Genomic DNA, 47,531 nt, shown 5'->3' with positions numbered 1-47,531 from the left:
CCGAACTGGACAGATGCGGCGACCAGTACGCCGAGCAGTTTCTTGAAATGAGGTTTGGTCATTTCTGCCTCCGTTGAACCCGCGCCAAATCTACCGAATTGATAGAAATTAGATGCATTGAATGTTGCCTTTTTCGTCCTTCTGGAGAAAATATTAGATGAGATTTCGTGCTGCGGAGAAATTTCTTCCTCTCGACGCTCAAGGCTGACTCTGATGTCCGCCATCCGGCCTATCTAGAGATACATGGTGGCTAGGCAAGACCGCTTTGGGTTTGGCTCGGCAAGTTACCTGGCGCTGACCGGAAAATCGAAGCGGCGGATCCGGAACGGTTCATTGGCCAGCGTAAAGTGCCACCATTCGCGGGCATAGTTCTTGAAGCCGCCGGCGCGCATGGCATCGACAAGCAATTTGCGGTTTGCCGCCGCTTCGCGGCCGAGCGGGCGGTGCGCCGTCTCGCTCGACGGATCGAAACAATCGAAGCCGGTGCCGAAATCGAGTGTAACCGCATCGATGGCGCCGCAGGCCGGTTTCGGCGCGGACGGACCGTCGGCTCGCGCGATGGCGACATCGAGCGTCGAACCACGCGAATGGCTGGACAGTTCACCGACATAGCCCTTGGCGATGAGGTCGCTACGCTTGACCTTCGGATACCATTGCGGGTCTGGTGGTCCGCCCTCTCTGGTCCATTTGCCCATGTCTGTGACGGCCTGCGCCGGGCGGTAGCAGTCGAACACGACCAGCGTCAGGCCCTTGGCGGCAATTGCCTTCTGGACGCCGGAGAGTGCGTTTGCTGCCTGTTCGGTCAGGATGCAGACCGGCGCTTCATAGCCGCTCGCCTTGCGGTGAAGGAAGTTCTCGAGGCCGGCGTAGCGAATGTCCTGGCGGATGGTGGGATCGACATCGGCGAGCCGGACGAAACCGGCGGGGAGGGGGTTGGCGAAGGTGGGGAGAGGGATTGTCGCGACGAGGATTGCTGCCAGCGCTGAGGCTACTGGCAGTCGAGGCTTGGGCGAGGCGCCCCCCTCTGTCCTGCCGGACATCTCCCCCGCAAGGGGGGAGGTTGAGCGCTCGTCCGCTTGCACCAATCTCCATCGTTGCAGGAATGAGCGGAGCGCTGAATCTGCCAATCTCCCCCCTTGCGGGGGAGATGGCCGGCAGGCCAGAGGGGGGTGCCTTGGAACCGGGATGGGCAAGTATCCTGCTATCCACCGACCTTGTGGAAAGCCAATTCGATGAATCGCTTCCAGCCGTTTATTCAACGAATACCTTCACACTCGCCGCTCGCCCTGCCGCGTCGATCACGGTCAGCGTCGAGTAACCAGCGCCGTCCGGTTGCCAGGTCGCGGTGCGGCGGCGGTCGATGCCCACCAGCGGTTTGCCGTTGGCCAGCCAACGGAACGGCGCGCGGCCGCCCTGCAGTTTCAGCACCAGCGGCGAGGCATCGGCCGAGTTGGTGCCGAGATCGACGCGCGCGCCATTCGGCGGAAAGATGATGGTCGGCGCGGGTTCGGTCGGTGCCGCCTGCACCAGCCCGTCCGCGCCGGCGCCGAAGCGGGCGAGCGTCACCGGCAGATCCTCGCGCTTGGGGCTGAAAACGCCCGGCGGCTTGCCCGGCAACGGCACAGTGGCAAGGCCCGAGCGGACAAAGCCTTCGAACAGGATGGGAGCCGCCGAGACGTAGCCGGAGAGGCCCGGTACCGCGCCGGCATCGGGCCGGCCGACCCAGACGCCCAGCACATAGCGGCCATCGAAGCCAACCGACCAGGCGTCGCGGTAGCCGTAGGAGGTGCCGGTCTTGTAAGCGATGCCGCGCTGCAAGGCGCCTTCGGGCGGCTTGACGCCGGACAAGATGTCGATGATCTGCCAGTTCGCCTGGTCGTTGAGGATGGTGGTGGTCGCGCTTTCGGCATTGGCCGGCTCGGTGCCGTCACGCAATGTGTGCGTCTTGCCGCCATTGGCGAGCCCCGTATAGAGCTGGACCAGATCGCGCAGCGTGACGCCGACGCCGCCGAGGCCGATGGCCAGGCCCGGCGCCTGGTTGACCGGCAGGATTGGGTTCACGCCGGCCTGGCGGAAGCGCGCCGTCAGCCGCGCCGGCCCGACAGCATCGAGCACCCGGATCGCCGGCACGTTGAGCGACAGTTGCAGCGCCTGGCGGATGCTGACATCGCCCTGGTAGCCCATGTCGAAATTCTTCGGCCGATAGCCGCCGAAATCGACCGGGCTGTCCTCGATCAGCGTTTCCTGCGCCACCAGCCCCTGCTCGAAAGCAAGGCCATAGATGAATGGCTTCAGCGTCGAACCGGGCGAGCGCACGACCTTGGTCATGTCGATCCAGCCGGAGCGGCTGGCGTCGAAGAAATTGGCCGAGCCGACTTCGCCCAAAATGTCGCCGGTGCGGGCATCGGCAAGCACCATGGCGACGGAGAGACGCGGGCCGAGCCTGGTGGCGGCATCCCTGGCCACCTGTTCCAGGCCTTGCTGGACGCTTTTGCGGATCGTCAGTTTCAGCGGTTGGCCGGGAACCGCCTTGGGCAGCAGTGCATAGGCGGCGTGCGCGGCGAGCGCCGGCAAGGTTCGGCGCAGGCCCGACACATCGTCCAAAGCGGCGCGCGCGGCCTCGCGTTCGCCGAGCAGCCCCGACGAGACCATGCGGGTCAGCACCCGGTCGCGGGCGGCGTGGGCAATCCCCAGGTTGCGGTCGGGCCGGCGCTTTTCCGGCAATTGGGGAAGGGCGACGAGCAGGGCGGCTTCCGAAACGCTCAGCCGCTTCGGTTCCTTGCCGAAATAGGCGAGCGCGGCGGCGCGTACGCCTTCGAGGTTGCCGCCATAGGGTGCCAGCGTGAGATAGCGTTCGAGGATCTCGCGCTTGGACAGCCGCCGCTCGATCTGGATGGCGCGCAGCATCTGCTTGACCTTGGAGCCGAGGCTGCGGCTTTCGCGCGGCTCGATCAGGCGCGCAAGCTGCATCGACAGCGTCGAGCCGCCGGAGACGATGTGGCCGCTGGTGGCGAACTGGCCGGCGGCGCGCGCCAGCGCGAGCACGTCGACGCCTTGATGGTCCCAGAAACGCTTGTCCTCATAGGTGACCAGCATGTCGACGAACTGCTTGTCGACCTGGTCGAGCCGGGTTTCGAGCCGCCAATAGCCGTCCGGCGTGGCAAAGGCGCGCAACAGCTGGCCGTCGCGGTCCTGGACCTCGGTGGAGACGGTAAGTTCCGCCGGGAGCGGGGGCGGGAAGGCGCGGTCGAGTTCCCAGAGGGTGGCTGCGGCGAGAGCGAGGACGCCGGCGCAGGAAGCTGCGGCGATGGTGGTGCGGCGGACGAATTTTCTCGAGAGCATGGCGCTGCCCCTCATCCGCCTGCCGGCACGACGGCCCTTCGGGCGTTCGCCGTTCGAAAAGCCAAGCAATTGGCTTTTCGTCCGCTGCGCGGACCACGGCTCACCTCCCCGTATAGAGATGGGGAGAAGGAAGCTGTCATGAGCGCAATCGCCATTTTCATGATCGCCACCATCGGCGCCTTACGGCGCCTTGATCTCCATCATGCCGGTGGCGGTGCGGGCCGAATATTGCGGACGATACATGTCCTCCACCGTTGCCGCCGGGTGCGCATAGGTGCCCGGCGTCACCGCGCGCACGACATAGGCGAGCGTCAGATTGTGGTCGTGGTCACCGTCGGCCGGGTTGAACGCCGCGACGAAACGGTCGTCGCGGAATTCGAGGTGGGCGGCGTCGGTCTGTGCCAGCCAGGAGAAGTTCGTCAACTGGGCGCTGGAGACCAGGCCGGGATTGTCGATCTCGAAGCCGGCCGGCAGAAGGTCGGTGACCAGCAGGCGCGACGGCCAGCTGTTCTGCTCGGTGACCTTGAGCACGACGACATAGCGTTCGTTCTGGGTTGCCTCGGTGACATTGGCTTCGGTGCCATCGAGCTTGTAATAGGTGCGGCTGATGGTGAAGCCGTCGCCGCCGGCGGGCAGAGGCTCGATCGGCGACGCCACGGTGGTGACGACGGCCTGCAGCGGGGTCGTGCCGGTGTTGGCGATTTCGAGCGGGCTGTCGGCCAGCTCGGAGCCGTTGACCTGGTTGGAATAGCCGCCCGAATGTGGCGCGCCATTGACGGTCAGCGTGATCGAATCATTGCCCTCCTTCAGCGCGCGGGCCGCCAGCAGCATCCAGGAATCGTCCTGGGTGCTGGTCCAGCGGGCTTCGGCGCGTTCCCTGGTCACCAGCCTGATCAGCTCGGGCACGATCGTCGACACCGGCTTCGATTCCGCCGCCAGCGCCAGCATCGCCGCGCCGTCACGCAGCCGCGAGCCGTAGTCGGAGCGGTAATAGTCGTAGTCCGTGCTCGACTTGGCGAGCTGCAGCGCGGTCTTGAACGTCGCTTCGGAGCGCTGTGTGTCGCCGTAGAGCGCGAGGCTCGCCGCCAGCTGGGCAACGGCCATCGGGCTGGAGAAGGCCTCGAGCTGGGTATCCGCGTAGTAGCGCAGGTCGCCGATCGAAGCCTTCTTGTTGCGGGCCAGCACGTAGAGGGCGTAGGCGATCTCGCTGCCGCGGTCCTGTACGCTCTGGTCGTAGCCGAGCGAGTTCTGCAGATTGCTCAGCGCCTGGTTCATGGCCAGCGCCGGCACGTCGTATTTCTGCTCGCGCGCCCTGGTCAGGAACTCGCTGACATAGGCGTCGAGCCACGGATCGCCGGAGCCAGGACCCCAAAGGCCGAAGCTGCCGCTCGAGGACTGGTAGCTCAGGACCTTGTAGATGGCGTCCTGGATGCGGCCATGCAGGTCGGGGTCGCTTTCCATGCCGATGCCCGATGCCATGTCATTGACATAGAGAAGCGGCATGGCCCGGCTCGTCGTCTGCTCGGCGCAACCATAGGGGTAGCGGTCGAGCGTCATCAAGAGCGACGGCACGTCAAAGGCCGCGGCTTGAGAAACGCCGACACTGACGGAAGCGCCGTCCAGCAGGCTTGCCGCCAACAGCTCCTTGTCGACACGCAACGCTCCGCCATTGCCCTTGAGGTCGACCACGAGGCGCGTGGTGACCGGCAATTGCGCCGGACGCACCGGCACATAGAGCGTCTGCTCGACCTTGGTGCCGTCGGCATGGGCGAGCTTGATGGTGAGCGAGGCATTGCCCGCCGTCTTTGCGATCAGCGGCACGGTCAGCGTCTGGCGCTTGCCCTGGGCGAGCGTCAGCTTCTGGGGCAGGGGCTTGTCGCCGGTCGACAAGTCGCCCGTCGTGTCGATCGACAGCGCGTAGTCACCGGCCGGGTCGTCGGTATCGGCCACGTCGAGTCGCATGACGGCGTCGTCGCCAGGCGCCAGGAAGCGCGGCAGGCCGGCGGTGATGACTATGGGATCGCGCACGATCACATCCGACTGGGCATGACCGACAGCATCCTTGGTCCAGGCGACGGCCATGACGCGCACGGTGCCGTTGAACTGCGGGACGTCGAAGTCGATCCGTGCCTTGCCGTCGGCGTCGAGCTCGACCGGGCCGGAGAAGAAGGCAACCAGCTTTTCGGTTGGCGGACTGCCTTGCGCCTGCATGTTGGCGCCGTCACCGCCGGTCCTGAGCTTGCCGGTGGTGCCCAGCGAGCCGTCGATCAGGCGGCCGTAGATGTCACGGATTTCCACGCCCAGCATGCGCTGGCCGAAGAACCAGTTCTCCGGGTCCGGCGCCTTGTAGTTGGTCAGGTTGAGGATGCCGACATCGACGGCGGCAACCATGACATAGGCATTGCTGCCCGGCTGCACGCCGGCCACGGAAACCGGGATCGACAGTTGCTGGCGCGGCATGGTCTTGTCCGGCGGTGTCAGGGTGATGGCGAGCTTCTTCGAGCCCGGATCGACCTTCAGCCATTTCACGCCGATGGCGCGGGCCGGCATGCGCGTTTCCTGCGCATCGCCCGGCCGGAACAGGGTTGCCGTGACATAGGCGCCGGCACCCCAGTCGTCACCGACCGGGATGTCGACGGTGCTGCCGCCGGCCGGCACGGTGGCCGTGATGGTCTTCAAGAGCTTGTCGGAACCGATGTTGATCAGGAGTTCGCCGGCAAAATGTGGCGAGATTTTCAGCTTGGCCACTTCGCCCGCGGCATAATTGTCCTTGTCGAGGGCAATCTCCAGGCCGTCGGGGGTCTCGGTGGTGGTCGAGGCGACATACCAGCCGGCGTCGAATTCGTAGCTGGTTGCCGGTCCCTCGGGGTCCGAGGTCTCGACTTCGAGCCTGTATTGGCCCCAGTCGACCGGCACGGAGACCGTGGCGTCGCCATCGGCGCCGAGGTCGACCTGGCCGTTGGCGATCGACTTGGTGAAGGTCACCGGCTCGTAGTTCCACGAATTGTTGGAGCGGTACCACTGGTAATTGCGTTCGACCTTGACCAGCGTCCACTGCGCGCCCTTCAGCGCCTCGCGCTTGCCGTCCGGATCGACGGCGATCAGGCTGAACTTCGCCGTGCCGCCCTGCGGCACTTCACCATCGGCGAAATCAGGCCGGATGCCGATCATATGGTTCGGCGGGCGGATGCCGATGTTGAGCGAGCGCTCGATGGCGCGGCCGCCGGTTTCGCGCATGCGCACCGTCACCTTGCCGTCGACCAGCTTGGTGGTCGAGGGCAACTGGTCGACGGAGACCGGGAAGGTCGCCTTGCCGTCATCGCCAACCACCGGCAGACCGGTCAGCGGCGTGACCGTGGGCTCGGCCGACTGCTCGTCGGCGAGGCCGAAGGCAAAGTTGGGGAAGCGGTCCCAGTCGCGCGACGTCGACAGCGTCAGTTCGCCTTCCAGCGCCAGGCCCGCCGCCGGCGCGCCATAGAGGAAGCGACCGTCAATGTCGATGTTGGCGGTTTCGCCCTGTGCGATCTCCTGCTTGTCGGCCTTCATGTCGAATTCGATGCGATCCGGCACGAAATCCTCGACCAGGAACATCTGGCTGGCAACCGCCGGCTGCTTCGGATCGGTGTAGATCGACACCGACCAGGTGCCGCGCATGGCGTTGGGCTCGAGCGGCAGGTCGACGGCATGGCCGCCGGCCGAGGCGCCGTCGCTGACGATGCGGCGGTCCTCGACCCCGTCGGGACGCGAGAAGATGAAGGTCAGCGGCAGGTTCTCGACCGCCTTGGCGGCGCCGTCGCGGGCGAGGGCGGCGACATGGACATCCTCGCCGGCGCGGTAGATGCCGCGTTCGGTCCAGGCATAGACGTCGAGCGCGCCGGGCGCGGCGCGCCCGGTGACGCCGCGATCCGACAGGTCGAAACCGGCCTTGGACATGTCGAGGAAGACGAAATCATTGTCGCCCTGCTTGGCCATCAGCACCGCCGGCACCATGCCGCCGTCGCCGCGGGTCAGGCCGGGGTTGAAGACGGCATGGCCGTCGGCATCCGATGTCGCGGTGCCGAGAACCTCGTTGTTGCGGGCAACCAGCGTCAGTTCGGCGCCTGCTATCGGCTTGGCGCTGCCCAGCGAGCGGGTAAAGACATTGAGACCGTCCTGGCCGGTATAGGTCGACAGGCCGATGTCGGAGACGACGAACCACTGCGTGGCCATCGAACCATAGTCGTCGCTCTTGTCGTTGACGGCCTGGGCGGTCAGCACATAGACGCCGGGCTTGCGCTGCGGCAGCGCCTCGTCGACCGGGAAGGAAGTGGTGACCTCCTTGTTGAGGTCGTTGGCGATGTCGAGCTGGCCCTGCCAGACCGGCGCGCCCATCTGCTCGGAAATATTGGAGATGTCGTAGCCGTCGAGCTGGTGCAGGAACTGGTAGCCCGACAGAAGCTGCGCCAGCGACCGGTCGCCGATGCGATAGAGCTTCATCTCGGCGGCGTTCATGTTGACGGTGACCACCGGGATGCCGCGGCGCGCGCCGGCCGGCAGCACGAAGCTATCGCCGGTGAAGCGGGCGGACGGAGCGCGGTCCTGCACATAGACCGACAGCACCACGGGGGCGGCGGTTACTTCGCCTATCGCCGCCGGCAGGCCGGCGCGGAAGGTGACATCGTAGTGCTGGCCGTGTTCGAGGCCTTCGACGCAGATCTGCTTGTCCTTGGCCTCGACGCCCTTTGGCGGGGCGTTGTCGACGGTGACGAACTGCGCGTAGTCGACGCCGGTCTTGACCAGATCCTCGGAAAACTGCGCGCAGATGCGCGGCGCGCTGGTGTCGGCATCGACACTGTGGTCGACGACGCGGAAACCCTTGCGGGCCTTGAGGTCGGCATACTCCGCCTGGACCGCCGGCGAGGTGACCAGCGCAAGACTGGCTTCATAGGCCTGCAGGGCGGGGCGGTAGAGATCGCGCTTGTCGAGGCCATTGCCGAGCAGCGCCAGCACGTCGGCGCGCGTCTTGGTGGTGCGCAAGAGCTTATAGGCGTTGAAAGCAGCCGAAGTGCCGTTCGTAGGCAAGGTGGAGACTTCCGCGGTGCTGGCCGTGGGCTGCACGGCCAGGGTTTCGCGCGCCAGGCTGAGCCAGAGTTGGCCATCGTCGGGCATCACCGAGACCGCGGCCTCGTATTTCTGCATGGCCGAGCGATGGTCGCCGGTCTGCACGGCCTGTTCGGCGGCCTTCGTCAGTGCCGCCATACCCTCGGTCGGCTTGTCATAGGCCGGGCCGAGCAGCCTGTTGCGGTATTGCTGGGCCTGGTCGGCCATCCAGTTGGGGAAGAAGGCGAGTTCCGGCGGCGCGCCGATATCGGGGTCGCCGTCGATGTTGACGACCTTGCCGGCGACCGCGCCGCTGAACGGCTTCATCTGGTTGTAGTCGGATTTGAGAAAGCACCATTTGGCCTTGGTATTGTAGGTGAAGGCGCGGCAGGCCGGATCGCCAAGGCACGTCGTCTTGCATTGGTCGAGGGTGACGTTCTGGTCGGACCTGAGGTCGAAACCGAAATAATCGGAATTGTCGGTCGTTGCGATTCTTCGCGCTTCGGCCGCTTGCGCAACGGTGCCCCAGGCAAAGAAGAGAAGGAGAAGAATCGACAGACCACGAGCCGCGCGCATTGCCATAACACCCTCCAGACAATTGCAGACGTCCGGGCATGTTCAAGCTCCAGTCAGGCTTGTCAACGCGCGGACGCGGCAGGTTCCGCCTGCCAACGGTTTATTTTCCGGCCAAGGACCGGTATGCGGACAGTAACCTCCATAGGACAGGGGATCACGCATTCTTGCGGAAACGCAGAAGGTGTGAATTCCAAGCCCGTCCTATTTCAGACAATTGGATTGTGGCCCCTTTACGAGCGCTTCAGAACTTCATTCCAATTTTAGTTTTGTGAACTAGGGTGTTTTAATGCCGGCGCATGAAAGGCAGATGTCAGGAAGGATCGCGCCAGGGCGCGTGCTTCCGCGCGTCCTGCTTTTTGCCATGGTGTGCTCGGCCGCGCTGGTCGCCGAATCACGATCCGCGGCTGCGTTCGAGCTTTTCGGCATCAAACTGTGGGGTTCCTCCAACGACGAGGACGCCGATATCGTTGATCCGCTGCGCTACGCCGTGACCATCTCCGCCCCCGATGCCGACAAGGATCTCGTCAAGAAGCTCGAAAACGCCTCGGCGTTGAAAGGCGACGAGGATCGGCCGGTCTCGGGCTCGCTCGGGCTGATGGCCAAGGCGCGCAGCGACCGCGAACAGCTTGTTGCCGCCCTTTATGCCGATGCCCGCTACGAAGGCGTGGTCACCATCACCATCGACGGCAAGCCGCTCGACGATTTGCCGCCGGACGCCGAATTCAAGGGCCCGCAGCCCATTCCGGTGGTCGTCAACATCGCCGCCGGCCCCAAATTCACCCTTGGCACGATCCGGCTGGAAGGCGACGCGGCGGGTCTGATGAGCGCCGACTACGGCCTGATCGCGGGCGGCGACGCAGGGTCCGGTGCGGTGCTGAAGGCCGAGGCGCTGATCGTGCGGACGCTGAAAGAACAAGGCAGGCCGCTGGCCAAGGTGACAGACCGGCAGATCGTCGCCGACCATGCCACCTCGACGCTCGACGTGACGCTGACGGTCGCCGCGGGACCGGTCGCCGGCTATGGCGCGACCACGGTTGAAGGCACCGAGAAGGTCGACCGCGACTTCACCGAATACATGACCGGGCTGAAGCGCGGCAAGCAGTACTCGCCGCAGGAGATCAGCGACGCGCGCGACAGGCTGCTTGCGCTCGAGGTCTTCAACAGCGTGACGTTCAAGGAAGCCGACAAACTCGACGCCGACGGCAACATTCCGATCGGCGTCCAGGTCAGCGAGCGCAAACCGCGTTATTTCGGTCTCGGCGGCACCTTTTCCAACACCGAGGGGCTGGGCCTGGAAGGTTATTGGGGGCATCGCAACCTGTTTGGTCACGCCGAGAAGCTGCGCATCGACGGTGCCATCAGCGGCATCGGCAGCAACGATCTGTCCGAGTTGAACTACAATGCAGGCATCATGTTCGAGAAACCCGGCGTAATCGGCCCGGCGTCGAAATTCTTCGCCGGCATCAAGACGGTGCTCGAACATCCCGACGCCTACGACCATTTCTCGATCAAGGGCAGCACCGGCCTGTCCTACGAACTGACCAAGCAGCAGACGGTGTCGGCCGAGTTCGCGCTCGACTACTCACGCATCCACGATGCCTTCGGCAAACACAAATACCTGATCGCCAGCATCCCGCTGCAATATGTCTATGACAACAGGGACAATCGGCTGAACCCGACCAGGGGCTTCCGGGTGCTGGCCTATGCCGAGCCGAGCTACGATATTCTGAGCAGTGCCGCCTTCCTCAAGCTCAAGGGCGAAGGGTCGGCCTATCAGTCGCTGGATACGGCTTCGAAATTCGTTTTGGCCGAACGCGTCGCGATCGGCTCGATCGTCGGCACCAGCCTGCAGAACGTCCCGGCCGACCGGCGCTTCTATTCCGGCGGTGGCGGCTCGGTGCGCGGTTATGCCTATCAGGGCATCGGCCCCAAGGACTTCACCGGCCAGCCGATCGGCGGCCTGTCCTTCTTCGAGACCTCGGTGGAGATGCGCATCGCCATCACCGACACGATCGGCATCGTGCCGTTCGTCGATGCCGGCACCGTGTCGGAGAAGTCGGTTCCCGACTTTTCCGACGTTAAGGTCGGCGCCGGCGTCGGCCTGCGCTATGTGACACCGTTCGGACCGCTGCGCATCGACGCGGCCGTGCCGCTCAACCGTGACCCCGGCGATCCGCGTTTCGGCATCTATGCCGGCATTGGCCAGGCGTTCTAGACATGAAGACGGTCTGGCGCATCCTTCGCATTGTCCTCTACACGCTGCTGATCGTGGTCGCGGGCGCAATCGGCGCGCTTGTCGTGCTGACCAAGACCGAGCGCGGCCGCGACAATCTCGCCGGCATCATCTCGCGGCTCGCCTCGAGCGACGAGCGCAAGGTCACCGTCAGCGGCATCGACGGCATCTGGTCGGGCAATTTAAGCGTCGACCATGTCGTGCTGGAGGACCGCGAAGGCGCCTGGCTGGTGGCGCGCAAGGTGGCCGTCGACTGGTCGCCGACGGCGCTTTTGTCGAAAAGCTTCAGCGCCGAGCGCATCGCGGCCGAGCGCATCGAACTGGCGCGTCTGCCGGTGGCGGGCACGCAACAACAGCCGGCGCCGAGCGGGACGACGACGCTGCCGGTGTCCATCGACATCAAGCAGATCGACTTGCCGGAAATCGCGCTCGGCGAACAACTGGCCGGCAGCGGCATCGCTGAGCTTGCGGCCAAGGGATCGGTCAAGGCCGATGCCGCGCCGCTGGCGGTCGAGACGGTGCTCAACGTCACTCGCCATGACGGCAAGCAAGGCAATGTCGATGCCAAAGTCCATTTCGCTCCGGCCGACAACAAGCTCGACCTCGACCTCAAGGCATCGGAGCCGGCGGGCGGCATCATCGCCAACCTGCTCAACCTGCCGGACGCGCCGCCGGTCGATATCGTCGTTTCGGGCACGGGACCGCTGGCCAACTGGAGCGGTGTCGGCACCTTCCTCGTCGATCATCAGATCGTCACCCAACTCACCGGCCGCCATCAGCTGACCGACAAGGGCCACCACCTCGAAGCCAAGGGTGACGGCGACTTCGCTTCCTTCCTGCCGGAAAACCTGAAGCCGCTGTTTGCCGGCAAGACCAGCTTCGACGTGGCGGGCACCGCCACTTCGGCTGGCGGTCTCAGTGTCGACCGGGCCAATATCGAGAGCGAGGCCGTGCACGGCACCGCGACCGGCATCGTCGATCCCGCCGGCGCCAGCGATCTCGCGGTCGAACTCGCCGCCAAGGGGCCGCCCGTGGTGGTCAGCGTCGGCAGCAAGGCGCAACCGATTACACTGGCGATCAAGAATGCCACCGCCAGGGCGTTTGGCGACGGCAAGGCGCCGATCATCGACATCGGCGCCTCCTTCGTTTCGATCGTCGTCGGCGGCACGCGGCTGGACGATCTGGCGGCGCAGGTGCATTCCGACGGTTTCGACATCCAGAACCGCGCCGGGCCGGTCACGGTCAAGCTGGAGGCGGGCGGCTTGAAAACCGACGTCGCGACACTGGCGCCGTTGATCACCGGCAAGGTCAATGTCGACCTCGCCGGTTCGGTCAGCAAGGACGCCATTGCCATCGATCAGGGCACATTGCGCTCCGATGCTGTCAACGCGTCGCTGACGGCCACGGTAGCGCTCGCCGATCTGTCGATGCAGCTCAAGATGAATGCCGATGCGGTGGCGACAGCCTTCCCGCCCCAGATCGCCTCGGTGCTCGGTGGACGCGTGAAGTTCTCGGCCGCCGCGACGCGCGATCCGCAAGGGGCGTTCGCCGCCAATTCGATCTCGCTCACGTCCGGCTCGCTCAGCGCCAGCGGCACCGCCAGCATGCAAGGCACCGACATCCAGGCCGATATCAAAGGCAAACTGGGCGACGTTTCGGTGCTGTCGCCGACGGTCGGCATCCCGGTCGCTGGCGGCGTTGGTTTCGCGCTGTCGGCAAGCGGCGCCCTGACAGCGCCGGATTTCACCGTCTCCGCTGACAGCGACAGCCTGACGGCCTCGGGCCGCACTGTGAAGACGATCAAGCTGACGGCGAGCGGCAAGGCCGACATCGCAAACCCCTCCGCCGATATCTCGCTGACCGGTGCCGTCAACGACCAGCCGCTCGACGTCAAGGCGTCGCTGGTAACGAGCGAGGGCAAGCGTTCGATCAACGGCTTCCTGGTTTCGCTAGGCGACAACAAGGTCTCGGGCGACCTGGCGCTCGATGACAAGTTCATGCCCCTGGGCACGCTGACGCTCGCCGCGCCGGCAATCGACCAACTGGCGGCACTCGCCGGCCAGGCGGTGACCGGCGACATCAACGGCACCATCGACTTCGCCAAGGCGGGCGACGTGCCGTCCGTCGCGATCGACGCGAAGAGCACGTCGATCGCCCGCGGCGAGGTGACGGCCAAGGCGATCACCGTCAACGCGCTGGTCGTCAACTATCTCAAGGCGCCGGCGATCTCGGGTACTATCAAGGCCGACGCGGTGACTTCAGGCACCACCGAAATCAGCGGCATCGGCGTCGACCTGAAGCGCGACGGCGACTGGACCAATTTCACCGGCGGCGCGACGATAGCGGGTATCCCGGCGACCGCGGCAGGACGGGTCAAGATCGCCGAGGGTACCACGACCGTCGAGGTCGCCTCGGGCGAGGCCACGGTGCGTGGCATCAAGGCGGCGATCGCCCAGGCCTCTGCGCTGACCATCGCCAATGGCACGGCCAGCATCGACAGGCTGGCGCTCGATATCGGTGGCGGCTCGGTGACGCTGTCGGGCAGCGCCGGCCAGACGCTCGATCTCACAACGCAATTCTCCGCGCTGCCTGCCGCCCTTGCCAATGATTTTGCGTCCGGGCTCGATGCCGTGGGTACGCTCGGCGGTACAGCGCAGGTGACCGGAACGCCGGCTGCTCCGGAGGTCCACTTCGACGCGCAGCTTACCGGCGTCGAGACCAGCCAGACCCGCCAGGCCGGGCTCGGGCCGCTCGCTGTCGATGCAGCGGGCGCCTACACCATGGCCCGCGGCATCGCCCTCGATCATGCCACGCTTTCCGGCGACAAGATTTCCGGCACGGCCTCCGGCACCATCAATCCCAACGGCGCCAGCGATTTTGCGCTTGATCTCACTTCATCCGGCCCCAGCCTGCCGCTGACGGTCGGCAGCACTGAGAGCCCGGTCAGGATCGAGGTCCGGTCCTTGTCGGCGAAAGTGGCGGGGGAAAGCACGAAAGCCCGCCTCGACCTGTCCGCCATCGTCCCTTCGATCGCCACCAGCCCGGCGAAGGTGGACGGTCTTGTGCTGGCGCTGCACTCGGACGCTTTCGATCTCAAGAACCGCGCCGGACCGGTTTCCGGCACGGTGTCGGTGGACAAGGTCGGGCTCGACAATCCCACGATCGCACCGCTGATCGCCGGCAAGATCACGGCCGCCCTCAGTGCCCGGCTGACATCGGATGCCGTCGCCATCGACAGCGGTTCGCTCAAGAGCGATGCACTCAACAGCCAGGTCGCCGGCCAGGTATCGCTGCGTGACGGCGCCATCGACCTCAAGCTGAATGCGGATGCCCCGTCATCGGCCTTGCCCGCTGCGGCGCGCGGCATGCTTGGCGAACGTGCGCAAATCAGCGCCACGCTGAAACGCGACCTCAACGGCAGCATAAACATCGATGCCTTGAAGCTGACCTCTGGCGCGCTCACCGCCGGCGGGCAGGCGAGCCTTGCCGACAACAAGGTGGCGGCCGACATCAAGGGCGCGCTGAGCGACATCTCGCTGCTGTCGAAGGATGCCAGGGGCGCCATCGCTTTCGGGCTGAGCGCCCAGGGGCCGGCCACCGCACCCGACCTGTCGCTGACCGTCGATAGCGACAGGCTGTCGGTGGCTGCGCGCGAGATCACCGGGCTGAGGCTCACGGCCACCGGCAAGGCGGATGCCGCCAATCCGGCGGCGAACGTGCAGTTGACCGGCAATGTCGCGGGTCAGGCCCTGCAAGGCAGTGCGGTGCTGGCGACGGCGGACGGCAAGAGCGCCATCAACGGCCTGCTCCTGTCGCTGGGCAAGAACAGGATTTCAGGCGATCTGGCGCTGGACGACAAGTTCGTGCCTGAAGGCACCATCTCGCTCGACCTGCCCGATATCGGACCGCTCGCCGCGCTCGCGCTGGAGAAGGCCGAAGGCGACGTGCGCGGCACCATCGCCTTCTCGAAGAACGGCGCAGCGCCCCAGGTCGCCGTCAAGGCGACGACCGCCTCGATCACGCGCGGCGATCTCCAGGCGAAAGCCGTTTCCATCGATGCGCTGATCGCCAACTATCTCGCCGCTCCGGTGATCTCGGGCAAGATCCGCGCCGACACCGTCACCTCGGGCGGCACCGTGATCAGCGGCATCGATGTCGACCTGAAGCGTGACGGCGACTGGACCGGCTTTTCCGGCGGCGCCACGGTCAAGGGCATTCCGGCCAAGGCCGCCGGCCGGGTGAAAGTGGCCAATGGCACGACGATCATCGAGCTCGCTTCCGGCCAGGCGACCGTCCAAGGCATCAAGGCGGCCATCGCCCAGGCCTCGACGGTCAGCATCGCCAATGGCACGACGACGCTGGACCGGCTGGTGCTCAACCTCGGCGGCGGCACGGCAACGGTGACCGGCAAGGTTGGGCAGGCGCTCGACATCAACGCGACGCTGGCGCGGGTGCCGATGTCGCTCGCCAACAGTTTCTCGCCCGGGCTCGATGCCGCCGGGTCGATTTCGGGCACGGTCAAGGTGACTGGTGCCCCAGCCAGCCCGGCTGTCGCCTTCAACATCGACGCGGCCGGCGTGCAGACATCGCAGACTCGCGGCGCGGGCGTCGGCGCGGTGAGCGTTTCCTCGTCCGGCACCTTTGCCGGCAACAAACTGACCTTCAACTCCAATGTCAGCGATGGAGCGGGCCTTGGCCTCCAGGGCGGCGGCACGGTGACGACGGCTGGCACGCCGGCGCTGGCGCTCGATTTCAATGGCGGCGTGCCGTTCGGCATCCTCAGCCAGAAGCTTGCCGCACAAGGCCTGTCGCTGACCGGAACGGCCAACGTCAAAGTCCAGGTGCGCGGCCCGGCGACGTCGCCTGTCATCAGTGGCAGCGTCAGCACCTCCGGCGCGCGGCTGGTCGATGCGCGCTCGGGCCTTGCCGTCAACGATATCGCGGCCGACATCTCGATCGGCGGCGGCCTCGCCAGGATCAACCGGCTGACCGGAACGCTGTCGACGCGTGGCAGCCTTTCGGCCAGCGGCACGGTCGGCATCAATCCGGCGCAGGGCTTCCCGGCCGACCTGTCGATCAAGCTCACCGACGGCCGCTATACGGACGGGCGCGTGGTAACCGCCAATCTTGGCGGCGACCTGACGATCAAGGGGCCGCTGACATCGGCTCCGGCGATTGCCGGCACCGTCAACCTCGCCAAGACCGTTATCACGGTTCCCGACAAATTGCCGGGCTCGCTCGCAGCGCTCGACGTCAAGCACAAGAACGCCCCCGGTGCGGTGCGGGCGCAGGACAAGGCGCTGCGCCCGGCGACGACCAGCGGCAAGAGCGGCGGCAGCGGCCTCGCGCTGGACGTCACCGTCAACGCGCCGAACCAGATCTTCATCCAGGGCAGGGGGGTCGATGCCGAACTCGGCGGCTCGCTCAAGCTCACCGGCCCGGCCTCGTCGCCGCAAGCGATCGGCACCTTCACCCTGCAGCGCGGGCGGCTTTCGATCCTCGGTAAGCGGCTGACCTTTACCGAAGGCACGGTCGGCTTTTCCGGCTCGCTGGTGCCCTATCTCAACCTGACCGCGACAACGACCACGACCGGCGCGACCGTCACCATCGTGGTATCGGGCGAGGCGACCAATCCGAAATTCACCTTCTCCTCGGTGCCGGCGCTGCCCGAGGACGAGGTGCTGGCGCAACTGATCTTCGGTCGCTCGATGTCGAACCTGTCGCCGCTGCAGATCGCGCAACTGGCTGAAGCGGCGGGGCAACTGGCCGGCGTCGGCGGCTCGACGTCGCTGCTTGAAAACCTGCGCAGCGCCATCGGCGTCGATGATCTCGACGTCACCACCGACGACAAGGGCGGCACCGCTGTCTCCGCCGGCAAGTACCTGAACGACCGCACCTATGTGACTATCCAGAAGGGCGACAAGCCAGGTTCAGGCAAGGCGACCATCGACCTCAATGTCGGGCGCGGCGTCAAATTGCGCGGCGAGGCGACGGACGCCGGTGAAGCCAAGGGCGGCATCTTCTACGAGAAGGAATACTGAGGGTCTGGCCCTTCACCGTGGCCAGGACTGGCGCTGTCGGAAGCGATGCAAATGTCTCAGTCTAATCGCCCGAAGAGATTTTGGCGGAATCTGGGCGCACTAGCAATTTTGCGTCAAGACTGTCGCTATCGCGCGTACCGCCCTCTTTCCAAAGTTGCACATTCGCTAACATGTTCTCAATTCAGGTCGTCTTTGACATCATGGCCTGGATGCGGAATGTTAATCGGCGGAAAGCCAACAATGGGAGTTAGTCATGACAATCTATAAGAGTAATGGCGACAGCGTTCCGGATCACATCCTGGCCATGGCCAAGGAAGCCAAGGCAGGAACGGTGGATCGCCGCGAATTCCTGGCGCTTGCCAGCGTCTTCGGCGCGTCGACGGCCATGGCTTACGGCCTGCTCGGCCTTGCCGCTCCGACCCCGGCCAAGGCCGAGGACGTGCAGGGCAAGAAGGGCGGCGTGCTGAAAGTCGCCATGTCGGTCAAGGATCCCAAGGATCCGCGCACGGCCGACTGGTCGGAAATTTCCAACGCAGAACGCCAGGCGCTCGAGCCGCTGGTGAAATACACGAAGGAATACACCTTCGCGCCGTATCTGCTGGCGAGCTGGGACATCAATGACGACGCCACCGAATACACGCTGCATGTGCGGCCTGGTGTCGAATGGAACAACGGCGACAAGTTCACCGCCGACGACGTGATCTACAATTTCACCCGCTGGGCCGACAAGTCGGCGGAAGGCAACTCGATGCCGGGACGCCTTGGCAGCCTCGTCGATGACACGACCAAGAAGCTGCGCGAAGGTTCGGTCGTCAAGGTCGATGACATGACGGTCAAGCTCAAGCTGAACAAGCCCGATATCGCCATCATCCCGAACCTGTGCGATTATCCCGGCCTCGTCGTGCACAAGAGCTTCGACGAGAAGGGCGCGAACTTCAAGAACTGCCCGATCGGCACCGGCCCGTTCGAACTCGTTTCCTACGATGTCGGCCAGAAGGTCGTCTACAAGCGCCGCACGACCGGCAAGTGGTGGCAGGGCGAGGCCTTCCTCGACGGCGTCGAGTTCATCGACTACGGCACGGATCCGGCTGCTACGGTTTCGGCGTTCGAGTCGGGCGAAGTGCAGACCAACCATGAGACGACCGCCGACTACGTCAAGATTATCTCGGACGTCGGCGCGCCGGCTTCGGAAGTGGTGACCGCAGCGACCGTGGTCTCGCGCTTCAACGTCAATGCCAAGCCCTACGGCGACCAGAAGGTGCGTCAGGCGATGTGCCTGGCCGTCGACAATTCGGTGGTGCTCCAGCTCGGCTACGGCAATGCTGGCACGCCGGCAGAAAACCACCATGTCGCACCGATCCATCCGGAATATGTCGAACTGCCCAAGATCCCGCGCGACATCGCCAAGGCCAAGCAGATGCTGACCGAAGCCGGCGTGATCGATTTCGAGCACGAACTGATCAGCAATGACGAGGACTACCACAAGAACACCACGGACGCGATCGCGGCCCAGCTGCGCGAAGCCGGCATCAAGGTGAAGCGCACCGTGCTGCCGAGCTCGACCTTCTGGAACGACTGGACGAAATATCCGTTCTCGGAAACCAACTGGAACATGCGTCCGCTTGGCATCCAGGTCATCGCCATCGCCTACCGCTCGGGCGAAGCCTGGAACGAGACGGCCTATGCCAATCCGGACTTCGACAAGAAGGTCAACGAGGCGCTCGGGATCGCCGATGCGGAGAAGCGCAAGGTGGTGATGAAGGACATCGAGACGATGCTGCAGGAATCCGGCATCATCATCCAGCCTTACTGGCGCAAGCTCTACATCAACATCAAGCCCGAGGTGAAGAACCACTCGATGCACCCCACCTACGAGCACGACTTCGGCAAGGTCTGGCTCGATCAGGCGTAACCCACAGCTTGATGAATGCGAAGGGCGCACCGCCCCTCGCATTCGCGGGATCGCCGCCGTTGCATTGGATGCAGCGGCGGCGTGACGTCACAAGGTTTTCGAAACAGGGTTGACCATATCTGACCCCAACCCGGCCGGCAGGGGGGCACAATGTTCTCATTCATCATCAGACGCGTCGGTACGATTCTGCTCACGATGCTGTGCCTGACGCTGGTCGTCTTCTTTCTCGTCAATCTCGAACCCAATCTGAAGAAGCTGGCGATCAGCCAGACCGAAATGCACACATCGGCCGAGCAACTCGAAAGCTGGCTGGTCAATCATGGTTATCGCCAGAACTTCTTCGTCCGCTACGGCCAGTGGCTGGGCGTGCTGCCCAAGCAGCCGATCACGGACCCGGCGACCGGCAAAACGACGCAGCGTTTCTCCTTCTGCAACGACCCGGCCGTGCCGACATTCTCGGGCGTGATCGAGGGCGATTTCGGCTGCTCGACCAAGTTCAAGACCACGGTCGCGGCCAAGTTGTTTCCAGCGCTAGGGGCCACCGGCATCCTGATGTTCTGGGTCCTGGTCGTGATGGTGCCGGTCTCGCTGCTGATCGGGATTCTCGCCGGCATGCGCGAGGGTTCGCGCACCGATCGTGTACTCTCGGTCGCCTCGATCGCCTCGACGGCAACGCCTGAATATGTGTCGGGCGTCATCTTCACCGTCGTCTTCGCCTCGTGGCTCGGCTGGCTGAACGGTTCGGCGGCATCGGCAAGCCAGGGCATCACCTTCTACAATTTCACGCTGCCGGTGATCACACTGGCGATCTATGGCATCGGCTACATCGCGCGCATGACGCGTGCCTCCATGGTCGAGGTGATGACGCAGCAATATATCCGCACCGCCCGGCTCAAGGGCCTGTCGTTCGGCAACGTGGTGGTCAAGCATGCGCTGCGCAACGCGCTGATCGCGCCCTTCACCGTCATCATGCTGCAGTTTCCCTGGCTGCTCACCGGCGTCGTGATCGTCGAGGTGATGTTCCGCTACCAGGGCTTCGGCTACACGCTGGTCGAGGCCGCCGGCAACAACGACATCGACCTTTTGCTCGGCTGTTCGCTGGTCTCGGTGTTCATCGTCCTGATCACGCAGCTCATTTCCGATGTCGGCTACGCGTTCCTCAATCCGCGCATCCGGGTTCAGTAGGGAGAAGGCGCATGCAAGCTCAATATATCGGCGCCTCCACCATCATCCTCGAAGTGCTCTGGCGCTTCTGGCCGGTCTGGGTCGCGCTCGCCATCGTCATGGGTGCGAGCTTCCTCTACAAGAAGAAGCTGGCCCTTTACGGCCAGCTGTTCGACAGCGGCGTCGGCATCGCGGGTGTCTTCATCTGCCTGTTCTGGCTGTTCACCGCGATCTTCGCCTCGACCGTCTCGCCTTTCGATCCGCTCGGCCAGATCCCGATCATGAAGGACACGCTGCCCGGCGCCATCGAACCGCAGTCGGGGCTCGTCTATCTGTTCGGCGGCGACAAGCTGGCGCGCGACGTGTTTTCGCGCATGGTCTATGGCAGCCAGATCGTGCTGATCATCGCACCCGCGGCGACCGGTTTCGCGCTCATGGTCGGCATCACGCTCGGCCTGCCGGCCGGCTATTATGGTGGCAAGATCGATTCCATCCTGTCGTTCCTGGCCAACCTCGTGCTGGCTTTCCCGGTGATCCTGCTGTTCTACCTCCTGGTGACGCCAGGTATCATGGACACGCCGATCCCCTACGGTCTGGCAGGTGTCTTCTTCCTGTTTCCGATCATCTTCTTCAGCGTGCTGTTCTGGACGCGCTACAAGAACCGGCCGGACCGGATCTACATCCTGCTCGGCCTGACGCTCATCGTGGGCGGCTGGATCTATGTCGGTCTTGTCTTCGACCGGGATCCGCTGAAGATCGTCCATATCGATCCCAACCAGCTCAACATCTTCGTGGCTGTGGTGTTCGCCTCCAGTCCAGGCGTGTTCCGTATCGTGCGCGGCCTGGTGATGGACATCAAGACGCGCGACTATGTGGCGGCGGCGCAGACGCGCGGTGAATCGCCCTGGTACATCATGCTGTGGGAAATCCTGCCCAATGCGCGCGGACCACTGATCGTCGATGCCTGCCTGCGCATCGGCTACACCACGATCCTGCTCGGCACGTTGGGGTATTTTGGCCTCGGTCTTGCACCCGAGAGCCCGGACTGGGGCACGGCGATCAAGGATGCCAGCCGGCTGCTGCGCTCCTTTATCCACCCGGCGCTGCCGCCGACGATCGCGCTGATGAGCTTCGTGCTGGGGCTCAACCTGCTCGCCGATTCCCTGCGCGAGCAATCGATGAAGGATTGACGGTGGGATCCCAGATCTCACTTGGCTAAGAACTAGGATTGGAGCGACCCATGAACGAGGCAGTTCGAAATCCGGCTAATCCGACCAACGGGCCGATCATCGAGATCGAGAATCTGTCGATCTCCTTCTTCACCCGCAAGGGCGAGATACCGGCCGTCATGGATTTTTCCTGCACGGTCATGCCCGGCGAGGCGATGGGCATCGTCGGTGAATCCGGCTGCGGCAAGTCGACGGTGTCGCTCGGCATCATGCGCGACCTCTCCAACATCGGGAAGATCGTCGGCGGCAAGATCAAGTTCCAGGGCAAGGACATGGGCGAGCTCTCCGATGAGGAGCTGCGCGCCATCCGCGGCAACAAGATCGCCATGATCTACCAGGAGCCGATGGCGAGCCTCAATCCGGCGATGAAGGTCGGCCAGCAGTTGATGGAAGTGCCGCTGATCCACGACAAGGTGTCGAAGGAAGAGGCCTATAAACGCGCGCTGGAAATGGTGCGCTCGGTCAAGCTTCCCGATCCCGAGCGCATGATGCGCTCCTATCCGCACCAACTCTCGGGCGGCCAGCAACAGCGCATCGTCATCGCTATGGCGCTGCTGTCGAAGCCGGCGCTGCTTTTGCTCGACGAGCCGACCACGGCGCTCGACGTGACGGTGGAAGCGGGCATCGTCGATCTGGTCAAGGGGCTGGGCGAGAAGTTCGGCACCTCGATGATCTTCGTGTCGCACAATCTTGGCCTGATCCTGGAAACCTGCGACCGCATCACTGTGATGTATTCGGGCGAGGCGGTTGAGACCGGCAAGATCAAGGATGTGTTCGACCGGATGCGCCATCCCTATACGCAAGGGCTGTTCCGCTCGATCCCGCTGCCGGGCGCGGACAAGAATTCGCGGCCGCTGATTTCGATCCCCGGGCAATTGCCGCTGCCGCATGAGCGGCCGAAGGGCTGCAATTTCGGCCCGCGCTGCCACCATTTCGTCGAGGGCGTCTGCAACGCGGCTGAAATCCCGATGGTCGAGGTCGCGGGCCACGAAGGCCATTTCTCGCGCTGCGTGCGCTTCAACGAGATCGACTGGGAAGCCCTGCCGCCCGGCGCCAAGAAGGTCAACGAGCGCGTCGTGCCCGGCGCGCCGGTGCTCAAGATCGAGGATCTCAGGAAATACTACAAGGTTGGCGGCAGCGAGGTGTTCGGCTCGAGCGAGGGCCGTGTCGTCAAGGCCAACGAGACGATCTCGTTCATGGCGCGCGAATCCGAAACCGTCGCCATCGTCGGCGAATCCGGCTGCGGAAAGTCGACGCTGGCCAAGGTGCTGCTCGGGCTGGAGACGGCGAGTTCCGGCAGCGTGACGCTGGGCAACAAGGAAATCCAGTCGACCGGCATCGAGAGCCGCAGCGTCGACACCGTGTCGTCGATCCAGATGGTGTTCCAGAACCCGTTCGATACGCTGAACCCCAGCCATTCGGTCGGTTCTCAGATCATCCGCACGCTGGAAAAATTCAATGTCGGCAAGACGGTCGCCGACCGGCGCAAGCGCATGCTGGAACTGCTCGACCTGGTCAAGCTGCCGCGTGCCTTCGAGACGCGCAAGCCGCGCCAGCTTTCAGGCGGCCAGAAGCAGCGCATCGGCGTGGCGCGTGCCTTTGCCGGCGACGCCAAGGTGGTGGTGGCGGACGAGCCGGTGTCGGCGCTCGACGTATCGGTGCAGGCAGCTGTGACCGAACTCTTGATGGACATCCAGCGCAAGAACAAGACCACGATGCTGTTCATCAGCCACGATCTTTCCGTGGTGCGCTACATCGCCGACCGCGTCGTCGTCATGTATCTGGGCTATATCGTCGAGCAAGGCACGACCGACCAGATCTTCGCGCCGCCCTATCACCCCTATACCGAGGCGCTGCTGTCGGCGATCCCGATCGCCGACACAAGCGTGATCAAGAAGCACATCGTGCTCGAAGGCGACATCCCGTCGGCGATGAACCCGCCATCCGGCTGCCCGTTCCAGACACGCTGCGGCTACAAGAAGCTGGTGCCGGACAATTTGTGCGAGACCAAGGTGCCGCCGGTCAAGAATCTGGGCGATGGCCATATGAGCCTGTGCTGGCTCTCCGACGAGGTGCTGGCGACGATGGAACCGGTGATCAAGTTCGACAAGGAGCATGCCGCCCATGAGGGCGTGCCGGACGACGCGCCGCATGGCGAGGGTCCAGGATTTGCCGGCACGCCGCCGAAGCGTCCGCGCGGCAAGAAGCCGAGCTGACGGAGTGAAGTCAGCGCGGCAGCGAGGTCAATTGGCGCACTCGCTCAGTTGCTGCGCATAATCGCGAGCCATCTTGTCGGTTGCCCGGGCATAGCCCTGGACGCCGGCGTCGCCACGGTTGCCGCGGCCATAGGCGGTCCAGCCGAGATAATAGGCGAGATAGAGATTGTAGGTGTCGTTGCGCGCGACGCCGAACGTGTCGGCGGTCTTGGAATGGTACCAGCCGACGAAATCGACGGCGTCGGCGAATTTCGTCCGCCGTGCCGCCCAGTTGCCGGTTTCGCTCTGATATTGCGACCAGGTGCCGTCCAGCGCCTGCGAGAAGCCGGTGGCGGACGAGACGTGCTTCCACGGGATGAAGCCGAGCAGCTTGGTGCGTGGCGGCCGGGCGTTGCTCTTGAAGCCGGATTCCTTGCGCACCGTCGCCATCAGCACGGGCACGGGTACGCCGTATTTCCGCTGCGTGCGCTCGGCCGCCGACTGCCAATTGTCGAACCAGCCGTCATTCTGGTCGAAGACGGCGCAGACATTGTTGATGTGGCTGGGCGCCGTCGCGCAGGCCGAAAGCGCCAGCAGCACGCCAATCGCTACGATTTTACTAAAACTCGACCTACGCATCGGCAGACCAATAGGCCGAAATCATAAAGGGAATCTTGCTGCCCGCGTTAACCGCTCGCCGGCGCGAGCGCTTCAGAAAATGCCATATTGAAAATCCGACTTGTTCTGTCGCTTTTTCTAGATTCCTACTGCGGAAATGCCGCCTTGGCTAAAATCACGCCCGCAAACGGCGTATTTCTGACAGCTTGGCCGGTTTGCCGAGGCTTTGATGCCGGCATGAACGAACCAAGACGCAAACGCGGCGCCGAGCGCACCAGCAATCGTGGACCAGCGCCCATTCCACAGTTGCCGCTCAGGCGCGTCGTCAATCCCTATCCGCCGATGGCCTTGCTGTCTCCAGACCAGATCGAGGCGATCCATCAGGCCTCGATGCACATACTGGAGAATTTCGGCATCGAGGTGATGAGCCCGCGGGCGCTGGCGCTTTTCGAGAAGGCCGGCGCCAGGGTCGACCACGCCTCGGCCAATGCCCGCATCGATCGCGGCATGGTCGACGAGGCGCTGAAGACGACGCGGTCCAACTACACACTGACACCGCGCAATCCGGCCAACACCATCCATCTTGGCGGCAACACCATCAATTTCACACTCGTCGCGGGGCCGCCCAATGTGCATGACATGGAGCGTGGCCGCCGGGCGGGCAATCTTCGCGACTATGCGGATCTCACGCGGCTGGCGCAGCATTTCAACTGTGTCCACATGCTCGGCAACCAGGTCTGCGCGCCGGTCGATCTGCCGGCGAATTCGCGTCATCTCGACACTTATTTCACCAATCTGACGCTGACCGACAAGAGTTTTCATGTCTCGGCGATCGGCCGGGGCAGGGCGCTGGACGGCATCGAGATGATGGCGATCGCGCGCGGGCTGACGCTGGACCAGATGGCTGACGACCCGGGCATCGCCACCATCATCTCGGTCAACTCGCCGCGGCGCTTCGACGAGATGATGGCCGAGGGGCTGATGACGATGGCCGAGTTCGGCCAGTCGGTGGCGGTGACGCCATTCACGCTGATGGGGGCGATGAGCCCGGTGACGCTGGCCGGCGCGCTGGCGCAGCAGAATGCCGAGGCGCTGTTCGGTGTCGTCCTGACGCAGCTCGTGCGTCCCGGCGCGCCGGTCATGTATGGTGCCTTTACTTCCAATGTCGACATGAAGTCGGGTGCGCCGGCCTTCGGCACGCCGGAGAATACCAAGGCCAACATCGCCTCGGGACAGTTGGCGCGGCGCTATGGGCTGCCCTACCGCACCACACCGGGCTCAGCCTCCAACGCCGCCGACGCGCAAGGCGCCTACGAGACGCTGATGGCGCTGTGGGGCGCGGTGCTCGGCCACGGCAATCTCGTCTACCACGCCGCTGGCTGGCAGGAGGGCGGGCTGACGGCGTCGTTCGAAAAGTTCATCATCGATGTCGAGATGATCCAGCACATGATGGAGTTCCTGCGCCCGATCGTGGTCGACGAGGCCGAGCTTGCCATCGAGGCGCTGGGCGCGGTGCCGACCGGCGGCCATTTCTTCGGCGAGCCGCACACGCTGGAGCGCTATGCGACGGCCTTCTACCAGCCGATGCTGTCCAACTGGCAGAATTTCGAAGCCTGGCAGGAGGCCGGCGGGCTCGACGCCACCGCGCGCGCGACGCGGCTGTGGAAGAAGGCGCTGGAGGATTATGTCGAGCCGGCGATGGATATCGCCGTGCGCGAGGCGCTGGAGGCCTATGTGGCCAGGCGCAAGGAAGCGATCGGGCAGGGCGAGCCGTGATAGTCACAGGTTTGCGTGCGTGGACCCCCGCTTGGCTCCTCCCGTCTTGATTCATTTCACCCATCCAACTCGTTGATAACAGAGAAGAAATCCATGAAATCGCATGCAAAGGTCGTGGTCATTGGCGGTGGCGTCGTCGGCTGCTCGGTGTTGTTCCATCTGGCCCGCCACGGCTGGACGGATGTCGTGCTGCTTGAGCGCGACGAACTGACTTCGGGCTCGACCTGGCATGCGGCGGGCGGCATGCACACCATCAATGGCGATCCCAACGTCGCCAAGCTGCAGAAATACACGATCAACCTCTACAAGGAGATCGAGGAACTTTCCGGCCAGGCGACCGGCGTGCACCTGACCGGCGGTGTGCTTCTGGCGGCGACCGAGGCGCGGCTCGACTGGCTGCGCGGCGTCGTTGCCAAGGGTCGCTATCTCGGCATCGATCTCGAGGAGATCTCGCCGAAAGAGGCGGCCGAACTGATGCCGCTGCTCGACCCCAAGCAGTTCGTCGGCGCCGTCCGCAACAAGGAGGACGGCCATCTCGACCCCTCGGGCGTCACCCATGCCTATGCCAAGGCCGCGCGCAAGCTCGGCGCCGAGGTCGAGCGCTTCACCAAGGTCGAGGACATCGTGCGGCGGCCCGACGGGATGTGGCGCGTCATCACCAACAAGGGCGAGGTGGTGACCGAGCATGTCGTCAATGCCGGTGGCCTGTGGGCGCGCGAGGTCGGCCGCATGGTCGGGCTGGAGCTGCCGGTGCTGGCCATGGAGCACATGTACCTGATCACCGAGGACATGCCGGAGGTCGCCGCATGGAACCAGAAAACCGGCACCGAAATCATCCATGCAGTGGATTTCGACGGCGAGCTCTATCTGCGCCAGGAGCGTGGCGGCATGCTGATGGGCACCTACGAGAAGGCCAACAAGCCTTGGTCCGAATACCAGACGCCGTGGAACTTCGGCCACGAGCTGCTGGAACCGGATATCGATCGTATCGCGCCGTCGCTGGAAGTCGGCTTCCGGCATTTCCCGGCCTTCCAGAACACTGGCATCAAACAGATCATCAACGGCCCCTTCACCTTCGCGCCGGACGGCAACCCGCTGGTCGGGCCGGTGCGCGGCCTGCCCGGTTTCTGGGTCGCCTGCGGTGTCATGGCGGGCTTCTCACAGGGTGGCGGCGTCGGCCTGGCGCTGTCGAACTGGATGATCGAGGGCGACCCCGGCGCCGATATCTGGGCGATGGATGTCGCGCGCTACGGCGACTGGGCGACGATGGCCTACACCAACGCCAAGGTGCGCGAAAACTATTCCAGGCGCTTCTCGATCCGCTTTCCCAATGAGGAATTGCCGGCCGGGCGGCCGCTGAAGACGGCGCCGGTCTACGACCTTCTGTCGGCCAAGGGCGCGCAGTTTGGCGTTGCCTATGGGTTGGAGGTGCCGCTGTGGTATGCGCCTGAAGGCGTCAAGGACGAGTTCTCCTGGCGGCGTTCCAGCGATTTTACCCATGTCGCCGGCGAAGTCGCCGCGGTTCGCGACGGGGTTGGCCTGTCGGAGATTTCGAGCTTCGCCAAATACACGGTGACCGGCGAGGGGGCGGCCGCATGGCTCGACCGCATGCTTGCCTGCAAACTGCCCAAACCCGGCCGCATGACGCTGGCGCCGATGCTAAAGCAAGACGGTAGGCTGATCGGCGATTTCACGCTGGCCAATCTCGGTTCCGAAGGCTGGTTCCTCGCCGGCTCCGGCATTGCCGAGCAGTATCACATGCGCTGGTTCGAGGCGCATCTGCCCGGGGATGGTTCGGTTCGCATCGAGGCGCAGGGAGCGAAACTCACCGGCCTTGCGATCGCCGGGCCGAAGGCGAGGGATGTGCTGGCCAAGGTCAGCCGGGCCGATGTGTCCAACACCGCGTTTCCCTTCATGGCCGTCGCAAAAATGGATATCGGCATGGCGCCGTGCCTGGTCGGCCGCGTCAGCTATACCGGCGATCTCGGCTATGAGATCTGGGTGGTGCCGGAATACCAGCGTGCCGCGTTCAACGCGTTGATGGCGGCCGGCGAGGAATTCGGTATCGGCCTGTTCGGCTCGCGGGCGCTGAACGCCCTGCGGCTGGAGAAGAATTACGGCTCATGGGGGCGCGAATACCGGCCGATCTACGGACCGCTGGAAGCCGGGCTCGACCGCTTCGTCGCCTACGGCAAGGAGGCGGACTTCATCGGCAAGGCGGCGGCGCTGGCCGAGCGCAAGCAAGGCGGCAAGTTGCGGCTGCGCGCCTTCATCGTCGATGCCGACGACGCCGATGTCATCGGCGACGAGCCGATCTGGTTTGGCGGTGCCGTACGCGGCTGGGTGACGTCGGGCGGCTATGCGCATCACTCGAAAAAGTCGGTCGCCGTCGGCTATGTGCCGAAGGAGATCGCCGAGGAGAGTGACGGCTTCGAGATCGAGCTGTTGGGCAAGCGCCACGCTGCGCGCATACAGGCCACGCCGCTGTTCGATGCGAATTTCGAGCGGATGCGGGGGTGAAAGCCACCCCCTTGTCGCGCATCAAGCGTTGCGGCGGTTGTCCAGTGCGAAGGCGCCGGGGCCGGCAAAGAACAGATAGAGGAAGATGAAGCAGAAGGAGATCGCCGCATCGCCGCCATTGTTGACCGGGAAGAAATCGCGCGGCATGTGCGCCATGAAATAGGCGATCGCCATCTCGCCCGCCAGGAGGAAGGCAACGGGCCGAGTGAGCAGGCCGAGTGCCAACAGGATGCCGCCGGCGAATTCGAGGATGGCGGCGGTCGTGGTCAGCCCGGAGAGGGCGTGGGGATCGGCACTGACGGGGAAGTTGAACAGTTTCTGGCTGCCATGCTCGATGAACTGCAGGGCGGTCATGATGCGCAACACGCCGAGCGCCTGCGGCTGGTATCTGGAGAGGCTTTCGAAAAGCTTCATGATGACTCCATTTTTCAGTCCGCCCGGCCATAGATTATCAGCCGGCGATGAACCATTCATTTCCCATGGCACGCCATCAACAATGGGTGACTGGTAATGTTCCCCAGTTTGGTCCTTCATATTGTTCCCGCAAGGGTTGCATTCCTATCGTCATGGTTGTATTAGCATAAGCAGTCTAAAAATGAGGGTTCCCTTTGCCATGAAAAAAGTCGTCGTCAGCCTCTTCGCTCTCCTCGCAGGAACCAGCTTCGCCATGGCCGAGGACGCCGGCTGCGAGGCCTTCAAATGGCCGGTGACGCGGGAACAGGCGCTGTTTGCCGCGCCACCTGCGACACCCTCAGGCGCGCCCCTGGCGGTCGGTGCCGCGGCGGACCTGGGGCTGGTGCCGGTCGAGAAGGCCGGCTTTACGCTGCCGCCCGAACGTGCCCCGGCACAAGGCACGTTCGGCGCTGTCGCCAGCGTGGAGGTGCCGCCGGACGGGGTCATACAGATAAGTCTGTCGGGCGAGGCCTGGGTCGATGTCATTCAGGACGGCCACGCCATCAAGTCGGCTGGCTATAGCGGGGTGAAAACCTGCCCCGCCATCCGCAAGAGCGTGCGCTTCAAGCTTACGCCCGGCCCGGCCACCGTGCAGTTCAGCGGAGCGAAAAAGGCTGAGCTGAAGGTCGCGGTTCTGACGCCGGAGTAACCTTACGAAAGGTCGTTCAACAATAGCCGGAGTCTGCGGGACAGCCCCCTCTGTCCTGCAGGACAGAGGGGGCAACAAGGGGGGCTAGCCTTCAGAAGTTGGCAAGTTTCCGTATGCAGCGCTTACCGCACCGGCGCCATCAGTGCGAAATGCGCGCCTTGCGGATCCTGGCATTGCACGATCCAGCTGCCGCCGGGGACCTCCATCGGCCCCATCAGGATCTTGCCGCCATTGTCGGTGACGCGTTTGGCCGCCGCGTCGATGCCGGTGACGTTGAAATAGAACTGCCAGACCGGCACCGGGATCTGCTGCGGCTTGTTCATGATACCGCCGCCGGATTCGGGGCCGGCCGTGAAGGTCTGGTAGGTGCCCATCGGACCCATGTCGAAGTCGCCGGCATTGGCCCAGCCGAACTGGTCGGAATAGAAATCGAACGCGGCCTTCCAGTCGCTGGTGTAGAGCTCGTGCCAGCCGATATGGCCCGGCGTGCTGGCCGGCACGACAGGCTGGTCGGGGCCGTTCGGCTGCAAGAACATGAAGGTCGCGCCCTGCGGATCGGCAACGACGGCAAAGCGGCCAACGCCTGGAATGTCGGCGGGCTGGCGATGAACGGAGCCGCCCGCTTTCTCCAGCGATGCCGTGGAGGCATCGACATCCTTTGTATGGATATAGCCGAGCCAGGCCGGCGGCATGCCCATCTTGGCCGCATCCTCGGGCAGCGTCATCAGGCCGCCGACGCCACGCTCGCCGACATTCATGACGATGTAGCGCGGCATGCCGGGAGCCGCGTCGAAGGGCTGCGCCGTCCAGCCGACAACCTTGGTGTAGAAGGCCTCGGCTGCATCGAGGTCTGATGTCATCAACTCGTACCAGAAGAAGGGCATCGGGGATTTGGGCATTTTGGGTCTCCTCACCTTTGCATCGATCGTCGTCCGATCCATCCTAGGACGATCTTCACGACGGAAATCCGACACCCGCCCGAACAACAATGTCTTTAGATCCCAGGCGTTCCCCCGTTGCGCATCCGGCGGTTTTCGATTTCTCTGCGGTGACGAGGGGGTTGTCGTCCATGCGCCTTATGTCGCTTACGCCCGAGCTTGTCGCGCTGTGCCATCGGGAAGAGGCCGATCCGGGCCCCGACCCGAGCTGGACCGAGATGAACGACGGTGACTTCCGGACCCTTGCCTTGCGGCTCTCCGACGAAGCCGACGAGGGACCGCTGTGGGTGTTCGCCTATGGGTCGCTGATCTGGAAACCGGAATTCGAATCCGTCGAACAACGGCTCGCCACGGCCTATGGCTGGCACCGCTCGTTCTGTCTCGACATGGTGCGTTGGCGCGGCAGCGCCGCGCAGCCGGGCCTGATGATGGCGCTCGAACGGGGCGGACGCTGCAACGGCGTGATCTGCCGCTTGCCGGAAGGCGAGAAACCGGCTCAGATCGAAAGACTGCTGCGGCGCGAGATCAATGATCATGAGAGTGTCAGCTCTGTCAGGTGGCTGCCCGTGCATACGGCGCAAGGTGCGTTGCGGGCGCTCGGCTTCTGGGTTGGCGTGAAGGGCAGGGGCACGTCGCTGAGCCAGCCGCTGGACAGGGTGGCAAGCGTGCTGGCCAGGGCCTGCGGGCATATCGGCTCCGGGGCCGAATATCTCTACAATACCGTCAGCCATCTCGAAGCGTTCGGTATTCATGACCGCAATCTGTGGCGATTGCAGAAACTGGTCGCGGACGAGATCCGGACCATCCATGCTCGGGCCCTCGATCCAGTTCACTCGGCCATCCCGCAAGAGCAACTGCTCAAAGCCATAACATGAGTAAAAAAATCATATTATTACTCAGTCTTTTCAGTGCTTTGCGCCGAAAATTGACCAATTGATAAAAAAATAAAACGTGCTAGCCTTCCCCAAAACGAAAATATGGGGAACTGACGATGCCAGAAGGCCAGTTCAAAGAGGGTATTGCCGGCGGCCGGCTTCAGCCCGACCAGTATGCGGACAATTTTTCCGACCTGCATCCACCGCTCGATCACCACGAGGCGCTGGTCGAATCCGACCGCTGCTATTTCTGCTACGACGCGCCGTGCATGAACGCGTGTCCAACCTCGATCGACATCCCGCTGTTCATCCGCCAGATATCGACCGGCAATCCGATAGGCTCGGCCAAGACCATCTTCGACCAGAACATTTTGGGCGGCATGTGCGCCCGCGTCTGCCCGACCGAGACGCTGTGCGAGGAGGTCTGCGTACGCGAGGTGGCGGAAGGCAAGCCGGTGCAGATCGGCCGCCTGCAACGCTACGCCACCGATGTCGCGATGGCCGAGAACAAGCAGTTCTATCCGCGCCCCACGCCGACGGGCAAGACCATCGCCGTGGTCGGCGCCGGGCCTGCCGGCCTCGCCGCCGCGCACCGGCTCGCCCGTCATGGCCATGACGTGACCATCCTGGAGGCACGGCCGAAGGCCGGCGGCCTCAACGAATACGGCATCGCCGCCTACAAGAGCGTCGACAATTTCGCCCAGGCCGAGGTCGACTATGTCACTTCGATCGGCGGTATCGACATCCAGAACGGCAAGGCGCTCGGCCGCGACTATCAGCTCTCCGACCTGATCCGCAATTACGACGCGGTGTTCCTCGGTATGGGGTTGGGCGGCGTCAATGCATTGCGCGCCGATGGCGAGGACGCCGACGGCGTCACCAATGCGGTGGAATTCATCTCCGAACTGCGCCAGGCTAGCGATCTCTCGAGCCTGCCGGTCGGCCGGCGGGTGGTCGTCATCGGCGGCGGCATGACGGCGATCGATGCCGCCGTGCAGTCGAAGCTGCTCGGCGCCGAGGAGGTGACGATCTGCTACCGGCGCGGCCAGGAGCACATGAATGCCTCCGAGTTCGAGCAGGATCTGGCCGCCGCCAACGGCGTTACCATCCGCCACTGGCTGCAGCCGAAGCGGGTGGTTGCCGAGGCCGGCAAGGTCAGTGCCATCGAACTCGAATACACGGCCATGAACGGCGACAGGCTTGCCGGCACCGGCGAGACGCTGACGCTCGTTGCCGACCAGGTATTCAAGGCGATCGGCCAGAGCTTTGTCCCGACCGCTCTCAACGGCAGCGGTGCATCGATCGAGCTCGAAGCCGGCCGCATCAAGGTCGATGCGGAAGGGCGGACCTCGCTGGCCAAGGTCTGGGCCGGCGGCGACTGCATTTTTGGCGGCGACGACCTGACTGTCTCAGCCGTGGCGCAAGGCCGCGATGCGGCGGAAAGCATCAACAGGAGCCTGACGCAGGGATAGGGATCATGGCCACGGTGGAACCGGGCATCGCCCGTCACTACGAGATATCAGGCCTGGAGCAGCGGATCCTTGCCGGCCTCGCCGATATAGGCGTGGACGTTGCCCATCTGAGGGTCAGCGATCTCGAAGCGGTCGACGAATTCCACATTGGTGGTGTGGCAGCCACCAGGGAACTCGTCGATCAGATGGGTTTGAAGCCGGCTGGCAGGCTGCTTGACATCGGATCGGGTATAGGTGGTCCGGCCCGCTTTGTCGCCAACAGTGCCGACGCCGATGTCACCGGCATCGACCTGACGCAGAGCTATGTCGACGTCGCGACCAGCCTGTCGAAGCGCACGGGAATGGCGGACAGGACGCACTTCGTCCAGGGCAGCGCATTGGACATGCCGTTCGGCAATGCCAGTTTCGATGCGGCAATGATCCTGCATGTCGGCATGAACCTTCCCGACAAGGCGAAGCTGATGAGCGAGGCCGCGCGCGTGCTGCGGCCGGGCGGTGTCTTTGCCGTCTACGATGTAATGCGGCTCAAGGCCGGCGCGCTGACCTTTCCGCTGCCATGGGCATCGGACGAAACCATGTCCTTTGTCGCCACGCCGGACGACTATCGATCGGCCGCCACCGCCGCGGGTTTCTCGGTGACGACGGAACGGCCACGCGGCGCCTTTGCCGTCGAATTCTTTGCCACGATGCGCGCCCGGATGGCTGCCGCCCAGGCCGACGGCAGAAAGCCGCCGCCTGGCGTTGGCCTGATCATGGGCGGGGATGCCCGTACCAAGATCGCCAATATCACCGCCGCGCTTGAAGGCGGCATTCTTGCACCCGTGGAAATGCTCCTTCGTCTCGGTTGAAAGGGACCTGTCATGGCTGACATCCGCAACAATTTCGTCGGCATCAAATCGCCGAATCCGTTCTGGCTGGCCTCGGCGCCGCCGACCGACAAGGCCTACAACGTCATCCGCGCCTTCAAGGCCGGCTGGGGCGGCGTGGTGTGGAAGACGCTGGGCGAGGAAGGCCCCCCGGTCGTCAACGTCAATGGCCCGCGCTATGGCGCGATCTGGGGTGCCGACCGCCGCCTGCTGGGCCTCAACAACATCGAACTGATCACCGACCGCGACCTGCAGGTCAATCTGCGCGAAATCAAGCAGGTCAAGAAGGACTGGCCCGACCGCGCCATCGTCGTCTCGCTGATGGTGCCCTGCGTCGAGGAGAGCTGGAAGGCGATCCTGCCGGTGGTCGAGGAGACGGAAGCCGACGGCATCGAACTCAATTTCGGCTGTCCGCACGGCATGTCGGAGCGCGGCATGGGCGCGGCCGTCGGCCAGGTGCCGGAATATATCGAAATGGTGGTGCGCTGGTGCAAGCAGAACACGCGCATGCCGGTCATCACCAAGCTGACGCCCAACATCACCGATGTGCGCAAGCCGGCGAGGGCCGCGCTTGCCGGCGGCACCGACGCGGTGTCGCTGATCAACACCATCAATTCGATCACCGGTGTCGATCTCGACAGTTTCGCGCCGCAGCCGACCATCGACGGCAAGGGTTCGCATGGCGGCTATTGCGGCCCGGCGGTGAAGCCGATCGCCATGAACATGGTGGCCGAAATCGCGCGCGATACCGAAACCCGCGGCCTGCCGATCTCCGGCATTGGCGGCATCACCACCTGGCGCGATGCGGCCGAGTTCATGGCGCTCGGCGCCGGCAATGTGCAGGTCTGCACGGCGGCGATGACCTACGGCTTCAAGATCGTGCAGGAGATGATCGCCGGTCTCGAAAACTGGATGGACGAGAAAGGCCATGCCTCGCTCGACGACATCGTCGGCCGTGCCACCCCCAACGTCACCGACTGGCAGTATCTCAACCTCAACTATGTCGCCAAGGCGCGTATCGACCAGGACGCCTGCATCAAATGCGGCCGCTGCCACATCGCCTGCGAGGACACCTCGCACCAGGCGATCACCAGCATGGTCGACGGCGTCAGGCACTTTGAAGTGATCGAGGCCGAATGCGTCGGCTGCAATCTGTGCGTCAATGTCTGCCCCGTCGAGAATTGCATCACCATGGAACCGCTGGCCGCCGGCGCTCTGGATGAGCGTACCGGCAGGCCGGTGTCGCCGGTCTACGCCAACTGGACCACGCATCCGAACAACCCGATGGCCAAGGTGGCGGCAGAGTAGGGGCTGCCTTCGCAGAATTTGGGTCCCTCGCCCCGATCGACGTCTACGTCATGCACACATCTTCTGTGACTGGCGTGACTAATCGGGCTTCGGCTTGATTGCCACGTGGTTCCCCCAATCCGTCGCTGCTTCGCAGCGCCACCTTTCCCCCCTCCGGAGGGAAAGGAAGGGAGCGGTTCCGGACGAGCGTTGACGGCAAAAAGCTTTGGCGCCTTTCCTCTACCCCGTCGATCGGGGGAGAGGTGGCTCGGCGAAGCCGAGACGGAGTGGGGGTCGACCAGCTCAGCACGCTATCGCCAAAGATCAGCTGCCCGGAAATGTGTGCATGCCGTAGTGCAAAGCGGGGTGCGAGGAACGCAAGTCCTGTGAAGCTTCGTGACGATATGAAACTCGCACTTCCCTATTGCAGATAAAAAATATCCACGATAGTGGATATCCATGAATAGGAGATCAATCCCATGAAGCTGGGCGAGGGCGTTGAAGCGGCCATCCACTGCGCGGCCACGTTGGCCAGCGTCGAGGGCAACAGCACCATGCCGGGCGCCGCGCTCGCGGAGTCGTTCGGGCTGTCGCCGAGCTATCTCTTGAAACATCTCAACATGCTGACGGCGGCGCGCATCCTGGAATCGGTGCCGGGACCGGCTGGCGGCTACAGGCTGGCAAAGCCTGCAGAGCGCATCACGCTGCTCGACATCGTGCTGGCCGTCGAAGGACGCGAGCCGGCGTTTCGGTGTGGCGAGATCCGCCGCAACGGCCCGGTCAAGCTCGATGCCTCCGCCTATGTCAAACCCTGCGGCATCAACGCCGCGATGCTGAAGGCCGAGCGCGCCTATCGCGCCGCACTCGCCGAAACCAGGCTGTCCGACATCGTGGCCACTTACCAGGCGGAAGGCGATCGGAGATCGCTTGCCGCGAGCTGCGCTTTCGTGGAGCGCCACCAGCGGCCGCAGAAACCCGGTTCAACAACGCAAACCTAAACCCCCCAAGCTGTGAAAGGAAAGACGATGAAACAGAGACTGCAATTTTTCGCCAAGGCGCCCGAAATCATGAAGGCGGTGTCGGCGCTCAACAAGGCGGTCGACGAATGCGGGCTCGAGGTGAGCCTGCTGCACCTGATCAAGCTCAGAGCCTCGCAGATCAACGGTTGCTCCTACTGCGTCGAGATGCACAGCCGCGAGGCGCGGCGCGACGGCGAGACCGAGCAGCGGCTCTATCTGGTCGCGGCCTGGAAGGAATCGCCGCTGTTTTCCGAGCGCGAACGCGCCGCCTTGGCCTGGACTGAGGCTGTGACCCTGATCGCCAATGACGGTGTTTCGGATGAGCTCTATGCCCGCACGCTCGAGCATTTCTCGGAAGAGGAACTGGTAAAGCTCTCTGTCGCGCTCGGCATGATCAACACCTGGAACCGGTTGTGCATCCCGTTCCACGCCATTCATCCGATGCCCGCCGCCAAGGCTGCCTGATGATCCGATTGTGTTGGGGAGCGCCGCAGGGAGGTGGCGCTCCCGATTGATTTCAAAGGGAGCGTTTCATGCCTGCCGATTTGCCTTCGACCTTGTTGTTCCTCGGCCGCCTGTTGCTCGGCGGCGCTTTTGTCCTCGCCGGCCTGCGCAACATCCAGAACGCGGCCTTCCTCACAGGGCTCATGGCCGCGCGCGGTGTGCCGCGGGCGCGGTTGGCGCTGTGGGCCGGCATCGTCCTGCAGATCATCGCCGGCGCGCTGGTGATGGCGGGTCTGTGGACCGCGCTTGCCTGCGCGGTGCTCTTGCTGTTCCTGGTCGCCGCCACGCCGATGTTCCACAATTTCTGGGATCACCAGGGTCCGGACCGCGCGGTGCGCATCAACGGCTTCGTCGGCAATGTCGCGCTGGGCGGCGGTTTTCTGACGCTGATCGCGCAGTCGCTCTGAAGGCCAAAGCTAGGCCGCGAACCGCAGGCCACCATCGCAGGTCAGCACCTGGCCGGTCATGAAGCCGTTGGAGACGAGGAAGGCTATCGCCGAGGCGACGTCGTCGGCGTGGCCGATCCTGCCGACCGGCGTCTTGCCGGCATATTCGGCAAAGACCGCCTGCCGCTGTTCGTCCGGCAAAAAGTCCCACCACGGCGTGTCGATGACGCCTGGCGCCACGACATTGACGCGAAGCGGCTTCAGCTCGACGGCCAGGATGGGTGCTACGGTCAACAGCATGCCATTGATGGCGCCGATGCCAGCGACACCAGGCGTGGCGAGCTGGGCCGAGACCGCAGAGATGAAGGTGACGGAGCCCGATTTGTTCAGCGTCGGCAAGGCGGCCTGCAGGCAGGACAATTGCGGCCGCACCTTCTCCTCGACGCCGCTGCCGATGTCGGCAAGGTCGAGGGCGTGGAACGGGCCAAGGCCTTTGCCGCCGCTCGCCGCCAGAACGAGGTGGTCGAACGGGCCGAGGCGCTCGAAGAATTGGCGGACCTCGTCCGGCTTTGAGGCATCGAATGCTGCCTTGTCGGCGGCGCCGCCAAGGCTCTTCCAGGCGCCGTTGAGCTTATCCTGGTTGCGCCCGGTGATGGTCACCTTCATGCCCGGGCCAAGCAGTTTTCGCGCCGTTGCCAGGCCGATGCCGGATGAGCCGCCGATAATGACTGTGTGTTCAGTTCTGTCGCTCATGAATGCTGTTCCTTCGATTTTGTGGAAGCCTGGCCGACAAGGTCGAGGCTGAGGCTTCGCAATTGTTGTCGTGCTCCGGCGTCGTAGGCCTGGGCGTCGGCGCGCGCTTCTCGCAGGCCATCGAAATAGAGGCCGCTGCGGCCTTCGAGTGCTGGCGAGGTGGCGAGATTGACGATGGCGTCGGCGCCGGTCTCGACCGAGCTCCATGGTGTGACCCCTGCCTGCCGGACCATGGTGGTGTTCATGTAGCTCGCCGGATGCAGGGCGTTGACGGTAACCCCGGTGCCCTTCAACTGCTCGGCCAGATCGACGGTGAACAGGATCTGCGCCAGTTTGCTCTGGCAATAGGCGCGCACGCCGCTATAGCCATGGGTCAGCATGACATCGCCGAAGTCGATCGCCTGTTGGCCGGCGGAGGCGACATTGACGATGCGCGCTGGAGCACTCGCCTTCAGCAGTGGCAGAAGCTCCGAGGTCAGCAGGAAGCCGGCGAGATAATTGACCGCGAAACGCAGTTCATGGCCGTCGGCGCTGATCTGCCGTTTGGCGCCGGCCGTACCGACGCCGGCATTGTTGATGAGGATGTCGAGCCGGTCTGTTCGGGCACGCACGGCCTCGGCGAGGCGGCGAACCTGCGCCAGCGAGGCGAGGTCGGCGGCGAAAAACTCGGCCTTGCCGCCAGCGGCTTCGATGTCGGCGACCGTTGCCTTGCCACGCCCAGCATCGCGGCCGTGCACCAGTATGCGGGCGCCGGCCCCGCCCAGCCTTTGCGCGACGACGCGGCCGACGCCGTCGGTCGAGCCGGTGATGAGGATAGTCTTATCTTTCAGATCCATGTTTGGCAGGTCCATGTTTGGAGCCTCCTGTCTGCTGCTCCCGTCGCAAGATGGGACATCGGGCGGATCTCAAACAGTTCAAACTTTATCCTGGTATCAATACTGCTATAATAAGTGCATGGATGCTCCCTTACATTCCGCTGAAGACAGCCGCCGGCGCGAGCTTGGCGCCTTCCTGCGTTCGCGCCGAGAAAGGCTGACGCCGTCGGCAACGGGCATCGCCACGGGCCTCAGGCGTCGCACGCCGGGCCTGCGTCGCGAGGAGGTGGCGATGATCGCCGGCGTCGGCACGACCTGGTACACCTGGCTGGAACAGGGCAGGGACGTCAGGCCCTCGGTCGAGGTGCTGACCGCGCTGAGCGAGGCGTTGCGCCTCGACGCCATCGAGAAGCGCCATCTGTTCATCCTTGCCGGCCGCCAACAGCCGGAGCGCCGCGTGGCCGCACCGGAAAAGGTCGATGCCGCCTTGCTGCACATGCTGCAGAGCCTTGTCCTGCAACCCGCCTATGTCGTCGGCCGGCGCTGGGACGTGCTTGCCTGGAACCCGGCGGCGGTCGCGGTATTCGGCGATTATGGTCTGCTCGAGGGAGATGCCCGCAACATCGTCCATATGGTGTTCACAAATCCACACCACCGCCGCTTGCTGGTCGACTGGGAGGAGCTTGCCCGCGTGGTGCTCGCATCGTTTCGCGCCGAAAGCGCCAAATATGTCGGCGACCCGGACTTCGATCGGCTGATCGCGCTGATGATGCGATCGAGCCCGGAGTTCCGCGACTGGTGGCCTCGGCGGGACGTGGCGCGAAGGCTGACCGGCCTGAAGCACGTCCGGCACCCCACGGCCGGCGCGATGGCCTTCGAGCATATGAGCCTGTCGATCGACGATGGTTCCGACATGCGGCTGGTCGTCTACACGCCGCTCGCCGAGCAGAACTCGGTCGCCAAGCTGCAGACATTGCTGGACGCGCTGCCGGCGGAGCGGCGCAGCGCCTGAGCGGTCGCGGCGAGGCCGAGGTCAGCCCTTCGGCTTCAGTCCTTCGAGAAACAATTGCTCCAGGAACCTCGCCGCATCCTCGAAGCGGCCGTCGCCGCCACGGTTCGGGCCGAGCACGGCACGGACCTGGACGTCGAAATCGGCGTAGTGCTGCGTGGTTGCCCAGATCGAGAAAATCAGGTGCCAGGGATCGGTCCTGGCGATCTTGCCGGCGCGCATCCAGCCCTTGATGACGGCGGCCTTCTCGTCGACCAGCGTCTTCAGCTCGCCGGCCAGCAGCGGCATGATGCGCGGCGCGCCTTGCAGGATCTCGTTGGCGAATAGCCGGCTCTCGCGCGGAAAATCGCGCGCCATCTCCAGTTTGCGCCTGATGTAGCTCCTGAGTTCCGTCATCGGATCGCCGATGTCGTCGAGTTCCCTGAGCGGCGCCAGCCATGTGTCGAGCAGGCGCTGCATCAGCGTCTCGTGAATGTCTTCCTTGCGGCGGAAATAATAGAGCAGGTTGGGCTTCGACATGCCCGCGGCTTCAGCGATCTGGTCGATGGTCGAGCCACGGAAACCGTTGGTGGAGAACACCTCGAGGGCTGCCTCGAGGATAAGTTCGCGCTTTTCCTGCTGTATGCGGGTGCGGCGAGGGGCTTCCGTGCCGGTGTTCACCGTTGCAACACCTCGTGTTCAGGGTCATCTGGACCAATTCTCTGGACCAGTTTTTCCCTAGGCTGTGGAACGCACTTCAGGAGCCGCATTTCCGCTAGTAATCCCTTGACCGCCGACAGGGCGGTGCTAACGTTTGTCCAATCGGTCAAAAATTTGCGTAGCACGAAAGCGCGGCAAAGACCAAGCGTTGGACGCACCGAAACAGGTTACAAGGGGAAGTCTTGGTCATGTCCAACCGGCTGAAAGTCACGCCGAACGATCTCAGCGCATTCTGGATGCCGTTCACGGCAAACCGGCAGTTCAAGCAGGCGCCACGCATGTTCGTGTCCGCCAAGGACATGCACTATACGACCAGCGATGGCCGCAAGGTGCTGGACGGCACCGCGGGCCTCTGGTGCGTCAATGCCGGCCACTGCCGGCCGAAGATCACCGAGGCGATCCAGCATCAGGCCGCCGAGCTCGATTATGCGCCGGCCTTCCAGATGGGCCATCCGATCGTGTTCGAACTGGCCAACCGGCTCGTCGACATCGCGCCCAAGGGCATGGATCATGTGTTCTTCACCAATTCCGGTTCGGAATCGGTCGAGACCGCGCTGAAAATGGCGATCGCCTATCACCGGGTGAAGGGCGAGGGCTCGCGCACCCGCCTGATCGGCCGCGAACGCGGCTATCACGGCGTCAATTTCGGCGGCATTTCGGTCGGCGGGATCGTCACCAACCGCAAGATGTTCGGCACGCTGCTCGGTGGCGTCGACCACATGCCGCACACCCATTTGCCGGAGAAGAACGCCTTCTCGAAGGGTGTGCCGGAATATGGCGCGGAGCTCGCCAACGAACTGGAGCGCATCGTTACGCTGCATGACGCTTCGACCATCGCCGCCGTCATCGTCGAGCCGGTTGCCGGTTCCACCGGCGTCATCCTGCCGCCCAAGGGCTACCTCGAGAAGCTTCGCGAAATCTGCACCAAGCACGGCATCCTGTTGATCTTCGACGAGGTCATCACCGGTTTCGGCCGTCTCGGCGCGCCGTTCGCCGCCGATTATTTCGGCGTCACGCCCGACATCATGACCACTGCCAAGGGCGTCTCCAACGGCGTCATCCCGATGGGCGCGGTGTTCGTGAAGAAGGAAATCCACGACGCCTTCATGACCGGCCCGGAGCACATGATCGAGTTCTTCCACGGCTACACCTATTCGGGCAATCCGGTCGCCTGCGCCGCCGCACTCGGCACGCTCGACACCTACAAGGAAGAGGGGCTGCTGACCCGCGGCGAGGAACTGGCACCCTATTGGGAAGATGCGCTGCATTCGCTGAAGGGCGAGCCGCATGTCATCGACATCAGGAATATCGGCCTGATCGGCGCGATCGAGTTGGCGCCCATCGCCGGCAGCCCGACCAAGCGGGCCTTCTCGGCCTTCGTCAAGGCGTTCGAGCGCGGCGCGCTGATCCGCACCACCGGCGATATCATCGCACTGTCGCCGCCGCTGATCATCACCAAGGGCCAGATCAACGAACTGATCGACCATGTGCGCGAAGTGCTGAGGTCGATAGATTGAAGATCTGGGCGCGGATATCCCTCCCCCTCGAGGGTGGGGTGGCCGCGAAGCGGTCGGGTGGGGTCCGTGCGACCGGGCGCCGACCTGATCTTTTGCCGCGAGGCTGCCTCTGATGCCCCGTACCCGCGTGAGCTTCGAAATGCGCCAGAAAGCGCGTGCGCTTCGAGTTCACGCGACCAAGGGCGAATCGCTGTTGTGGTACGAGCTGCGCGAGCTGAAAGCGGCTGGCATCAAGTTTCGCCGCCAGTGCCCGATCGGCCCCTATATCGTCGACTTTGCTTGCCTCGGGGTAAAGCTGATCGTGGAGGTCGACGGTGATATGCACGAGCATGAGAAGGGCAAACGCCACGATGCCGTTCGTGATGCGTCTCTGCGTTCGCTCGGCTTTGATGTCTTCCGTGTTGACGAGCCCGATGTCATAAATAGCGCGTGGCATGTCGCGCAGGTGGTCAAGGGGAAGGTCGAGTCTATGTCAGGCGACCCCACCCGACCGCTTCGCGGCCACCCTCCCCTCGAGGGGGAGGGGGACGTTGGCGCCCCGCAATCGATAGGGTTTTAGAGCATGGCCGCACCCGGCGAGAATCTGCGAATCAATTCAGACCGTTTGTGGGATTCGATCATGGAGATGGCGAAGATCGGTCCCGGCATTGCCGGCGGCAATAATCGCCAGACCGTGACCGACGAGGACGGCGAGGGCCGGCACCTGTTCAAGCGCTGGTGCGATGCGGCCGGGCTCGACATGGGCGTCGACGAGATGGGCACGATGTTTGCCCGCCGCGAAGGCACCGACCCCAGCCTGCCGCCGGTCTATGTCGGCAGCCATCTCGACACGCAGCCGACCGGTGGCAAGTATGACGGCGTGCTCGGCGTGCTCGGCGGCCTGGAGATCGTGCGTTCGCTCAACGATCTCGGCATCAAGACCAAACATCCGATCGTCGTCACCAACTGGACCAACGAGGAAGGCGCTCGCTTCGCGCCGGCGATGATGGCATCCGGCGTGTTCGCCGGCGTGCTCGACCAGGCCGACGTCTACGAGCACACGGACAAGAACGGCAAGAAATTCGGCGAGGAGCTGGAGCGCATCGGCTGGAAGGGTTCGGAGAAGGCTGGCGATCGCAAGATCCACGCCTTTTTCGAATTGCACATCGAGCAAGGCCCGATCCTCGAAGACGAGGATATCGACATCGGCGTCGTCACCCACGGTCAGGGGCTGAAATGGCTGCAGGTGACGCTGACCGGCAAGGAGGCGCATACCGGCTCGACGCCGATGCCCAAGCGCCGCAATGCCGGGCTCGGCATGGCCCGGGTGATCGAACTGGTGCACGAGATCGCCATGGACTACCAGCCCGACGCCGTCGGCGCGGTCGGCCATATGGAAGTCTATCCCAATTCGCGCAACATCATCGCCGGACGCACCGTTTTCACCATCGATGTCCGCTCGCCGGAGAAGGAAGTGCTCGACGCCATGGATGGCCGTATCCGCGAAGGCATCGAGACGATCTGCGATGCGCTCGACATCCAGTACAAGATCGAGCAGGTCGGCCATTTCGATCCGGTGACCTTCGATGCCGGCTGCGTCAAGGCAATCCGCGATGCCGCCGACCGGCTCGGCTATACGCACCGCAACATCGTCTCCGGCGCCGGCCACGACGCCTGCTGGATCAACCGCGTCGCTCCGACCGCCATGGTGATGTGCCCCTGCGTTGATGGGTTGAGCCACAACGAGGCCGAGGAGATCACCAAGGAATGGGCCTCGGCGGGTGCCGACGTGCTGTTCCATGCGGTGGTGGAGACGGCTGTCATCGTGGAGTGAGCTTTAGAGATTTACCTTCCAAACGCCGCTCGCAAAGAAGCGCGAAGAGAACAAGGGAACAAGAAAATGACCAAAGTCATCAAGAACGGCACCGTCGTCACCGCCGACCGCACCTGGAAGGCCGACGTGCTGTTCAGCCACGGCAAGATCGTCGCGATCGGCTCGGATCTGCATGGCGACCACGAGTATGACGCCACCGGCTGTTACATCATGCCGGGCGGCATCGATCCGCACACCCATCTCGAGATGCCGTTCATGGGCACCTATTCGGCCGACGATTTCGAATCCGGCACGCGGGCCGCCCTTGCCGGCGGGACCACGATGGTGGTCGATTTCTGCCTGCCGGCGCCGCAGCAATCGCTGCTCGAAGCCCTGCAGATGTGGGACAACAAGACCTCGAAGGCTGCCTGCGACTACTCCTTCCACATGGCGGTCACCTGGTGGAGCAAGCAGGTGTTCGACGAGATGGCAACCGTTGTCGACAAGGGCATCACCTCGTTCAAGCACTTCATGGCCTACAAGGGCGCGCTGATGGTGGATGACGACGAGATGTATGCGTCGTTCCAGCGCTGCGCCGACCTTGGCGCGCTGCCGCTGGTGCACGCCGAGAATGGCGATGTGGTCGCGGCCCTTTCGCAGAAGCTGCTGGCTGCCGGCAACAATGGCCCCGAGGGTCACGCCTATTCGCGTCCGCCGGAAGTGGAAGGCGAGGCGACCAACCGTGCCATCATGATCGCCGACATGGCTGGCGTGCCGCTTTATGTCGTGCATGTCTCGTGCGAGCAGAGCCACGAGGCGATCCGCCGGGCGCGCCAGAAGGGCATGCGGGTGTTCGGCGAACCGCTGATCCAGCACCTGACGCTGGACGAGAGCGAGTATTTCAACAAGGACTGGGATCACGCGGCGCGCCGCGTGATGAGCCCGCCCTTCCGCAACAAACTGCACCAGGATTCGCTGTGGGCCGGCCTGCAGGCAGGCTCTCTGCAGGTGGTGGCGACCGACCATTGCGCTTTCACCACCAAGCAGAAACGCAACGGCGTCGGCGATTTCACCAAGATTCCCAACGGCACCGGCGGCCTCGAGGATCGCATGCCGGTGCTGTGGACCAAGGGCGTCAACACCGGGCGGCTGACGATGAACGAGTTCGTCGCGGTGACCTCGACCAACATCGCCAAGATCCTCAACATGTACCCGAAGAAGGGCGCCATCGTCGAAGGCGCGGATGCCGACATCATCATCTGGGATCCGAATCGGAAGAAGACGATTTCCTCGAAGAAGCAGCAGTCCGTCATCGACTACAACGTGTTCGAGGGCGTCGAAGTGACCGGCCTGCCGCGCTTCGTGTTCTCGCGCGGCGAACTGTCGATCGAGGAGGCCGAGGTCAAGGCCAAGCCCGGCCATGGCCAGTTCGTCGGCCGTGAGCCCAACGCGGCGGTCAACCGGGCGCTGTCGACGTGGAAGGACATCACCGCGCCGCGCAAGGTGGAACGGTCAGGCATCCCGGCGACGGGGGTCTGAGCTTGGCGCGTTCGGCCGCGCTTCTCTCGGTGGTCTTGGCGGCTGTTGCCGGTGGTCCGGCAAGCGCGGCCGGCGTGCTGCCTGGCTCCTGGGGCAACGATGTCGGTTGTGCCGGCGTAAAGGCCGGCTACCAGGACAGCGATATCTATATCCTGCTGACCGCGGAAGGCATTGAGACCTATGGCAGTGGTTGCCGGTTCGACCAGCGACTGACGTCGGCGCTCGGTACGCAATCGCTGCGTTCGACCTGTTCCGCCGAGGGCGAGGCGGGAACGACGGTCGAAACCATCCTGGTCACCAACAAGGGAGAGGCTGGCTTCTTCGTCACCATTCCCGGCCTGGAAGAACTGGGGCCGCTGCAATCATGTTCTTAACGTTGGGCCATGGGGGAACGGGCATGCGTGGTTTTGGTCTGTCTGTTGCGATGGTTGCCGTTCTGGCCGCTGGCCAGGCTTTCGCGGCAGGCATCGACCTGTCGAAACCCTATGGCGACAAATATGGCTGCATCAACCGCAACGGCCAGGAAGTCGCCGCCGATCAGATGCTGCTTTTGACCGACAAGGAATTGATCACCGCCGCCAGCGCCTGCACGTTCACGAAGACGCAAACGCTGGCTGACGGATCGCTCGTGGTGACCGCGACATGTGAGGCGGAAGGCGAAGAAGGGCAGGAGCCGACCAAATTCACCATCAAGCGCAGCGCCAAGAACGCCAAGAAGCTGACGGTCGCCGATGAGGACGGCAATGTGATGGGGGAAGTCGCGCGGTGCAAATGACCGCGCTCCCGTCAGCGTCAGGCGACCAGCGCATCCAGTTCCGGCAGCAGGACGACGCTTTCCTGTTCATTGGGATCGGTGCGGGCGATGACGGCCGAAGACGGGGCGTTGCTCAGATTGGCCGGAAGATGCGGCACGCCGGCCGGAATGTAGAAGAGATCGCCGGCCTTGACGACGATGTGATGTTCGAGCCTGTCGCCGTACCAGGTATGGACCTCGCCGGAGAGCACGTAGATCGCCGTTTCATGGTTCTCGTGCAGATGCGCCTTGGCGCGAGCGCCGGGCGGCATGGTGAGCACATGCATGCAGATGCCGGAGGAGCCTACCGACTCCGTTGCAATACCGGCGAAATAGGTCAAACCCTGCTTGCCTTCATAAGTGCTTTCAGGGCGGATAAGATGACAAGTGGGTTTGGGCGACATCGGGGAAACTCCGGGCGTCGATTGAGCGAAACAGGGCCAATGGGACAGGGCGAGTGGAAAACAACATCGCGATAAAAGCAATCGGAATCCGGCCGGCGCCCCTGTGGCGGGAACAGGCAGGCCGCGGCCGATGACAGGGATTTCGCCAGCCGTCGTCGCGGCAAGCAAACTTGGCCTCACGTTCCAGACCAATGACGGGCCGGTCCAGGCGCTGTCCAATGTCGACCTGACCATCGGCAAGGGCGAGTTCGTCTCCTTCATCGGGCCGTCGGGCTGCGGCAAGACCACCTTGCTGCGCGTCATCGCGGACCTGGAGAAGCCGACCTCGGGAACGATCTCGGTCAACGGCATGACAGCAGAACAGGCGCGCGAGAAACGCGCCTATGGCTACGTCTTCCAGGCCGCCGCCCTGTTTCCCTGGCGCACCATCGAGCGCAACGTCGCGCTGCCGCTCGAGATCATGGGTCTGTCCAAGGCCGAGCAGGGCGAACGGATCAAGCGCACGCTCGACCTCGTCAACCTCGCGGGTTTCGAGAAGAAATATCCCTGGCAGCTGTCCGGCGGCATGCAGCAGCGCGCCTCGATCGCCCGCGCGCTGGCCTTCGACGCCGACCTGCTCTTGATGGACGAGCCGTTCGGCGCGCTGGACGAGATCGTGCGCGACCACCTCAACGAGCAATTGCTGGAGCTATGGGCGCGCACCGACAAGACCATCTGCTTCGTCACCCACTCCATTCCTGAAGCCGTCTACCTGTCGACACGGATCGTCGTCATGTCGCCGCGACCGGGCCGGGTCAGCGACATCATCGAATCGACGCTGCCGAAGGAGCGGCCGCTCGACATCCGCGAGACGCCGGAATTCCTGGCGATTGCCGCGCGCGTCCGCGATGGCTTGAGGGCAGGGCACAGCTATGATGATTGAGGGCTCCGAAGAGCGAGCGGCCCAGCGCGCCTTCGTCATCCTAGGGCGAAGCAAGCGCGAAGCGGCTTGCGCAGACTCTAGGATCCATGCCGCGACATTAGCCGAAGAGTGCAAACGGCTCAGAATACTCGCCAAACAGAGCGAGGCGCAGGTG

The 47,531-nt window shown here is 64.0% G+C and carries 35 protein-coding genes; 24 read left to right on the top strand and 11 right to left on the bottom strand.

The genetic code is table 11. The features are described from left to right. The 4 genes from LB568_RS31445 to LB568_RS31430 all read right to left on the bottom strand — a co-directional run. Window positions 1–224: hypothetical protein (locus LB568_RS31445; protein WP_224732220.1), on the bottom strand; the 224-nt coding region annotated here is incomplete at its 3' end. Window positions 225–284: 60 nt separating this feature from the next. Then, window positions 285–1,040, bottom strand: a complete 756-nt coding sequence (locus tag LB568_RS31440; protein ID WP_224732219.1) for a M15 family metallopeptidase — start codon at window positions 1,038–1,040, stop codon at window positions 285–287. A gap of 211 nt (window positions 1,041–1,251) precedes the next feature. Then, window positions 1,252–3,342 carry a penicillin-binding protein 1C gene (gene pbpC, locus LB568_RS31435; RefSeq protein ID WP_224732218.1) on the bottom strand — a complete coding sequence of 697 codons (2,091 nt, stop codon included), beginning with the start codon at window positions 3,340–3,342 and terminating at the stop codon, window positions 1,252–1,254. A gap of 180 nt (window positions 3,343–3,522) precedes the next feature. Further along, window positions 3,523–9,003, bottom strand: coding sequence for an alpha-2-macroglobulin family protein (locus tag LB568_RS31430; RefSeq protein WP_224732217.1), 5,481 nt, complete (start codon window positions 9,001–9,003; stop codon window positions 3,523–3,525). Window positions 9,004–9,283: 280 nt separating this feature from the next. On the opposite strand from LB568_RS31430, the gene LB568_RS31425 reads away from it, so the two are divergent. The 6 genes from LB568_RS31425 (at window position 9,284) to LB568_RS31400 (ending at window position 23,792) form a co-directional block, all read left to right on the top strand. Next, window positions 9,284–11,212 (top strand): autotransporter assembly complex protein TamA, encoded by a 1,929-nt coding sequence (locus LB568_RS31425; RefSeq protein ID WP_224732216.1) that lies wholly within the window; start codon window positions 9,284–9,286, stop codon window positions 11,210–11,212. 2 nt (window positions 11,213–11,214) lie between these two features. After that, complete coding sequence (locus LB568_RS31420) at window positions 11,215–17,271, top strand: translocation/assembly module TamB domain-containing protein (protein WP_224732215.1); 6,057 nt, start codon at window positions 11,215–11,217, stop codon at window positions 17,269–17,271. Window positions 17,272–17,524: 253 nt separating this feature from the next. Next, window positions 17,525–19,183, top strand: a complete 1,659-nt coding sequence (locus LB568_RS31415; RefSeq protein ID WP_013894590.1) for an ABC transporter substrate-binding protein — start codon at window positions 17,525–17,527, stop codon at window positions 19,181–19,183. A gap of 150 nt (window positions 19,184–19,333) precedes the next feature. After that, the gene (locus LB568_RS31410) at window positions 19,334–20,368 is read left to right on the top strand and encodes an ABC transporter permease (RefSeq protein ID WP_224732214.1); all 1,035 of its coding nucleotides are present in this window, start codon (window positions 19,334–19,336) and stop codon (window positions 20,366–20,368) included. Between the two features lie 11 nt (window positions 20,369–20,379). Further along, window positions 20,380–21,537: an ABC transporter permease gene (locus LB568_RS31405; RefSeq protein ID WP_140576516.1), complete on the top strand. Its 1,158-nt coding sequence runs from the start codon at window positions 20,380–20,382 to the stop codon at window positions 21,535–21,537. A gap of 50 nt (window positions 21,538–21,587) precedes the next feature. Further along, window positions 21,588–23,792 carry an ABC transporter ATP-binding protein gene (locus tag LB568_RS31400; RefSeq protein ID WP_224732213.1) on the top strand — a complete coding sequence of 735 codons (2,205 nt, stop codon included), beginning with the start codon at window positions 21,588–21,590 and terminating at the stop codon, window positions 23,790–23,792. Window positions 23,793–23,819: 27 nt separating this feature from the next. On the opposite strand, the gene LB568_RS31395 is transcribed toward LB568_RS31400, so the two are convergent. Continuing rightward, window positions 23,820–24,410, bottom strand: a complete 591-nt coding sequence (locus LB568_RS31395; RefSeq protein WP_224732212.1) for a transglycosylase SLT domain-containing protein — start codon at window positions 24,408–24,410, stop codon at window positions 23,820–23,822. A gap of 216 nt (window positions 24,411–24,626) precedes the next feature. Here LB568_RS31395 and LB568_RS31390 point away from each other — a divergent pair, with 216 nt between their 5' ends. Together LB568_RS31390 and LB568_RS31385 are read left to right on the top strand one after the other, a co-directional pair. Beyond that, the gene (locus LB568_RS31390; protein WP_224732211.1) at window positions 24,627–26,165 is read left to right on the top strand and encodes a trimethylamine methyltransferase family protein; all 1,539 of its coding nucleotides are present in this window, start codon (window positions 24,627–24,629) and stop codon (window positions 26,163–26,165) included. Between the two features lie 93 nt (window positions 26,166–26,258). Beyond that, window positions 26,259–28,685 (top strand): GcvT family protein, encoded by a 2,427-nt coding sequence (locus tag LB568_RS31385; protein ID WP_224732210.1) that lies wholly within the window; start codon window positions 26,259–26,261, stop codon window positions 28,683–28,685. Between the two features lie 21 nt (window positions 28,686–28,706). On the opposite strand, the gene LB568_RS31380 is transcribed toward LB568_RS31385, so the two are convergent. After that, window positions 28,707–29,099 (bottom strand): DoxX family protein, encoded by a 393-nt coding sequence (locus LB568_RS31380; protein WP_224732209.1) that lies wholly within the window; start codon window positions 29,097–29,099, stop codon window positions 28,707–28,709. 199 nt (window positions 29,100–29,298) lie between these two features. Here LB568_RS31380 and LB568_RS31375 point away from each other — a divergent pair, with 199 nt between their 5' ends. Then, window positions 29,299–29,787: a hypothetical protein gene (locus tag LB568_RS31375; protein WP_181176835.1), complete on the top strand. Its 489-nt coding sequence runs from the start codon at window positions 29,299–29,301 to the stop codon at window positions 29,785–29,787. Between the two features lie 122 nt (window positions 29,788–29,909). Here the strand turns inward: LB568_RS31375 and LB568_RS31370 are convergent, their stop codons facing one another. Further along, window positions 29,910–30,686: a VOC family protein gene (locus tag LB568_RS31370; protein WP_224732208.1), complete on the bottom strand. Its 777-nt coding sequence runs from the start codon at window positions 30,684–30,686 to the stop codon at window positions 29,910–29,912. 170 nt (window positions 30,687–30,856) lie between these two features. Here LB568_RS31370 and LB568_RS31365 point away from each other — a divergent pair, with 170 nt between their 5' ends. The 7 genes from LB568_RS31365 to LB568_RS31335 all read left to right on the top strand — a co-directional run bounded on the left by LB568_RS31365 (window position 30,857) and on the right by LB568_RS31335 (window position 37,155). Continuing rightward, the gene (locus LB568_RS31365) at window positions 30,857–31,600 is read left to right on the top strand and encodes a gamma-glutamylcyclotransferase (RefSeq protein WP_224732207.1); all 744 of its coding nucleotides are present in this window, start codon (window positions 30,857–30,859) and stop codon (window positions 31,598–31,600) included. A gap of 116 nt (window positions 31,601–31,716) precedes the next feature. Then, window positions 31,717–33,072 carry an NAD(P)-dependent oxidoreductase gene (locus LB568_RS31360; RefSeq protein ID WP_224732206.1) on the top strand — a complete coding sequence of 452 codons (1,356 nt, stop codon included), beginning with the start codon at window positions 31,717–31,719 and terminating at the stop codon, window positions 33,070–33,072. 5 nt (window positions 33,073–33,077) lie between these two features. Then, window positions 33,078–33,920, top strand: coding sequence for a class I SAM-dependent methyltransferase (locus tag LB568_RS31355; RefSeq protein ID WP_224732205.1), 843 nt, complete (start codon window positions 33,078–33,080; stop codon window positions 33,918–33,920). A 12-nt stretch (window positions 33,921–33,932) separates the two neighbouring features. Continuing rightward, on the top strand, window positions 33,933–35,246 hold the full coding sequence (gene preA, locus LB568_RS31350) for an NAD-dependent dihydropyrimidine dehydrogenase subunit PreA (RefSeq protein ID WP_224732204.1): 1,314 nt from the start codon (window positions 33,933–33,935) through the stop codon (window positions 35,244–35,246). A 458-nt stretch (window positions 35,247–35,704) separates the two neighbouring features. Beyond that, a complete protein-coding gene (locus LB568_RS31345) occupies window positions 35,705–36,223 on the top strand; it encodes an RrF2 family transcriptional regulator (RefSeq protein ID WP_224732203.1) in 519 nt (172 codons plus the stop codon). Between the two features lie 27 nt (window positions 36,224–36,250). Further along, the gene (locus LB568_RS31340) at window positions 36,251–36,709 is read left to right on the top strand and encodes a carboxymuconolactone decarboxylase family protein (RefSeq protein WP_013894606.1); all 459 of its coding nucleotides are present in this window, start codon (window positions 36,251–36,253) and stop codon (window positions 36,707–36,709) included. A 68-nt stretch (window positions 36,710–36,777) separates the two neighbouring features. After that, the gene (locus LB568_RS31335; RefSeq protein WP_224732202.1) at window positions 36,778–37,155 is read left to right on the top strand and encodes a DoxX family protein; all 378 of its coding nucleotides are present in this window, start codon (window positions 36,778–36,780) and stop codon (window positions 37,153–37,155) included. A 9-nt stretch (window positions 37,156–37,164) separates the two neighbouring features. Here LB568_RS31335 and LB568_RS31330 read toward each other — a convergent pair whose 3' ends face one another. Both LB568_RS31330 and LB568_RS31325 read right to left on the bottom strand, forming a co-directional pair. Next, window positions 37,165–37,887 (bottom strand): SDR family oxidoreductase, encoded by a 723-nt coding sequence (locus tag LB568_RS31330; protein ID WP_224732201.1) that lies wholly within the window; start codon window positions 37,885–37,887, stop codon window positions 37,165–37,167. Further along, window positions 37,884–38,723 carry an SDR family oxidoreductase gene (locus tag LB568_RS31325; protein WP_041164767.1) on the bottom strand — a complete coding sequence of 280 codons (840 nt, stop codon included), beginning with the start codon at window positions 38,721–38,723 and terminating at the stop codon, window positions 37,884–37,886. Before LB568_RS31325 ends, LB568_RS31330 begins: the two co-directional genes overlap by 4 nt. Window positions 38,724–38,841: 118 nt before the next feature. On the opposite strand from LB568_RS31325, the gene LB568_RS31320 reads away from it, so the two are divergent. Next, the gene (locus tag LB568_RS31320) at window positions 38,842–39,714 is read left to right on the top strand and encodes a helix-turn-helix transcriptional regulator (protein ID WP_013894610.1); all 873 of its coding nucleotides are present in this window, start codon (window positions 38,842–38,844) and stop codon (window positions 39,712–39,714) included. 21 nt (window positions 39,715–39,735) lie between these two features. Here LB568_RS31320 and LB568_RS31315 read toward each other — a convergent pair whose 3' ends face one another. Next, entirely contained in the window at window positions 39,736–40,371 is a 636-nt protein-coding gene (locus LB568_RS31315; RefSeq protein WP_013894611.1) for a TetR family transcriptional regulator C-terminal domain-containing protein, read from the bottom strand. 227 nt (window positions 40,372–40,598) lie between these two features. Between LB568_RS31315 and LB568_RS31310 the strand changes: the two genes are divergently transcribed. The 6 genes from LB568_RS31310 (at window position 40,599) to LB568_RS31285 (ending at window position 46,033) form a co-directional block, all read left to right on the top strand. Further along, window positions 40,599–41,927 (top strand): aspartate aminotransferase family protein, encoded by a 1,329-nt coding sequence (locus LB568_RS31310; protein WP_013894612.1) that lies wholly within the window; start codon window positions 40,599–40,601, stop codon window positions 41,925–41,927. Window positions 41,928–42,039: 112 nt separating this feature from the next. Continuing rightward, window positions 42,040–42,486, top strand: a complete 447-nt coding sequence (locus LB568_RS31305) for an endonuclease domain-containing protein (RefSeq protein ID WP_013894613.1) — start codon at window positions 42,040–42,042, stop codon at window positions 42,484–42,486. A 3-nt stretch (window positions 42,487–42,489) separates the two neighbouring features. After that, window positions 42,490–43,740 carry a Zn-dependent hydrolase gene (locus LB568_RS31300; RefSeq protein WP_224732200.1) on the top strand — a complete coding sequence of 417 codons (1,251 nt, stop codon included), beginning with the start codon at window positions 42,490–42,492 and terminating at the stop codon, window positions 43,738–43,740. 66 nt (window positions 43,741–43,806) lie between these two features. Further along, window positions 43,807–45,258 carry a dihydropyrimidinase gene (gene hydA, locus LB568_RS31295; RefSeq protein WP_224732199.1) on the top strand — a complete coding sequence of 484 codons (1,452 nt, stop codon included), beginning with the start codon at window positions 43,807–43,809 and terminating at the stop codon, window positions 45,256–45,258. A gap of 2 nt (window positions 45,259–45,260) precedes the next feature. Next, the gene (locus LB568_RS31290; protein ID WP_224732198.1) at window positions 45,261–45,632 is read left to right on the top strand and encodes a hypothetical protein; all 372 of its coding nucleotides are present in this window, start codon (window positions 45,261–45,263) and stop codon (window positions 45,630–45,632) included. A 23-nt stretch (window positions 45,633–45,655) separates the two neighbouring features. Beyond that, window positions 45,656–46,033, top strand: a complete 378-nt coding sequence (locus LB568_RS31285; protein ID WP_224732197.1) for a hypothetical protein — start codon at window positions 45,656–45,658, stop codon at window positions 46,031–46,033. A gap of 17 nt (window positions 46,034–46,050) precedes the next feature. Here LB568_RS31285 and LB568_RS31280 read toward each other — a convergent pair whose 3' ends face one another. Continuing rightward, the gene (locus LB568_RS31280) at window positions 46,051–46,455 is read right to left on the bottom strand and encodes a cupin domain-containing protein (RefSeq protein ID WP_015317160.1); all 405 of its coding nucleotides are present in this window, start codon (window positions 46,453–46,455) and stop codon (window positions 46,051–46,053) included. 130 nt (window positions 46,456–46,585) lie between these two features. On the opposite strand from LB568_RS31280, the gene LB568_RS31275 reads away from it, so the two are divergent. After that, window positions 46,586–47,377: an ABC transporter ATP-binding protein gene (locus LB568_RS31275; protein ID WP_013894619.1), complete on the top strand. Its 792-nt coding sequence runs from the start codon at window positions 46,586–46,588 to the stop codon at window positions 47,375–47,377. The last annotated feature ends 154 nt before the right edge of the window (window positions 47,378–47,531 follow it).

This window comes from Mesorhizobium sp. B263B2A (genome assembly GCF_020165775.1).
Taxonomy (GTDB): Bacteria; Pseudomonadota; Alphaproteobacteria; order Rhizobiales; family Rhizobiaceae; genus Mesorhizobium; species Mesorhizobium opportunistum.
The sequence above is the reverse complement of the archived record's forward strand: the minus strand, read 5'-3'. Positions and strand labels throughout refer to the sequence as shown.

What these genes read in the sequence shown, in the direction of transcription:
- LB568_RS31440 (WP_224732219.1), bottom strand. Translation starts at nt 1,040, where the DNA reads ATGTCCGGCAGGACAGAGGGGGGCGCCTCGCCCAAGCCTCGACTGCCA.
- pbpC (WP_224732218.1), bottom strand. Translation starts at nt 3,342, where the DNA reads ATGCTCTCGAGAAAATTCGTCCGCCGCACCACCATCGCCGCAGCTTCC.
- LB568_RS31430 (WP_224732217.1), bottom strand. Translation starts at nt 9,003, where the DNA reads ATGGCAATGCGCGCGGCTCGTGGTCTGTCGATTCTTCTCCTTCTCTTC.
- LB568_RS31425 (WP_224732216.1), top strand. Translation starts at nt 9,284, where the DNA reads ATGCCGGCGCATGAAAGGCAGATGTCAGGAAGGATCGCGCCAGGGCGC.
- LB568_RS31420 (WP_224732215.1), top strand. Translation starts at nt 11,215, where the DNA reads ATGAAGACGGTCTGGCGCATCCTTCGCATTGTCCTCTACACGCTGCTG.
- LB568_RS31415 (WP_013894590.1), top strand. Translation starts at nt 17,525, where the DNA reads ATGACAATCTATAAGAGTAATGGCGACAGCGTTCCGGATCACATCCTG.
- LB568_RS31410 (WP_224732214.1), top strand. Translation starts at nt 19,334, where the DNA reads ATGTTCTCATTCATCATCAGACGCGTCGGTACGATTCTGCTCACGATG.
- LB568_RS31405 (WP_140576516.1), top strand. Translation starts at nt 20,380, where the DNA reads ATGCAAGCTCAATATATCGGCGCCTCCACCATCATCCTCGAAGTGCTC.
- LB568_RS31400 (WP_224732213.1), top strand. Translation starts at nt 21,588, where the DNA reads ATGAACGAGGCAGTTCGAAATCCGGCTAATCCGACCAACGGGCCGATC.
- LB568_RS31395 (WP_224732212.1), bottom strand. Translation starts at nt 24,410, where the DNA reads ATGCGTAGGTCGAGTTTTAGTAAAATCGTAGCGATTGGCGTGCTGCTG.
- LB568_RS31390 (WP_224732211.1), top strand. Translation starts at nt 24,627, where the DNA reads ATGAACGAACCAAGACGCAAACGCGGCGCCGAGCGCACCAGCAATCGT.
- LB568_RS31385 (WP_224732210.1), top strand. Translation starts at nt 26,259, where the DNA reads ATGAAATCGCATGCAAAGGTCGTGGTCATTGGCGGTGGCGTCGTCGGC.
- LB568_RS31380 (WP_224732209.1), bottom strand. Translation starts at nt 29,099, where the DNA reads ATGAAGCTTTTCGAAAGCCTCTCCAGATACCAGCCGCAGGCGCTCGGC.
- LB568_RS31375 (WP_181176835.1), top strand. Translation starts at nt 29,299, where the DNA reads ATGAAAAAAGTCGTCGTCAGCCTCTTCGCTCTCCTCGCAGGAACCAGC.
- LB568_RS31370 (WP_224732208.1), bottom strand. Translation starts at nt 30,686, where the DNA reads ATGCCCAAATCCCCGATGCCCTTCTTCTGGTACGAGTTGATGACATCA.
- LB568_RS31365 (WP_224732207.1), top strand. Translation starts at nt 30,857, where the DNA reads ATGCGCCTTATGTCGCTTACGCCCGAGCTTGTCGCGCTGTGCCATCGG.
- LB568_RS31360 (WP_224732206.1), top strand. Translation starts at nt 31,717, where the DNA reads ATGCCAGAAGGCCAGTTCAAAGAGGGTATTGCCGGCGGCCGGCTTCAG.
- LB568_RS31355 (WP_224732205.1), top strand. Translation starts at nt 33,078, where the DNA reads ATGGCCACGGTGGAACCGGGCATCGCCCGTCACTACGAGATATCAGGC.
- preA (WP_224732204.1), top strand. Translation starts at nt 33,933, where the DNA reads ATGGCTGACATCCGCAACAATTTCGTCGGCATCAAATCGCCGAATCCG.
- LB568_RS31345 (WP_224732203.1), top strand. Translation starts at nt 35,705, where the DNA reads ATGAAGCTGGGCGAGGGCGTTGAAGCGGCCATCCACTGCGCGGCCACG.
- LB568_RS31340 (WP_013894606.1), top strand. Translation starts at nt 36,251, where the DNA reads ATGAAACAGAGACTGCAATTTTTCGCCAAGGCGCCCGAAATCATGAAG.
- LB568_RS31335 (WP_224732202.1), top strand. Translation starts at nt 36,778, where the DNA reads ATGCCTGCCGATTTGCCTTCGACCTTGTTGTTCCTCGGCCGCCTGTTG.
- LB568_RS31330 (WP_224732201.1), bottom strand. Translation starts at nt 37,887, where the DNA reads ATGAGCGACAGAACTGAACACACAGTCATTATCGGCGGCTCATCCGGC.
- LB568_RS31325 (WP_041164767.1), bottom strand. Translation starts at nt 38,723, where the DNA reads ATGGATCTGAAAGATAAGACTATCCTCATCACCGGCTCGACCGACGGC.
- LB568_RS31320 (WP_013894610.1), top strand. Translation starts at nt 38,842, where the DNA reads ATGGATGCTCCCTTACATTCCGCTGAAGACAGCCGCCGGCGCGAGCTT.
- LB568_RS31310 (WP_013894612.1), top strand. Translation starts at nt 40,599, where the DNA reads ATGTCCAACCGGCTGAAAGTCACGCCGAACGATCTCAGCGCATTCTGG.
- LB568_RS31305 (WP_013894613.1), top strand. Translation starts at nt 42,040, where the DNA reads ATGCCCCGTACCCGCGTGAGCTTCGAAATGCGCCAGAAAGCGCGTGCG.
- LB568_RS31300 (WP_224732200.1), top strand. Translation starts at nt 42,490, where the DNA reads ATGGCCGCACCCGGCGAGAATCTGCGAATCAATTCAGACCGTTTGTGG.
- hydA (WP_224732199.1), top strand. Translation starts at nt 43,807, where the DNA reads ATGACCAAAGTCATCAAGAACGGCACCGTCGTCACCGCCGACCGCACC.
- LB568_RS31285 (WP_224732197.1), top strand. Translation starts at nt 45,656, where the DNA reads ATGCGTGGTTTTGGTCTGTCTGTTGCGATGGTTGCCGTTCTGGCCGCT.
- LB568_RS31280 (WP_015317160.1), bottom strand. Translation starts at nt 46,455, where the DNA reads ATGTCGCCCAAACCCACTTGTCATCTTATCCGCCCTGAAAGCACTTAT.
- LB568_RS31275 (WP_013894619.1), top strand. Translation starts at nt 46,586, where the DNA reads ATGACAGGGATTTCGCCAGCCGTCGTCGCGGCAAGCAAACTTGGCCTC.